We start from the raw sequence: 57,671 nt of genomic DNA on the forward strand, positions 1-57,671 counted from the left end.
GGGACTGGGAAAAAAGCCACTTCTTATAATAATTTTTAAATCTGATTAGTTAAAAACACCGTCATATCAAGGATTAATTTTCCAAGATATGACGGTGTTTTCTAATTTAGTTAGTTATTTCCCAGCCCCTCAAAAAAGCTTCATCTCTCCGAATAAAGTTTCAACAAAACACTTGACTGGAGGTAAGAAAGAGGCTGGGAGTTTCGTCCCAGCCTCTTCTTTATACAGTTGTTTCGAGAAGCATTCTACTTTTTCCAATGCGCTTCGATATAGGAATCTCTGCCTGAATGGGAGCGATAACCATGGTAATGCGCACTGCTTTTTTTGTAGAAATCCTGATGATATTCTTCTGCAGCATAGAACGGTTGCGCCGGCTCGATGGACGTCACAATCGGTTTCGTGAATTTCCCGCTGTTCTGCAGCGCTTGTTTTGACGCTTCTGCAATTTCTTTTTGTTCCGGTGTATGATAAAAAATGACCGGGCGGTAGGAAGTGCCGCGATCCACAAACTGGCCCATCGCATCAGTGGGATCGGTCTGCTGCCAATAGACCTCCACCAAATCTTTGTACGGGAAGATCGTCGGGTCAAAAGTGATCTGAACGGCTTCCGTATGCCCAGTTGTGCCGGAGCAGACTTCTTCGTAGGTAGGATTTTCTGTATGGCCACCCGTGTAGCCGGATATGACGGATTTGATGCCCGGAAGACTATCGAACGGCTTCACCATGCACCAGAAACAACCTCCGGCAAAGGTGGCTTTTTCCAATTTGGATTCTGTCACTGTCATCATTCCTTTCGTCTGCATTTTCGTCTGAAATGATTGTATCATACGCACAGATGCCTGCTCGCATATCTTGCTTGCGATCAGCGTTTGTTGCTTGCGTTTTCTTTGGTTATTTTTGTGATGCCGCCCATGTATGGCACAAGTGCATCCGGAATCGTAACGGAGCCATCTTCGTTTTGATAATTTTCCAGAATGGCAGTCACGGTGCGGCCGACAGCCAGACCCGAACCATTGAGCGTGTGCACGAAGTCAAGTTTCCCGGTTTCTTCATTGCGGTAACGGATTTTTGCGCGACGGGCCTGGAAGGCTTCCGTATTTGAACAAGAGCTGATTTCCCGGAAAGTATCCTGAGCGGGAATCCAGACTTCTATGTCGTACGTTTTGGCTGCAGAGAAGCCCATATCACCTGTACACAGTGTGATGGTGCGGTGCGGCAGGTTCAATCCCCGCAGTACGGCTTCCGCATCATCCGTCATTTTTTCCAACTCTTCATAGGAAGTTTCCGGCTTGCTGAATTTCACCATCTCCACTTTATGGAACTGGTGCATCCTGATCAAACCTCTCGTGTCGCGGCCTGCGCTTCCGGCTTCCGAACGGAAAGACGGGCTCATCGCCGTGAAGTAGACCGGCAGATCGGCTTCATTCATGATTTCGTCGCGGTAGTAGTTCGTCAAAGGAACTTCCGCTGTGGGGATCAGCGTGAAGTTGCGCTCATCCGTCAACTGGAAAACATCCTCCTTGAATTTAGGGAATTGCCCCGTACCGAACATGGAGGCTTCGTTCGCCATATAGGGAGGGATGACCTCGGTATAACCGTGCTCTTCGGTATGCAAGTCCAGCATATAGTTGTAGCAAGCGCGTTCCAGACGGGCTCCTAGGCCTTTGTAAAAGACAAAACGGCTGCCGGTCACTTTAGCGCCGCGTTCGAAGTCCAGGATATCCAGTGCTTCCGCAATATCGTAATGGGCTTTCGGTTCGAAATCGAAAGCGCGCGGTGTTCCCCATCTTCTTACTTCCACATTCTCCTCTTCATCGGCACCGATCGGAACGGAGGCATGCGGCAAATTAGGCAATCTTGTCGCGATAAACGTCGTCTTTTCCTCAATTTCATTCAGTTCTTCATCCAAGGCTTTGATTTTGTCGCCGACTTCCTTCATTTCAGCAATCTTGTCGTCCGCATTCTCTTTGTTGCGTTTCAATTGCGCAATTTCCTGCGAAACGCCGTTGCGGTATTGCTTCAGGTTTTCGGTCTCAACAATCTTCTCTCTTCTTTGGGCATCCAATTCCTTGAATGTCGCCAACTCTTCCGTCTTCACTCCACGCGCAGCCAACTTCTCCGCAGTGGCTTCGAATTCGTCCCTCAATAATTTTACATCCAACATGTGCTTTCCTCCTCAGTATCTGTACAAAAATAGCCACTCCATCCCTAGAACAATCTGGGACGAAATGGCTTTAACGTTCGCGGTACCACCCAACTTCAGCCAGCCTCGACCGGACTGACTGCGCTTCATTGCGTTAACGGACGGATCCGGAACAATTTAGTCAATTTCTTGTTTTCATTGTTCGCTTCATGTGGGGATTCGACAGGTGAAGGGTCAGTTTTCACCGAACCACTGACTCTCTGGGGCGCTTCACATTACCTACTGTTCACATGCATGGCTTTATCTATTCAATTGGCTTATGATCCGATAGCTTCATTTTACTGAAGAAAGCCCGCGCTGTCAATCAAACAAGCGGCTCCGCCATTTCGGATCAGTCGAAAAACCCTCCAACAAAATCGGACACGGCTTGCCAAGCTTTTCCGAACAAGTCTGCAACAACACGGCCGCCGCGGACAAAGATATTGGCCTTCTCAACGCTGCTGGCAACTGCGACTTTGGCGTCCTCGGAAGTCGTTCCGTCCAGGTACCCCAATTCGTCGCCTTCGACCGTCACTGCAACGGTTCCGACTTCTGTGCCTTTTTCGATCGGCGCTTCGATTTCGCCGTCTTCGTTCAGGCTCTCTTCAGCCGGCGTGAAAACAGTTGTGAGCGCCAACTCTTCTGCGCCTTTTTCAGTAACGGTCACAAGGTCCTCGCTGTAGACGAGCCCGACTTCCGTTTGTTTCCCTTTGGCTACAGCAATCGGTTCTTGCGTGGACACTGCATCGCCTTTCGCCGCCACCGTCGTCTTCTCGAAGGTGGAGAAGGCGTAGTCCATCAGACGTCCAGTCTCCTTAAAGCGCTTGGTGCTCTCATCCGCACCGATTACCACGGTGATGATCCGCATATCATCCTGGACTGCAGTCCCTGTGAAGGAAGCACCGGATTCAAGCGTTGTACCGGTCTTCAGGCCATCCACGCCTTCACGGTAATAGAACATGCCAGGCAACATCAAGTTATAGCTGTGCATCATGATTTCATCGGATGTCCCCGCTTGGAAAGTCATTTCCGGAACGGCAGTCGTTTCCAGAACTTCAGGGTAATCATCGATCAGATGATCCGCAACCATCGCTACCCCGCGCGCCGTCATTTTGTTGTATCCGTCGGCCGAAGCACCTGGATAAAGATGGTCTTCCGGCATATCGCTGTTCGACAAGCCGGTGGCGTTATAAAGTTCATAATTCTCTACGCCCCACTCATCAAGCTGGGCCTTCATCAGATCGACAAATTTTGCTTCCGATCCAGCCAAAGCTTCCGCCAAAGCAATCGTCGCGCCGTTTGCGGAATAAATCAATGCGGCTTGATACAATTCTTCGACGGAATACGTGATGTCCTGACGCAAAGGCACATTGGAAAAATTATAGTTCTGGCTGACTGCATAGACATAATCACTGACGGTGATTTGCTTGTCCCAAGTTAATTTTCCTTCCTCAATCGCTTCCAGAATCAAGTAGATGCTCAGCATCTTAGTCATTGAGGCGATGCCCAACGCTTCTTCCCCGTTTTGGTTCACAAGCACTTTATCTGTTTCGTCTTCGATCACGAATGCGGCTTTCGCATCGACAGAAGGTTGTTCGGCAGCCAAAGCAACCGGTGCGGCAAACAGGCTGTTCACCAATACCGCAGTCGCCGATAGTGTTCCCATAATCATTTTTCTGTTTTTTATCGTTATCATTGTTTGTAATTATCTCCAATCAGTCATTTCGTTCGGTTCATATACCCTTCTATGTTAGCGGAAATGCCCTAAAAAGACAACCAAAAAAAGGAGCGGGCACACGAAGCACACGCTCCTTATTCCTTCACATCCGGAGTCTGTTTCAAAGGGAGACGCAGGACGAATTTGGTTTCCGCCTCATCCGACTCCGCATAGATATACCCGCCATGAAGCGTGATGATGCTTTGGGCGATCGCCAAGCCCAGCCCGGTGCCGCCGGTTTCCTTCGAACGCGAATTTTCCACCCGATAAAAGCGTCCGAACAACTCCTGCAGCGCGTCTTCAGGGATGCGTTCGCCGTTGTTTTTCACGGCAACGATCACTTCCGAACCCACTTTTTCCGCCTCGATGCGCACCCAGGTGCCGCCATGCGCATACTTCAGGGCATTGGAGATCAGGTTGTTGAAGACACGGGCCATTTTGTCGACATCCATTTCGATCATCAGCGGCTCTGTCTTCATGATCACTTCAATCTCCATCCGGCGTTTGCGCGACTCCAATTCATAATCCGCGACGATCTGTTCCAGGAAGTTGCCGATGTTGATCATCTTCAGCAGGAGCGGGGTCGTCGGTTGCCGGACTTTGGTGTATTCGAAGAGGTCATCAACGAGCACCTTCATCTGCAGCGCTTTCGTATAGGCGATATGGATATACCGCAAGGCATCCTCTTCACTGGCGAATTGCTTATCTTCTATCAACCCCAGATAGCCGATGATGGAAGTCAAAGGCGTGCGGATATCATGACTGACATTCGTGATCAGTTCATCCTTTGACTGCTCGATTTTGCGTTCCTCTTCCATGGCTTGGACCGTGCTTTCCACCAGCGTATTGATGCTGTCGACAACATCGACATAGCTGCCGGCATTGTTCGCATCGATCCGGTGATCGAAATGGCCCGCTGCGATATAATGCAGCTCGTCCAGGATATGCGTCAGCTGCATCTGTTTGTATCTCCGGATCAGCCGCCAACCGGTGAAGATGGCCGCAAAAACTGCCGCTATCCATTGGAAAACATCGTCATAGATGGTCAGAAAGGCATCGACCACCATAACGAAGCGCCGCAAAGAAGGGATCTCCCTCAGAATCGACGGCGGCGCCGAAACCAGCCGGCTGAACATCAGCTCCATCCCAATGTAGAGCAGATAGACGATGGCCAGCGTCAAGGCTCCTTCAAAAACAAGTTCACTCAGTTCTTTTTTCTTCAATTTGTTGAACAATCAGGCACCTCCCGATTCAACTGATTTTATCAGGCTATCCGACATGCAGTACTGCCTACTCGCCGATTTTATAGCCCACACCCCAAACGGTCTGGATGACTTTCTCGCCGCCTGTAGCCTCTTCAATTTTATCGCGAAGATGGCTCACGTGGACCATCACGGTTTTGGCGGATACGATGCTCTCCTGTTGCCACACGCGCTCAAAGATCTCATCGGCACTGAAGACGCGGTTCGGATGGCTCGCCAACAAATGCAGGATGCCGAATTCCAGTGCAGTCAACTGGATGCTCTTTCCGTTCAGCGTCTTCACTTCATGGGAATCTTTTTTGATGATCAGCGGGCCGATTTCGATCGAATCCACTTCTGCGGCATCTGCCTGCATTGTGGTCCGGCGCAAAAGCGATTTGATGCGCGCCATCACTTCCAGCGGGTTGAACGGCTTGGAGACATAGTCGTCCGCGCCTGTCGTTAAACCTTGGATTTTGTCCATGTCCGTGGACTTTGCGCTCAGCATCAGGATCGGGATTGGATTATTCTGTTCCCGCAGCTCCTTCACGACCGATATCCCATCCTTCTTCGGCATCATCACATCCAGAATGATCAGTTGGATGTCCGGATTCTCTTCGAGCTTCCGGAAGGCATCGGTGCCGTCGTAGGCTTTTATCGGATCGTACCCTTCATTTTTGCAGTAGATGCTCAATAAATCAACGATTTCCCTGTCGTCATCGACGATCAATAGTTTGTTCATATCAGGACAGCCCTTTCCAATAAGATGCATATTTTTGTCTATCGTACCAAAATTTGTTAAATTTTTGCTTAAGGAAACCTAAAGAAATTCCGCTTTAATTATAGCAGAAAGCCCCACCAAACCGCGACCATAAGAAAAAAATGCCCGGGAACAAGGTCCCGGACATTTTGAGGCTGTGTTTATTGATGGATAGAGTAGTTTGGTGCTTCTTTTGTGATTTGGATGTCGTGCGGATGGGATTCGATCAATCCGGCACCGGACATCTTGATGAATTGTGCATTGTCGCGAAGTTCCTGCAGGTTGCCGGCACCGACATAGCCCATACCGGAACGGACGCCGCCCAGCAATTGGAAGATGATGTCGCTGACTGCACCTTTATAGGCCACACGCCCCTCGATCCCTTCCGGAACCATTTTCTTCGCTTCATTCACGCCGCCTTGGAAATAACGGTCGCTGGAGCCTTTTTCCATTGCGGCCAGACTGCCCATGCCACGGTAAGTTTTGAAACGGCGGCCTTGGAAGATTTCGAATTCGCCTGGAGATTCATCCGTACCGGCCAGCATGCTGCCCAGCATGACCGCATGTCCGCCGGCAGCCATCGCTTTGACGATGTCTCCCGAATACTTGATCCCGCCGTCCGCGATGATGGCTCTGCCGTATTCTCTCGCTACGCTTGCAGCATCATAGATGGCTGTGATTTGAGGGACACCGACACCGGCAACCACACGCGTCGTACAGATGGAGCCCGGTCCGATTCCGACTTTGACCACGTCGACCCCTACATCAAACAATGCGCGGGTTCCTTCAGCGGTTGCCACATTTCCGGCAATCAGGGTCGCATCCGGGAACTGGTCGCGGATTTCCTTGATTTTGCGGATAACGCCGGCGCTGTGGCCATGCGCTGTATCAATGACAATGGCATCCGCACCTGCATCCAACAACGCTTGCGCGCGCTCGAATGTATCACTTGTCACACCTACTGCAGCCGCAACGATCAAACGGCCGTGTGCATCTTTTGCGGAGTTGGGAAACTCGATTACTTTTTCGATGTCCTTGATTGTGATCAGGCCAGCCAGACGGCCGCTTTCATCCACCAAAGGCAGTTTTTCGATTTTGTATTTTTGCAGAATCGATTCAGCTTCCTTCAAAGAAGTCCCTACAGGGGCTGTCACCAAATGTTCTTTTGTCATGACATCGCCGATCGGCACTTGGTAATCTGCAATGAAGCGCAGATCACGGTTCGTCAAGATCCCAACCAGTTTGCGGTCTTCCATATCGTTGACGACAGGAACGCCGCTGATGCGGTATTTGCTCATCAGGTTCTCTGCTTCCGAAACCAAGTGATCAGGAGTGAGGAAAAACGGATCGATGATGACGCCGCTCTCGGAACGTTTTACTTTGTGCACTTCTTCAGCCTGCGCTTCGATGGACATGTTTTTGTGGATGACGCCCAATCCGCCTTGGCGGGCCATCGCGATTGCCATTGCCGCATCAGTTACAGTGTCCATACTTGCGCTTATGATAGGAATATTCAAGTGCAGATTCTTAGCTAAATCAATCGATAAATCCACATCGTTAGGTAATACATGGCTTTCGGCCGGGACCAATAATACATCATCAAAAGTAAAACCTTCTCTAGCGAATTTTGTTTCCCAATTTGACATTTTCGATGAACACTCCTTTTATTTGTGCTGATTTTTTATCATCTAAATTACCACCACGGACAACCTACGTCAAGCGCAAACGGCCCTTTATCATCCAATTCTCATATATCCCAAACTTTATCGAATGCTGCGCTTAAACCCGCAGTTAAACGTTCGGAAATTAAGCGTATTTCTTTTCGCTCCGCCTGTTTTGTCGGAATTTTCCACTTATATACGAAAATAGCCGAGATGCAATTTATCTGTTTGCTTCTCGGCTTTCCGCCTTCTACGGCCTAAAAAATGCCGCCCATGATATGATATTTTTTCTTCAGATAGATTTTCGCCGCAAAGGCTACAGCACCGATTGCAATGTAGGCAAATGCAGGCATCGCTACGTTGATACTTGCCGGAATGAACATCATCGATGCGGTCATGATCAGCATCCAGGACAGCATCGCGCCAGTCGTGGCGAGAATGTACTTGCCAAAACCTTTTTCCCCTTTTGGTGCATCCGGATTCGGTGTGTATTTGGAAATGACCAGCATCGTAATGCCGCCGACAAGGAAGTTCAGGATCAAGCTGATCAACCCCATGCCGATAACCCCTTCTTCGCTGTTCGTCAACAAAGACACGCCTGAAATCAGCGCAAAAATAGCCCCCAACAGCAATCCGCCGTCCATGGCAATCAGTAAGTCAGATGAGCGCACACTTACTTCGGCATCCGCCGGGTTGACAAGGATATTCGAAGCGCATTCCGAAACGGTTCCGTATAGTTGGCGGGCCGTCTTACCGGTTTTTTGGGCTTCCGCCAATTCCCTCATCATTTTGTTGTAAATTTCCTCTCTGCGCCCCTCTTCCAGGTTTGCAGCTCTCAAGGTTCTGTCCAGACCCAGCATGTATTGTTCATTTCTTTTTGTCAGACTCTGCCATAAGGCTTTGTTTTCGACCTTCAATTGTTCAACGCTCTTCGTTTCTTCCAATGGTAAATCCTCCCTCGATTACATGCGGCATCCTTGTCAAACGTGTTTTGAATCCTTATAGCTGAGTTCTGATTCGCAGATACCACTGCCGTTTCCCACCAAGCGTAGTGAACAAAAGAGGTTCACTTCGCTTGGTGCTCCAACGTCCGGGTATCTAAACGCGAATCATCACATCCTAAACGTGTTCTGAATCCTAGAGTTCTCCGCCTAACGCTGTTCAGGATTCATCACACTCTCTTAGTCGAACTCTGAATCCCAGAAATCTCCGCCTAAGTTGACAAACACACACGGACAAAAAACGTCCGCTTTGTGCTTGTCCCCTTAGTGCTCGATTTCTACCCGGGATTCATCGTATCCTAGACATTAAATCTGAATTCCATTACGTCGCCGTCTTGGACTACGTAGTCTTTTCCTTCGAGTCTGACTCTTCCGGCTTCTTTGGCTGCTTGCATGCTGCCGTAAGCTAATAGATCAGCAAAAGAAACAGTTTCGGCGCGGATGAAGCCGCGTTCAAAGTCGGAATGGATGATTCCGGCTGTTTGCGGAGCTTTCATGCCTAGTTTGAATGTCCAAGCGCGGACTTCTTTTTCCCCTGCTGTGAAGTATGTTCCCAGACCCAGCAGCGTGTAGGCTTTACGGATCAGTTGATCCAGTCCGGATTCTTTGATGCCCAGTTCGGCCAAGAATTCGGCTTTCTCTTCCTCTTCCAGTTCTGCGACCTCTTCCTCGATGCGGGCGCAGACAGTCACGACTTCCGCTCCTTCTGTTGCGGCAAAGGTGCGAAGTTTCTGTACCATTTCATTGTCCTCGCCGGAAATGACATCTTCTTCGGATACGTTCGCTACATAAAGCACAGGTTTCGTCGTCAACAGGAACAAGCTTTTCACAAGCGGTTCTTCTTCCGGCGTGAATTCGATCGTGCGGGCGGATTTGCCTTCTTCAAGTGTCGTCTTGATTTTCTCCAGGATCTCCAATTCGCGGACAGCGTCTTTATCTTTGGTGCGCGCGATTTTGCTGATGCGGCTGTAGCGCTTTTCGATCGATTCCAAATCGGCGAAGATCAATTCCAAATTGATCGTTTCGACATCATCCATCGGATCCACTTTGCCGCTGACGTGGGTAATGTTCTCATCCTCAAAACAACGCACAACATGACAGATGGCGTCCACTTGGCGGATGTTGGCCAAGAATTTGTTCCCCAGGCCTTCGCCTTTGCTGGCGCCTTTTACGATTCCGGCGATATCCGTGAATTCAAAAGTAGTCGGGACGGTTTTCTTCGGTTTCACCAATTCTGTCAGTTTGTTCAAACGTTCATCGGGAACTTCGACTACTCCCACGTTCGGATCGATTGTCGCGAATGGATAGTTGGCGGCTTCCACTCCTGCTTTCGTGATGGCGTTGAACAAGGTGGATTTTCCGACGTTCGGTAATCCTACGATTCCTGCTGTTAATGACATTTTTTCACACTCTTTCCAATTATATTGCTGTTATTTGTTCGTGCTGAGACTTATTCGACAGTTTCTTCTGCCTTCCTCAGTACTTTTTTCATCTTCTTCTCGAATTCACGGCGCGGCATCATGACCATCTGTCCGCATTTCAGGCATTTGATCCGGATGTCCATACCCATTCGGATGATTTCCCATGAGTTGTTTTTGCAAGGATGCGGTTTTTTCATTTCCACAACATCATGCAATCCATAATCTTGTTGTACCAAGGCTAGATGCACCTCTTTCTGATGTCTTCGTCTTTGCTTAATCGTCCAGGGAAATTTCCAGGATATCCAGAATCCGGGTCAGGTCGGCTGGAGAAAGGTATTCGATCTCGATTTTGCCTTTTTCGCCTTTGCTGGATATCTGTACGGAGGTCCCGAACTTGTCCATCAAGCGTTCCTCGCTCTCTTTGATGTACACCGGCTTCGTTTCTTTTTTCTTCTTGGTTGTCTTTTTGGCGACGTCTCCAGGATTGTTCAGTTGTTGGACGAGCAATTCCAGATGCCGGACTGTGATCCCTTCTTCGGCAGCGCGTTTCGCCAATTCGCTGATCAACGATTCATCGTTCAGGCCTAAAAGCGTGCGGGCTTGCCCCATGGAGATCACCCCTTCCTGCAGCATCACCTTGACGTCCTGCGGCAGATTCAACAGGCGCAGATGATTGGCGATGTACGGACGGCTCTTCCCTAATCTTTGGGCTACGTCCACTTGCGTAAGATTCAGCTTGTTCATCAAGGTTTGATAGCCTTCTGCCTCTTCCAGCGGAGTCAGGTCTTCCCGCTGCAGATTCTCCAGAATGGCGACTTCGATCATGGCCGTTTCGTCAAATTCCCGGACGATTGCCGGAATCGTTTTTTTGCCTGCCAAGCGGGACGCGCGGACGCGGCGTTCGCCTGCAATGATTTCATAGCCTTTCACACTGGATTGGCGTAGGATGACCGGTTGGATGACGCCGTTCAGTTTGATCGAGTCAGCCAATTCCCGCAAAGTTGAGTCATCGAAGGTTTTCCGCGGCTGATAAGGGTTGGGACGGATCTCATCCAATGGGATCTCCTGTACCGTTTCTGTTTTTTCATCGATCTTCTCGATATCCTCAAAGTTGCTGAAGAGCGCATCAATGCCGCGCCCTAACCCTTTGCTGTTTTTATTCGCCATCTGCTAACACTTCCTTTGCCAACTCAAGATACACTTCCGCTCCTTTTGAACGGATATCATAGTCAACGATCGATTGTCCGTAGCTTGGCGCTTCGGATAAACGGACATTCCGCGGAATGATGGTCTTGTACACTTTTTCTTTGAAATATTTTTTGACCTCATCAACGACCTCGAAACCGAGGTTCGTCCGGGCATCCAGCATCGTCAACAATACCCCTTCCAATTTCAGGTCCTTATTGAAATGCTTTTGGACCAAGCGGAAGGTATTCAACAGTTGGCTCAGCCCTTCCAAGGCGTAATACTCGCACTGGACCGGAATCAGCACCGAATCACTGGCAGTGAAAGCATTGATCGTCAAATGCCCCAAAGAAGGCGGGCAATCGATGAAGATGAAGTCGTATTCGTCGCGTACAGCTTGCACCGCCTCATGAAGACGCGCTTCGCGGTGGGGCTGATTCGTCAATTCGATTTCGGCTCCTGCCAGTTGGATCGTTGCCGGCACGACCCATAAATTTTCCCGCGAAGATTCTCTGATGACATTCGCGATGGGCTCCTGGTTCACTAATACATCGTATATATCTTTTTCAACATCTGCTTTTGAGATGCCGAGTCCGCTCGTGGCGTTTCCTTGGGCATCACTATCTATCAATAACACTTTTTTGCCTAAGTAGGCCAAAGAAGCTGCCAAATTGACGGTGGTCGTTGTTTTCCCGACGCCGCCTTTCTGATTTGCGACTGCAATAATCCGTGCCATCTATTCTCCTCCACTTTCTCTCGTTCATCCGAAGCTGGCGTACCGCGCATCTCTTTTTTTGCCTAAAAAAAAGAGAAAAAACCATAACTGCGCCTTTTCCCCTACGCATTTCTTCAAAATGAATCATCATTTATCGCTCAGTATGTCTATTTATAAAAAAGGCTATAACTTTACCAGACTATTGTAACAAAAAAATTTGGAAAAATATAGGATACGATGAAACCCGCACCAGAAATTCACCCCAAAGCTGCCGCCAAAGCGTAAAGCAGCCCGATCAGTTGGCGTTCAGCGGCTGATCGGGCTGCTTCCAGCCGGAATCTACAAAGGGTCCTTATTCGGCGTACCCGCTTTTCTCGGGTAGGTTTTCGGGGTTTCTTTCGTCTTCTTGATTTTTACGATATGGCGCTCGCCTGCACCGTTCGGCAATTCGAAAAAGATATCCTCTTCGAGCTTGCCGCCCAAGGTTGCGATGGCGCGCTCCGCATCATGCAGTTCCTCTTCCGTGCTGGCTGCTTTCATTGCGACGAAAGTGCCGCCTTTTTTGGCCAATGGCAGGCACAGCTCGCTCAGGACGCTCAGACGCGCGACTGCACGTGCCGTCACGACATCGAATCGGGCGCGGAATTGCTTGTTCTGTCCGAAAGTCTCCGCACGGTCATGGAAGCAGGAGACCCCTGTCAATCCCAGTTCGGCAACCAAGGTTTCCAGGAAGGTGATGCGTTTGTTCAACGAATCCACGATCGTCACCTGCAATTTCGGGAAAGCGATCTTGAGCGGGATGCTCGGGAAGCCAGCGCCGGCGCCGACATCGCAAAGGGAAACTTCCGCTTCGGTGAAGTCCATATGGAAGCCCAGTGAAATGGAGTCATAGAAGTGCTTCAGATAGACCTCGTCCGGCTCAGTGATGGCCGTCAGGTTGATTTTTTCGTTCCACTCGCGCAAGAGGCGCAAATAGGTCGCGTATTGCGCGAGTTGCGTTTCATTCAAAAGGATCCCTTTTTCAGCAAGGGCTTGGGCAAATTGTTCTGGATTCATGGTGTTTCCTTTCATTGTTGGCTTCATCTGTTTTTCTACTCCTTTACTTTATCCTGAAAGAGCGGTCTGTACAAGCGATTCTTGCTGTTTTTCGTGCTGAACCCGCTTTTGCAGCCTATTAGCCCAACTGACTTAAACACGAACATCGACCCGAATTAATCTTAAATGTTTTTCAGAATAACTCGAACATTGTCCAAAGTGGCCGAGAGACTCACGTTCCGCCGGGACAACCGGATAAAACACGAACTTTCAACATTAGTTTTTTCTAATTTGTTCGCGTTATACTTGAAATAAACCGAACATTTCTATATAATCGGCACTATATTATTTTTTGTTAGTGACTACTTTTTTCAGACCCTGCTTTTTATGTCCTCTAAACCCGGACAATACAGCAAGAGAATTCACTAATTAGAGGGAGGAATTATTGCATGTCATCAAAATCGATCCCGTACTTGCTTGCCGCACCGGGATTCATCCTGCTGATTGTCTTTCTCGTGCTGCCGTTGGTTTCCATTATCTGGCCTACTTTTTTTGATGGCAGCCTGACTTTCGCATCCTACATCACCTTTTTTCAGGACTCCTATAATGTGAGCATCTTCATGCGCACATTGCGGATTTCATTGGTGGTCACCTTCTTTTGCGCCCTGCTCGGCGTTCCTGTCGCCTACTACATTGCCCGGGCAGACAAAAAGTTCCGCAGCCTGATGATGGCGTTGGTACTGTTTCCGCTTTTGACCAATTCGGTTGTCCGCAGCTTTGCTTGGATCAATATCCTGGGCCAAAAAGGCGTCATCAATAACCTGTTGCTCAACACGGGCATCATCACTGCTCCAATTCCGCTGCTTTACAGCGAGTTTGCGATCACGATCGGATCGATCTACCTGTTCTTGCCGCTGATGGTGATCACCTTGGTGGGGATCATCGAAAACATCGATACCGAAATCATGGAAGCTGCAGAGACGCTTGGCGCCAATCGCTTGACCGCCTTCCTGAAGGTGATCCTGCCATTGAGTGTCCCGGGCATCATCGTAGGCAGTATCCTTGTTTTTACAGGCACCCTGACTGCCTATACGACACCGCAATTGTTGGGCGGAAACAAAAATATGATGCTGTCGACGTTCCTTTACCAAAACGCGATGACCTTGGGCAATTGGACGAATGCCAGCGTCATTGCGCTGATCATGATCGTGACGACCTTGATCGTCATGAAGATCTTCAACTTGATTGCAGCCATCATCGATAAGCGAGGTGAAGAGCAGCATGCGTAAAGAAAAGGGACTGACACTTTTTGTTTTGCTGGTTTATGCGTTTCTGTTCATCCCATTGTTCATCATTGTCGTCACTTCTTTCGGCGAGAATCCGACCATCCAATTCCCGATCGAAGGTTTTTCTTTCAAATGGTATGCAAATGTTTTTGAAAATGCCGCATTTGTGGACAGCTTCCTGTTGAGCCTGCAGATTGCCTTCTCTGCCACGATTCTGGCACTGCTGGTCGGAGTTCCCGCGTCTTACGCCTTATCGCGAAACAACTTCTTGGGCCGGGATTGGTTGAAAAATTTCTTCCTTTCACCGACCATCATACCGGGTGTTGTTGTGGGCTACTCCCTGTTCCAGTTCATTGTCATCACGCTGCAGTTGCCGGTCTTCCAAGGACTTTTGCTGGGCCACTTCCTGGTCAGCCTGCCTTATATCATCCGCGTCGTCGGAGGCAGTTTGGAACAGCTGGATTTTTCAATCGAAGAAGCCGCCTGGACATTAGGCAGTACCAAAGCGGGCGCCTTTTTCAAGGTGATTCTGCCGAACATCACATCAGGCATATTTGCCTCATTCATGTTGGCGTTCATCAATTCCTTCAATAATATTCCTGTTTCTCAGTTCTTGTCAGGTCCTGGGATTTCGACATTACCGACTGCATTGATGAGTTACGTTGAATACAACTATGATCCAACCGTTTCGGCGCTTTCCGTAATGTTGATGCTGGCAACCATCGTGTTGATGTATCTGATCGAAAAAACACTCGGATTGTCCTCGATCACCTGATTTTTTAACTCCAAGGAGGAACATGCATAAATGGCTTTTGTTGATTTAAATGATATCCGCGTCAGTTATGACGGGAAAAATGACATTCTCAAAGATTTGAACCTTGCGATGGAAAAAGGCGAATTGGTTTCCTTACTGGGCCCATCTGGCTGCGGTAAAACAACAACCTTGCGCGTCATTGCCGGACTGATTGAACCAAACGACGGCACCTTTACCGTCGATGGGACCGACTTGACGAAAGTCCCGGTCCATAAACGGAATTTCGGGATGGTATTCCAGTCCTATGCACTTTTCCCGCATTTGACCATCAGGGAAAATGTCGGCTTCGGTCTGAAACTCAGGAAAGAAAAGAAAGAACACATCGCTCAAAAAGTTTCGGAAATGCTGGCAGTCACAGGCTTGGCCGAATTGGCCGATCGCTATCCGAAGCAATTGTCCGGAGGGCAACGCCAACGTGTCGCACTGGCGCGCGCTTTGGTGATCGAACCCAAGTTGCTTTTGCTGGATGAACCGTTGAGCAACCTTGATGCAAAACTGCGCATCTCCATGCGCATAGAAATCAAGCGGATCCAACGCCAATTGGGGATCACCACCGTATTCGTCACGCACGACCAGGAGGAGTGCTTCTCCATTTCGGATAAGGTCGCGGTCATGAACAAAGGCGTAATCGAACAGTTCGCTTCTCCTGAAGAAATCTACAGCAATCCGAGCACGGAATTCGTTGCGCGTTTCATCGGATTCGAAAACTTCATCGCGCTTGCCGCAACAGGAACACAGACATTCACGGCAGCGGACGGCTCTTCTTTCAGCATAACCCGTTCGACCGACCGCAAAGAAGTCACCGGGACCATCCGTCCGGACGACATCATCCTTCAAAGCAGCGCGGAAGAATCCGGCAATACAATAGCAGGAACCGTTCTCGTCCGCACCTTCCTGGGCAAGAGCTACCAGTATGAAGTGGAAACACCGCTGGGAAAACTTTTGGTGAACGGCACCAATGAAGCGGCGCACCAAGCCGGCGACAAGGTACATTTGTTCCTGCCGCCATCAAAAATTGTGTTAGTGTAATCAAAAAATATACATAAAAGGGGTTTTATCAGATGAAGAATTGGAAATGGATCAGTTTATCTTTGGCAAGTACAGCGCTTTTGGCAGCCTGCGGAAATGGCGGCAGCACAGCGGACAGCTCGGCGGAAGCCAGCTCAGAAAAAAGCAGTGAATTGACAGTTTCGACTTTCGCAATCGGGGAAGATGTCATCCGTTCAGATGTCTTCGCACCGTTTGAGGAAGAAAACGGCATCACCATCATTGCTGAAGTCGGCAACAGCAGCGAGCGCTTTACAAAATTCCAGAACAACCCGAACAACACGATCGATGTGATCGAATTGTCCCAAGCCAATGCGGCATCCGGCGTATCTGAAGACCTTTTCGAGCCATTGGATGAGACAAAAGTGCCGAATATCGCCAACCTGATCGACAGCGCCAAAGAATTGACTGAAGACGGTTCAGGTCCGGCCTACACCGTCAACAGCATCGGCATCATCTACGATGAAGCGGCTGCCGGCATGACGATCGACGAATGGTCCGATCTTTGGGATCCAGCTTTGGCAGGGAAAATCTCCATCCCGGACATCACCACGACATTCGGTCCGGCCATGGTATACGTCGCGAGCGACTTCAAAGGAACGGATATCACAACCGACGACGGTGCAGCTGCATTCGAAGCGTTGACCGAGCTTAAGCCGAATATCGTCAAAACCTATACAAAATCTTCTGACTTGGCCAACATGTTCCAATCAGGCGAAATCGTCGCCGCAGTCGTGGGTGATTTCGCTTACCCGATCATTTCAGGTTCAAATCCTTCGGTTCAATATGTTGTTCCGGAATCCGGCACATACGCCAACTTCAATACCCTGAACGTCAACAAAAACTCCAAAAACAAAGAACTGGCTTATGCCTACATCAACTGGAAGTTGAGCAAAGAATTACAGGAAGTGACTGCCGTTTCCTTGAACGAAGCACCTACCAACAAAGAAGTGGTTTTGGATGAAGCAACAGCAGCGAACAAAACCTACGGTGCCGTTTCCGAGCGCGCCAAAGCGATCGACTTCACCTTCGTGAACGCAAACTACGAAGCTTGGATCGCAGAATGGAACAAAACGCTGAACCAATAAGCAAAGCCAAAAGCCACGGCACCGCCGTGGCTTTTCTTGTATCCCCCATTATACAATAGTGAAAAGACCATTTTAGGAGGCCCTTATGCAAATCGACCTAGTCATCGAAAACGCGTCAGTCTTCAACAGTTTCCTGAAGACTTTCGAACAGAAAAACGTCGCCATCGCGGCCGGCAAATTCTACTACATCAGCACCGAGGACCTGCAATCATTCCAACCGAAGGAAACCGTGGATGCATCCGGACAGTACCTCATCCCTGGATTGATCGACATCCACATGCACATCGAAAGTTCCATGATTCCCCCTTCTCTTTTCTCGGGGGCCGCTCTTTCCTATGGTGTCACCACCGTGGTCGCAGATGCCCACGAGATAACCAATGTTTTCGGTTTGGAAGGCATGGATGCTTTTCTGGCGGAAGAAACCGACCTGGATATTTTCTATGCGATCCCGTCATCGGTCCCGTCCACCACACCCGAACTCGAGACCACCGGGGGATTCATCGGAGTGGAAGAAGTGCGCAGCCTGCTGGATAATCCGCGCGTCATCGCCCTTGGGGAAGCCATGAATTTCAAAGGCATCACGAGCGAACCGGATTCCCTGATCCGCCAGATCCTCAGGGAAACGCAGCTCAAAAAGCCGTTCATGCCCTTGGAAGGACATGTGCCGCGCGTTTCCGGAGTCGACTTGGCAAAGTTCATGTACGCCGGCATCACAGCGGACCATACCCATCAAAGCCCCGAATCGATTCATGAGAAGATCAGCAACGGGATGTTCCTTGAATTCCAGAAAAAATCGATCACGCCGGAAAACATGGCTGTCCTGGAGGAATATAACTTCTACGAATATGCAGCGATTATCACTGATGATATCATGGCGGATGACCTGCTTGAAGGTCATCTGGATGCCAATGTCCGGGCCGCAATCGCAGCCGGCATGCCGATCGAAAAGGCCATCTACTGCACAACTTACACACCGGCAAGGCGGATGGGCTTCCAGGATCGCGGCGCGATCGTTGCCGGATTCAAAGCGGATTTCATTTTGCTGGACGATCCGGAGAAACTGGAGATAGCGGCAGTCTACAAAAACGGAAAATTGGTGCATACAAAAGGGGCTGCCATCTCCTACCCGAATGAAAAACCCGCCTTTCCTGCGCACTTCTATGACTCTGTCCATTGCCGGGCGCTGACTGCCAAAGATTTGCGCATCCCGGTGTCAACCAATGCCGCTTCGGTCTGCTGCAATGTCATCCAGATCCAGCAAATCGGCACCTTCACCGAACCGGTCCAGCGCGAACTCGCCGTGAAGGACGGCTATCTGGACTGGGAAGGCAGCGGCCTGGCGCTCCTTTTGGTAATGGAGCGCTACGGAAAAAACGGCAACATCGGCTTCGGGTTGGTTGAAAACGCGCTGACCGAAAAAGGCGCAATCGCAACGACCTGGGCACATGATCACCACAACTTGATGGTCCTGGGTACCGATGCTGAAGATATGCTTCTCGCCCAGCAAAAGCTGCTGTCCTTGCACGGCGGCTACATCGTCATCCATGACGGGGATATCCTCGGATCCTGTCCTCTGCCGATAGGCGGCATTTTGAGCGATGTTCCGGTTCAGACATTGGGCCGGCAGCTTCGTGATGTCCGTGCCGGAATGGTTGCTTTAGGCTATCGGAACAGCAACGAAATCATGAGCTTTTCGACTTTGTCCTTGCCGGTATCGCCGGCCATCAAAATAACGGATTACGGGATGATGGACGTGCATACCCATGCCGCCATCCCGTTGATTGCGAGGTAAAAATGAAAACACTGATAACGAATGCCACTGTTCTGACGATGAACCCGGAGTATGAGGTCTTTGAAAAAGGCTTCATCCTTTTCGAAAACGACCGCATCCTTGCGGTCGGCCCCACCGAAGAGCAGCCAAGTGCCGGTTATGACCATATGCTCGACGGAAAGAATGCTATCGCCATGCCCGGCATGGTGAACACCCACACCCACATCGGCATGATCCCTTTCCGTTCCCTCGGCGACGACACGCCGGACCGGCTGCGCCGCTTTCTCTTCCCTTTGGAGAAAGCTTGCATGACCAAAGACTTGGCTTACCATAGCGGGAAATATGCCATCGCCGAAATGCAATTGGCCGGTGTGACCACCTTCATGGACATGTATTATTTTGAAGACGAGTTGGCACAGGCAACGGATGAAATGAAGGCACGGGCCATCCTTGGGGAAACCGTCATCGATTTTGCAACCTGCGACACAACCGAAGCGCACGGCGGTTTGGCTTATGCAGAGATTTTCATCCCCAAATGGCTGGGCCACAATCTGATCACGCCTGCCATCGCGCCGCATGCCCCCAATACGAACAGCCCGCAAGCTTTACGTCGGGCAGCGGACATCGCGGAAAAATACGGCGTCCCGCTCACCTTGCATCTGAGTGAGATGGACTATGAAATCCGCCACTTTCAGGAAAAATACGGAAAAACACCGGTAGCCTTCCTGAATGACTTGAGCATCTTGAACAAACGGCTTATCGCCGCCCACTGCATCCATGTGACACCAGAGGATATCACGCTCCTGCAGCAAAATGAAGTCGCCGTCGCGCACTGCATCGGAGCGAACACGAAGTCCGCAAAAGGCGTAGCACCCGTAAAAGCCATGCTCGAGGCAGGCATCCGGGTCGGGCTCGGAACGGATGGACCAAGCAGCGGAAACACATTGGATCTGTTCACTCAAATGCGCATGTTCGCTAATTTCCATAAAACCCATCTGCAGGACCGCGGCGCTTTCCCGGCAAGGGAGATTGTCCGCCTCGCAACGATGGGGGGCGCAGAAGTGTTGGGGCTGGCCGACAAAATCGGCTCGCTGGAACCAGGCAAAAAAGCCGACATTGTGCTTGTCGAGACGGAATCCGCTAATATGTTCCCGATATTCGATCCTTATGCCGTACTCGTTTATTCCGCAAATGCCGGCAATGTATCCGAGGTCTTCATCAACGGGGCCCCGATCGTAAAAGATAAGCGGCTTGTCGCCCAAAACCTGAATGCATTGCGGACTGCTTTGGCGTCCGAAATGCAGGAGTTCACCAAGCAAGCGAAAGCAAACGAAAAGAAGCCGGTCCTCTGATTGCGAAAAAGCCGCCGTCCTGATAAAAAAGGACAGCGGCTTTGTTTCTGTATATTTACGCATCGAGCAGACTTGCGATGACGATTTCCAGTTCCACGAAGGAGTTGGCGATGCGGTCAGGATTTTCCGCGCGCAAAGTTTGGGCGGAACTGCCGCCCCAAGTGATACCGACGGTCTTTGTGCCGGCCATTTTGCCCATCTGCATATCATAGATGGTATCGCCGATCATGACAGTCTCTTCCTTCGCCATCGGGATTTTTTCCCAGGCTGTGAAGATGGCTTCAGGGTCCGGTTTGTGCTGGTTCATGTTATCCAAGCCGATGATCACTTCCATCAGATCCAGCAGATCGACTGCAGCCAGACTGCGCAGCAAAGCTTTGGTCGCTTTGTTGGAAATCACACCCAGCCGGTGTCCATTCCCTTTCAGTTCCAGCAGGGACTCCCGCGCCAGATCATAGGATTCCAACAGCATATTTTCATATTTTTCGTAGTTGTCCCAGAAGACCTCCATCAGCTTGTCCATTTCGGCTGAGGAGAGTTCCTGTTGCGCCAGATAGCCGGTAAACTTAACGACATGCGGTTTTCCTCTGTCCGCTCGAAGCTGTTCAGTGGTTGGAGCGGGATAGCCGAATTGTTCAAACGTATCCATTGTAGCCATTTCGCTGATTTTGCATGTTTCCGCCAAGGTCCCGTCAAAATCGAATAATAATAATCCCATCTTCCATCTTCCCTTCGATCGCAACTATGAACTGGATGCGGACAATAGAATAGAGGCATGCTCCATTTTTGACGCAAAGTCCAAAAATTCCGAATGTTCACTATAATCAAAATTATAGCAAACAAAAACGACAGAATAATGAGGTTTTATTTAGAATTTGGAAAGAATTCACTCGTTTTCACCACTATAATACCGCAATTACCGAACGTTAACCGACACACACTTACTGAATGTACTTGATTTTTCCGTTCGGTTCTTGTGCGTTGCGGTCTTGCCCTTTGGATAGGGGCAATTGACGGAATATCAAAATTTGCGTATGATTCTGAGTAAATCCAGAAAGAAAGTTGGAAACGAAATGGCAGAGAAAAAAGAGCTGCGGCGTCAATTCGAAGAGGTGCCTATCGAAGCCGGCATTTACGAAGTAGCGAACACGGAAAATCAAAAGATTTTTATCGGAAAAACACCGAACTTGAAGACTTTGAATGGCATGAAACACATTTTGAACATGGGTGCCAACAACAATAAAGAGCTCCAAGCCGATTGGAACCACTTCGGGCCGGACGCCTTCACTTTTACGGTTTTGGAAGTGCTGGAAAAGAGCGAAGACCCTTCCTTCAACGAAAAGAAGGCCTTGGAACAGCTGGAGGAAAAATGGTTGAGCGATAAGCAACCTTTCGGGGAGCGCGGCTACAACCGCCGGCCGAAAGCGTAAGGCTGGCGGGTACAAAATAAGAAGAAGGGAGGTCTCATCGTTACCTTGAGCCCGCCCTTCTTCTTTCATTAATTGATCCGATAAGCATGGTTGAGCGGGCCGCTGCCATTGCCCAGATCCAACCCGTCGCGGAGCGCGCCGGTGATGTAGCCTTTGGCACGGCTGATGCTCTCCTCCATCCCGTAGCCTAAAGCCAGATTCGCTGCGATCGCCGATGAGAGCGTACAGCCGGTGCCGTGCGTATTCGGATTTTCGATCCGTTCCGACTCGAACCAACTGGCTTTTCCGTTCACAAAGAGCAGATCGTCGGCACTGTCCTCGAGATGGCCGCCTTTCAGCAGCACACCGGTCCCAGCTGCCGAAGCGATGCGGTCCGCAGCAGCCAGCATATCCGCTTTCGTTTCGATCCTGACGCCGCTCAGCACCTCTCCTTCCGGCACATTCGGGGTGATCACATCCGCCAACGGCAAGAGCAGCGTCCGCAAAGCTTGGCTGGCATCATCCTGCATCAGGCTGCTGCCGCTGGTGGCCACCATGACCGGATCCACGACGATGTTCTCGGCTTCATATTCGACCAATTTCTCCGCGATGACTTTGATAATTGCGGCATTCGAGACCATGCCGATCTTCACCGCATCAGGGCGGATATCCGTGAAGACGCAATCCAGCTGCTGTGCCACAAACTCGGGCGTCGCCTCCATGATCCCGGCAACGCCGGTCGTGTTTTGGGCCGTCAGCGCCGTGATGACGCTCATCCCGTAGACTTTGTGCGCCATCATCGTCTTCAGGTCCGCTTGGATCCCCGCTCCGCCGCTGCTGTCCGAGCCGGCGATCGTCAATACTGTTTTCATCTTTTTGCTCATCCTTTCCAATCCGAAAATGAATAGATGTACTGCTCCGTCAGTGCTTCGATGCGCTCCCTGTCCTGCGCCGCCGTCTCGTCATGGACGCCGACTACGCGGAATCCGGCTGCCGTTGCCGTTTCGATGGCATGCAGGGCATCCTCAAAGACGATAGTTTTCGCGATAGGGGCTCCAAGCTGTTCGAGCGCCCGCTGGTAAATGCGCGGATCCTCTTTGCCTGCCCCTACTTCGCTGCTCGTCAGCACCGTGCTGAAATATTTCCGGATATCCAGGCGCTCCAAAGCACTCTCGGCCAAATTTCTTTCGGTCGCGGTGGCGATGCACATCTTTATTCCCCGTTCCTGCAGTGACTGCAGCTGTTCCGCTGCACCGGCTTTCAGCGGGATTTCATAGCGGTAAGAATCCGCAATCAACGTTTCGATCTCCGCAATAATCGTCTCTTCGGCTTCTTGCAAGCCATAAACTGTTTGAAAATGTTGCGCGGCTTGCTGCAGGCTCAGCGTCTTCAAGGTGTCCTGCAGCCCTGGAGCCGGCTGTACCTTTTTCTGAAGCAAGTAGTTTTCCCCCAGCCCCTGCCAGATCGGCATGGAGTCCAACAATGTCCCGTCCAGATCGAAGATGGCCGCTTCCAGCATCATGGCTGCACCAGCGCTTCCGCCAGCGGACGCAGTCTCTTCACTGCTGCTGTTATGTCCGGCTGCGCAAAGATGGCGGATACGACAGCGATCCCGTCGACGCCGCTTCCCTTCAGGTTGAGGATGTTCCCTTCAGAGATGCCGCCGATCCCCACAACGGGTATGCTGACCGCGCGGCAGATCTGCTGCACCGTTTCGATCGACAACGCATTCGCATCCGGTTTCGTTGCTGTTCCGTAGATGGCGCCGACTCCAAGGTAATCGGCTCCGTTCTGTTCCGCCGCCAGCGCCTCTTCGACGGAATGGGCGGAAACGCCCAGGATTTTCCCTTCGCCGATCCGGCTGCGGACGTCGCCCGCCTGCATATCGCTCTGCCCCACATGCACGCCGTCCGCATCCAGCGCCAAGGCCACCTCGACAGCATCATTGATGATAAGGGGAACACGATGGCGTTTGGCCACGGCCTGCACTTCCTTTCCGAGGGAGACGAAGGCATCAAAATCCAGTTCTTTTTCGCGCAATTGCACAACGGTGACGCCTGCTTGGATGGCTTCTTCAAGCTGTTCGGCCAAGGACGCTTCCCCCAGCCATTGGCGGTCGGTCACCGCATACAGCAGCAAATCGCTTTTATCTACTCTCAATTTTAGCGCCCCCTTCCAATCTTTCCGCTGACATCTTGCTGATTTCATCGATGATGTAACCACGGTAGGATGACGTCCCGGCCGCGTTCTGCAACATCCTTTCATAAGCCCATTCGCCACTGACGCCCATCAGGCAAACCGCCGCCGCGGCAGCCTCAAGCGTCTGTTCCGGGTTCGCTCCGCAATAGGCTGCGATCAATGCCGAAAGCATGCAGCCGGTGCCGGACACCTTCGCCATCTGCGGGTGCCCGTTGCGGATAACGAAGGCTCTGTCTCGGTCGGCAACGATATCGATTGCGCCGGTGATTGCGATGACGGCATCATTCCGGTCGGCCAAACGCTTGGCGAAAGCGACGGCTGCGTCGAGCGTCTCCTCCGTCACGGCATCGCTGACGTCGGCATCCACTCCTTTTGTCGTGCCGCTTCCGGCATCGATTGTCTTCATTTCCGAAATGTTGCCTTTGATGACGGTGAAAGCCACTTGCTCCAGCAATTTGAATGTCGTTTCCGTCCTGAAAGGGGAGGCCCCGGCGCCGACCGGGTCCAAAACAACGGGATGGGCAAGGGCATTGGCTTGACGCCCGGCCAGCAGCATGGATTCCACGGCCCGGCTGTTCAGCGTGCCGATGTTCAGGTTCAGCGCAGTGCAGATAGCAGTGATATCCGCAACTTCCTCGGGGGCATCCGCCATGATCGGCGATCCTCCGGCAGCCAGCAGGACGTTGGCGACATCATTGACGGTGACATAATTGGTGATGCAGTGGACCAGCGGCGTCTGCTGCTGGACGTTTTCGAATAGCGTTTTGAACATGGGATACCTCCAGATAGTTTGTGCAATGCGACAAAAAAAGCGGGAAATGTCCGAAATAGGCATTTCCCGCTGAATAGAATCATTCAATGTTATTTCCCTACGTTGGCATTATCCAAATCAGGTAATAGGTCGAAGTTGATGACTTCCTCTCAGCCTGCTGACACAAGCTCCCTTTTTTCGTATGCAGTTATGTGCTCATCTTAGCATATGCACCAGCGTTACTCAAGCACGATTTTTGCTGATTTTTTATTTGGATTGTGCATTCAGCCACTCGAAAATGTTCGCGTAGGTGGTTGCGCCGACCGTCGCTGCAGCTGTTCCGCCGCCAGCAGCGTTATTCGGTTCGGTGCCGAAAGTTTCGGCATCGGTTGCGGCCGCGATCGCTGCCTTATCCTGGACGCCGGTCACTTGGTTGTTGAACAAGTAGATCCAGGAGAAGTGGCCCAAGTAAGTTGTGCCCGGGCTGTCCGTCCCTTCAACCGTTTCGTAGTAGGAGAGCCAAGCATTTTCCGCGCCGGCCTGAACGAGCGCCTGGTAGGTAGGCAGCACAAAATTGGCAGGGACGACAACCGGATCATCCGCTGATTGGACAAACCAGATCGGCAGATATTTGAGCGCCTGGATTTTTTCTTCCGTGAACCACGGCTGCTCCGTCTTCACGAAAGCGGAAGTCCCGGTAGCTTCATCATTCGTCTTCACATACGTGCCGTCGCTGTTGCGTTCGTATTCGTAATAGGCGTAGGCCTCGCAGACCGGATAAGCCGCCGCGAAATATTCAGGGTATTGGATGACCATGTTCATCGTCATGTAGCCGCCGTTCGAACAGCCGCCCAGATAGATGCGGTCGGTGTCGACGTCCGGATGCGCGGCGACGTAGTCCTCGATGGTAGCCATCAGGATTTCCGTGTATCTGGAAATTCCGCTGCCGTTGCCGTTGGTGCCGTCGCCTTCATCCATCCAATAGGTAGGCGTTTGGACAGCCAGCACGTAAGCGCCGGTCACATCATCCGTTTTGAAATTGGATTGGATCTCCTCTTTTGCCAAAGCCGATACTTCATTGCCGAGGATGGCAATGTCCGGATCCGTTCCGCCTTCCCCTTGGCCGTGCAGCCAGATGACCAATGGATTCGCCTCCCCTCTGGAAAGGTCCTCCGGTTCATAAGCGGCTGTCGACAACGTCAATTCCTCTTCCAGATCCGTCAGCGGATTCACATAAGTGCCGGTGAAGGAGCCCCTGAAGTTAAAAAGATCGGTATCCGGCGAGATGCGGTTATTGACGGCATCCTCAGTGATGCTCAAGGAGTAGGTTTCGTCCTCGATCGTGACGGAAGGGGCAGCGATTGCGACCTCATAAGCTGGGGACCATTCATTCATCGATGTCGTCGTATTGTAGGTGAACGGGGATCCGACCACACTGAAAGTCGCATCGTTGAAGCCTGTCTCCATATCGATCGCGATGAAGTTCGAATTCTCCTGCGGATCGCCGTTCTCATCTGAAGTATAGACGTCCGTCACCGTGCGTTCCGCGCCGGCCGTCACGACCTGCCAGCCGCTCGGATCGACGCTGTCGACTTCATCCTCCAGTTCAATGATGAGTTTCGGTACGCCCGGTCCGCCTTCATAGCCTTTCACATAGATGCTGGTCTTCACGACGCCAGCGTATGCATCGGCCTGCTGCACACTTTCCTGTTTTGCCGAATCCTCTTGATCCGCCGATTCATTGGCGCCGCAGCTGGCCAGCAAGCCCGCCGATAGCCCCAGTGTAAAAATAGTGCTGATTGCCTTACGTTTCATCATCCAATCCCTCCATGTCCCTTTTATCGCTCCGGTCAGCCGGCAGCCCGGCTTCCCTAAAACGGTTTCATTCTTTCGGAAATCAATCATAGCTGAAACAGGTAGCGCTTTCCCTATTTGCTATTTTAGGTGATTAGCCGAAAAAAAAGGGGCGATTTGTGCCTTGATTATGGGCGGATTATGCCCTGTTTTCGTCCCGGTAACGTTTCGGCGTCATCCCGTATTTGTTTTTGAAGGCTGCCGAAAAGGATTTTTGGTTGGGAAATCCGCAGGCATCCACGATATAACGGATGTTTTTTTCCGTGAACATCAGCAGCTTCACGGCTTTGTTGAGCCGCTGTTCGACAATGTGGCTATGGATGGTGTTGCCGGTTTCCTTTTTGAACAATCTGCACAGATGCGTATAGGAGAGATGGAAAGCCGCGGCCAGCTTGTCGAGCGCGAGATCCTTTTCCAGATTGTCGTCGATGTATTCGGTTATGGCGGCAATCAGCGGCAACGAATCATTTCCGCTGTTCCGCTCTGTTTTCGGGACGGAAAAATGCGCATCCAGAAGATGGAGGATCTGATAGAGGAGTCCTTTCAGCAAGAGCCTCCCCTTATCCGCGCCGTCGCTTTCCATCACAAAAAAGTACCGGTCCAGCAAGCCGCGCAGTTCGGCCAACTTCTCTTTTTGCAGGTCCGTGAAGGCGAAACGGTTCGTCAAACGGAAGCTTTTGTTGTCGTAGTCGGATATCTCGGCTTTGATGAAGGCATAAGGGAAAATGAGCGACAAGGCTTTCGTTTTATTGTGCTCGTCCCAGATGGAATGGACCGCATTCGAATTGATGACGAGGATGTCACCGGCATTCGTTTCGTGTTCGGTGCCGTCGATCGTGAACTTACTGATCTTTCCGGTCATCGTGTAGCTGATCTCCAACGATTTGTGCCAATGGGCCAGGACGCCGGAATCCTCCCTTTCGTTGTGGAAAATATAGAAAACCGGGAGTTCCGGATCCGGTTCGATGATTTCATGACGGTAGCGCAACTGCCGCACCTCCTGTTCTTTCTTGTTGCATTTACGTTCCATTATACTATAGTTCGTTCTTCAAGAACGACGAATGTATGCGCAGCTCCGGTGAAGGATCCACTCACAGGAGAACAGCCCCCGAAATCAGACTTAACCCCGATGAACCCGTGCTCATCGGGGTTTACAGGTGAACATGCGGGCCGAACTCCGGCGAAGCCTCCGCTGGCCGGAGGAGAAAAAGGATAACGACAAAAACAGGACTGCCTCGAAGGAGACAGCCCCGGATTTCTATTCTTATCTACCGCGAATCATCACGCTCTATCAAACGCGTTCTGAATCCCAGAAATCTGTGCCTAAGCTGATTACCACACGCGGACAAAAAGCGTCCGCTTTGTGGTAGTCCTCTTAGTGCTCGCTTTCTGCCCGGGATCCATCACGCTCTATTTTATTCCGAGATTTTTGCGATTTTCCCTTGGGTCACATAGACCATCAGGACGGAAATGTCGGCTGGGTTGACGCCGCTGATACGGCTCGCTTGGGCGATCGTTTCCGGTTGGATCTTCTTCAGGTTCTGCTTGGCTTCGTTCGCGATTCCGTTGATGGCATCGTAATCGATGTTCGCAGGGATGCGTTTTTCTTCCATCTTCTTCAATTTGTCCACTTTTTCGACGGCTTTCTTGATGTAGCCGGCGTATTTGATCTGCACTTCCACTTGCTTGATGACCTCTTTCGGCAAGGCTGCTTCAAGTGGCGCAAAAGCGATCAGACCTTCATACTTCAATTCCGGACGCTTCAGCAGATCGGCGAACAGAATGCCGTCCTTCAGCGGAGCAGAATTTTGTTCCGCAAGGAAAGCCTGCAGTTCTTCGGTCGGTTTCAGGCGGGTGTTTTCGAGGCGCACGATTTCGTTTTCGACGGCCTGTTTTTTCTCCAGGAATGAGGCATAGCGTTCTTCCGTCACCAAACCGATTTCGCGGCTCATTTCGGTCAAGCGGAAGTCGGCATTGTCGTGTCGAAGCAACAGACGGTACTCGGCGCGGGAAGTCAGCAAGCGGTAAGGCTCCATCGTTCCTTTGGTGACCAGATCGTCGATCATGACGCCGATATAGCCGTCGCTGCGTTTCAGGATGAAAGGTTCTTTGCCTTGCACCGCCAACGCCGCATTGATGCCGGCGATGATGCCTTGTCCGGCGGCTTCTTCATAACCGGATGTGCCGTTCGTCTGGCCGGCAGTGAACAGATTCTTCACCAATTTCGTCTCCAAGGAAAGGCGCAGCTGGTGCGGTTTCACGACATCGTATTCGATGGCATAGCCTGTCCGCATCATTTGGGCATTTTCCATCCCCGGTACGGAACGGATCAGATCAAGCTGAACATCCTCCGGCAACGAGGTGGACAAGCCCTGCACATAGACTTCTTCGTTTTCTCGGCCTTCAGGCTCAAGGAAAAGCTGATGGCGCGGCTTGTCGCTGAAACGGACGATTTTGTCTTCGATCGATGGGCAATAGCGCGCCCCTACGCCTTCCACGATGCCCGTGAACATCGGCGCACGGTGGAGATTGTCGCGGATTATCTCATGGCTTTCCGGACTCGTATAGGTCAGCCAGCAGGACAGTTGCTCTTTCAGATAGTCCTCATCTTTGGAAAGGAAGCTGAAATGGTTCGGCTCGACGTCACCGGGCTGTTCTTCGGTTTTTGAATAATCGATGGTCGAAGCCATCACCCGCGGCGGCGTGCCGGTCTTGAAGCGCGCCAATTCAAACCCGAGATCAAGCAGATTTTCGGATAATTTGATGGACGGCTGCGAGTTGTTCGGGCCGGAGGAATAGACCAGATCCCCGATGATGATTTTCCCTCGCGAAGAGGTTCCGGCTGTGATGACGACGGCTCCTGCGCGGTAAACGGCGCCTGTGTGCGTCACGACGCCCTTGACTTCGCCGTCTTCGACGATTAGTTCCTCGACGATGGCTTGCTTCAGCAAGAGGTTCTCCTGTTTTTCGATGGTGTGCTTCATATGATGGGCATAGTCATCCTTATCCGCTTGCGCGCGCAATGCTTGGACGGCAGGGCCTTTCCCTGTGTTCAGCATGCGCATTTGGATATACGTTTTGTCGATGTTGCGTCCCATTTCACCGCCCAATGCATCGATTTCCCTTACGACGACGCCTTTTGCGGGTCCGCCGATCGACGGGTTGCAGGGCATGAAGGCGACCATGTTCAAATCGATCGTGACCAGCATCGTGCTGCATCCCATCCGTGCAGCGGCAAGCGCCGCTTCGGACCCGGCATGTCCGGCCCCCACAACAATCACATCAAAACTTCCAGCTTCAAATCTGTTCATCTTTCCATTCCTTTCAGTGTGCTATCTTTTTGTGTTAATCATTTTAGTTGAACTCTGAATTGCAGAGGGTTCCGCCTAAGTTGACAACCACACACGGACAAAAAACGTCCGCTTTGTGTTTGTCCCCTTAGTGCTCACCCTCTACCCGCAATTCATCGTATCCTGTTATTTTCCTAGGCAGAATTGTGTAAATAGTTGGGTCAGGAGTTCGTCCTGGACGCTGTCGCCGGTGATTTCTCCGAGGAGGTCCCAGCAGCGGGTGAAGTCGATCTGGACAAGGTCGATCGGCATTCCGGATTCGATCCCGTTCAGCACTTCATCCAGCGAATCCATCGCGTCGTTCAGGAGCGCGATGTGGCGGACATTGGATACATAGGTTGCATCCTTCTCGCCGGTTTCCCCGGAGAAGAACATCTTCGTGATCTGTTTCTCCAGTTGATCCAAACCGCTTTCGCTCAGCATCGATGTTTCGATGATTCTTTCCGAATCGCTCCAAGGTTCCAGATCGGCTGCCGTCATGTTCGCATCCAAATCCATTTTGTTCATCAGGATGATGCGGTTCATGTCCTTCGTGTCCTCCAGCAGCTGCTTGTCCTCTTCCGTCAGGCCTTCGTTCTGGTTGATCAACAGCAGGATCAGATCGGCTTCAGCCAAAGCTTTTCGGCTGCGTTCAACCCCGATCTTTTCGACGACGTCATCGGTTTCGCGGATGCCGGCAGTGTCGATCAGCTTCAAGGGAACGCCTCTGACGTTCACGTATTCCTCGATCGTATCACGGGTCGTGCCGGCGATGTCCGTCACGATGGCTTTCTCTTCACGCAGCAGACGGTTGAGCAGACTCGATTTCCCGACGTTCGGACGGCCGATAATGGCTGTCTGAAGCCCTTCGCGCAGGATCTTGCCTTGCTTGGCGGTGTCCAGCAGATGCTGGATGTGGCCGCGCACTTCAATCGTGCGGTCCTTCAGCAGCTGCGTCGTCACTTCCTCGACGTCATCGTACTCCGGGTAGTCGATGTTCACTTCCACCTCCGCCAACGTGTTCAGGATGATCTGGCGGATATCGCGGATCATGCCGGACAATTTGCCGTCCAGCTGATGCAGCGCCACATTCATCGCCCAGTCGGTTTTGGCGCGGATCAAGTCCATGACCGCTTCGGCCTGCGACAGATCGATCCGGCCGTTCAAGAAGGCGCGCTTCGTGAATTCCCCGGGCTCGGCCATGCGGGCGCCGTTCTGGAGGATCGTCTGCAGAATCCGGTTGACGCTCACGACACCGCCGTGGCAGTTGATCTCCACGACATCTTCGCGGGTGAACGTCTTCGGTCCGTGCATGACGGAGACCATGACTTCGTCGATCATGTCGCCTGTGCGCGGATCATAGAGGTGCCCATAATTGATGGTATGGGTGGCGACATCAGCCAGATGCTTCGTCCCGGCCCGGTATAATCTGTCGGCTATCTGGATGGCCTGATCCCCGCTCAAACGCACAATCCCGATGGCCCCTTCTCCCGGCGGCGTCGAAATGGCGGCAATGGTGTCAAATTCATTTGTAATCATTCTTTGTCGTCCTTTCCTGGTTGTTTCAGCGTACAAAAAAAGTGCCCACTCCTCCCCTTTTTCAAGCAGGAGGAAAAGCACTTTGACTGCATTTCACTTTGGATATTCTTTTCAGCTTACTATAAATAGATTTCTAGCCGATTATACAAGCAATACGGGCGCAATGCAAGCCTTTGGCGGACGTTTTTTATTTCGTCATCAGATAGGCCGCACGCAACAACCCACCGGCCACCAACAGGATGATGACATTGCAGATCAGCCGAGCTGCAGGGCGATTTTACCTGTCTGTTCGGCGTTCTCCAGCCGCAGGAAGGCTTCCTTGAAATCTTCGGCGGGATAAACGGCATCCACCACCGGATGGAGACCCTGTTCCTCGACAAACCGAAGCATGGCTTCGTATTCTGCGAAGCTGCCCATCGTCGAGCCCTTCAGCGTATACTGGCCATAGAAAAATCTGCGCAAGTCAAAGGTGACCAGATCGCCGGTCGAGGAGCCGAACGTGACGATCGTTCCGCCTCTGCGGACCGCATCCAGCGATTTGTCGAAAGTGGCCGCACCGACCGACTCGATCACCACATCGACTTTACCGCCGATGCCTTCCGGCCAATCCTCATCGTGCAGCAAGCCCTGATCGGCTCCGTGCTGCAGCGCCTTATCCAATTTGGCCTGCGAGCGGGAAGATACGTACACCGTCGCTCCGGCGGCTTTGGCGAATTGCAGCAGATAGGTGGCCACTCCACCGCCGATGCCGGGTATCAGCACTTTCATGCCTGCCGACACGCCGCCTTTGGTGAACAAAGCCCGGTAAGCGGTCAAAGCGGATAAGGACAGCACGCCAGCCTCTTCCCAGGACAAGTGGGTCGGTTTAGGGACGGCATTCTCTTCAGAAACGACGATTTCCTCCGCCATAGCGCCCCGATCCGAACTCCCGAGGATCGTGAAGGTCTCCGGAGCCGTGTCGCTGTTTTCGCGCCAGCCGCTTCCGGGATAAATCATCACCTCATCGCCGATCCGGAAACGCGTCACTTCTGATCCGACAGCCGTCACGATGCCGGCAGCATCCGAGCCGATGACCACCGGATGCTTCTCATGCGCCTGGCTCAAGGCAAAAAGATCGCGATGGTTCAGCCCGGCCGCTTTGACTTTGATTTTTATTTCGGAAGGACCTGTCGGCTGCTCCGCACGGTCTTCCCATTTCAAACCTTCCAACCCGACTTTTCCGCTGTGAATCAATGTTTTCACCATATCGCTCACTCCTCAAATGGAATCAATCTGTTGTATCCAGTATAACTTTTCCCGGCAGAAATACAAAGAGGGAGACCGCAGCCTCCCCCAACTTGCTATTTTTCTGTGAAACGGATCGCTTTCGCTCCGATATCGGAACGGTAGAATGTATGTGCGATCGGATTTGCATTCAGGTAACGGTAAGCTTTGTCCTGCGCGGCCTGCAGCGTTTCGTCCTGGGCAGCAATCAGCAGGATGCGTCCGCCGTTGGACAACAAGCCTTGTTCGCCGGACTTCACGCCTGCAGCATAAACGATGCATTCGGCATTGTCGGTATCCAGATCAGGCAGCGGGATGTCTTTCAGCGGTGCTTCCGGATAACCTTCAGCGGCAACGACAACCCCCAAGGTGTAACGATCGGTATACATTTCGATGACCGGATCTTTTCCGTTCAGGATGTCATCGATGACTTGCGCCAAGTCGGAAGCCATCTGGTTCATGATGACCTGTGTTTCCGGATCGCCGAAACGGGCATTGAATTCAATGACGCGCAACCCTTTGGCGGTGATCATCAAGCCGGCATAGACAACTCCCTTGAACGGGACGCCTTCAGCGACCATCGCTTCCACAGTCGGTTTAATGACTGTATCCAGCGTTTCTTGGATCAAAGCCTGGGAAACTTGCGGTACAGGCGAATAAGCGCCCATGCCGCCCGTATTCGGGCCTTTATCGCCATCATAGGCGCGTTTGTGGTCTTGCGCGACGCCTGAATAGTAGTACTTCGCACCGTTCGCCAGCGCGAACAACGAGAATTCTTCCCCTTCAAGGTACTCTTCGATGACGACTTTTGGCTTGCCTGCTGCATATTTCCCTTGCAGCAGCATATCGTTCAGCGCATCCAGAGCCTCAGTCATCGTCATCGCAACAACGACGCCTTTGCCGGCTGCCAGGCCGTCCGCCTTAATGACGATCGGAACACCATTGGCTTCCACATAAGCAACAGCTGCCTCATAGTCTTCGAAAGTCTCATAGGCTGCAGTCGGGATGCCGTATTTTTTCATCAAGTCTTTTGCGAATTGTTTGGAGCATTCCAGGTCGGCCGCTTTTTTGCTAGGTCCGAAGATTTTCAGGCCAGCCGCTTCAAATGCATCCGTTACCCCTTCAAACAAGGGGATTTCCGGTCCGACGAAGGTCCAGGCGATGCCGTTGTCTTTGACGAATTGGATCAAACCTTGGTGGTCATTTTCCGCGATGTCGACCAGCGTGATGCCGTCCTGGGCCATCCCTGGGTTGCCTTTGGCGCAGTAGACAGTCTCCACCAACGGGCTTTGCGTTAATTTTTTAGCGATGGCATGCTCGCGTCCGCCACTGCCGATTACTAGAAGTTTCATCTGTTAGATCCTCCAACCTTTTATATGAAGCTTGATAATGGTGAACTGGTGCTGTTTAAATCGAGCTCTGAATCCCAGAAATCTCCGCCTAAGCTGTCAACCGCACGCGGACAAAAAGCGTCCGCTTTGCGTTTGACTTCTTAGTGCTCGATTTCTACCGTGGGATTCATCGCATCTTAATGTCTGAAGTGTCTTACGCTTGTTTTCAGCATGGTGATGCCGTATTTGTTTGCCATTTCGATCGAATCTTGATCCTTGATGCTGCCGCCTGGCTGAACGATGGCTTTGATGCCGTGTTTGGCTGCGTATTCGACGCTGTCGTTCATCGGGAAGAAAGCGTCACTCGCCAATACAGCGCCTTCGATGGCATTGGCTGCTTCTGCTTGCTCGATGGCGATTTTGACGGATCCGACGCGGTTCATTTGGCCTGCGCCGATGCCGACTGTTTGTTTGCTGTTCGCCAATACGATGGCATTGCTCTTCACGTGTTTGACGACTTTCCAGGCGAAATCCATTGCTTTCATTTCGTCTTCTGTCGGTTGGCGTTCGGTCATGACTTCCCAGTTGGCCGGTACGTCATCGGTGTTGATGTCTTGTGTCTGTTCCAGCATGCCGCCCAATACGGAAACAAACTCTTTTCCGCCGGCTTTTGCTGCAGCGAAGTCCAGGGTCATGATGCGGATGTTCTTTTTCTTGGTCAGGATCGCCAAAGCCTCTTCCGTATAGCTTGGCGCCAACACGATTTCAAGGAACATGCTGTTCAGTTTTTCGGCAGTCGCCACATCCAAAGGACGGTTTGCAACTACGATGCCGCCGAAGATGGAGACAGGGTCAGCCGCATAGCAACGATCGAAGGCTGCATCGATATCCTCTGCGATACCCACGCCGCACGGATTCATGTGCTTGACGGCAACCACAGCGGGCTCGTCGAATTCGCGGGCGATGCGGATGGCTGCATCAGCATCCTTGATGTTGTTGTAGGACAATTCCTTTCCGTGCAATTGGACCGCGCTTGCGATCGAGAACGGCACTGCCAACGGTTCTTGGTAGAAAGTCGCCGTTTGGTGGCCGTTTTCTCCGTAGCGCAGGCTTTGTTTCAGATCATAGGTCAATGTCAATTTTTCAGGTTCAGTTTCGCCGACCACATTGGTCAAATATTGCGCGATCAAAGCATCATAGCTGGCTGTATGGCGGAACACTTTGGCAGCCAAGGCTTGGCGCGTTTCGAAAGTCGTTTCGCCGGCTGCTTCCAATTCGGCAAGGACTTTTGCGTAGTCGATCGGGTCGGTCAGGACCGTCACGCTTGCATAGTTCTTGGCAGCGCTGCGGAGCATGCTCGGTCCGCCGATGTCGATGTTTTCGATGGCATCAGCCAAAGTCACATCGTTTTTGCTGATCGTTTCTTTGAATGGGTACAGGTTGACGACAACGAAATCGATCGGTGCGATATTGTGCTCTTTCATGGCTTGCATATGGTCCGCAAGATCGCGTCTGCCCAAAAGTCCGCCGTGGATCAGTGGGTGCAAGGTTTTCACGCGGCCGTCCATCATTTCCGGAAAGCCGGTTACATCCTCAACGGAAATAGTCGGTACGCCTGCATCTTCCAAAGCCTTCTTCGTTCCGCCAGTGGAGATGATTTCGATTCCTTTTGCTGCTAATGCCTGCGCAAATGCTACAACGCCTGTTTTATCTGAAACACTGATCAATGCTCTTGTCACTGTGTGTCACTCCTTAAATTTATGATGGATTTTGCTCTGTCGCTTCTGTATACCGTATACTGCGGTTTTAACAAAAGGAAGGACTTCCGCAAATGCGGAGTCCTCATCCATTTTGTTAACATATAGGAATTTATAAAGTTTTTTAACACAAAAGCGCATCACCGTAGGTGTTCCACACATTTGCAAAATGTTTCATGCACCTAATAATGATGGCTAGCTTCACGGGTTAGCCCTTCGGAAATTAGATAAATCGTACCTATTGCGCTCTACGATGCTCAGTCGGCACGATTTCCTAAATTTCTTTCAGGGCTGAACGAACCCGTTCAGCTTTTCTTAGCCTTTATTCTTTTGAGCCAATTGCTGGATCACCTGCGGGAAAATCCGGTGCTCCACTTGATGGATACGGGTTTCCAAAGTCTCCAGTGTATCTTCCGGAAGGATGGCCACTTTTTCCTGAGCGATGATCGGGCCGGTATCCACGCCTTCATCAACGAAATGGACCGTGACGCCGGTTTCCGGAACGCCTGCTTCGAAGGCGTCCTGGATGCCGTGGCGTCCCGGGAAAGCCGGCAACAGGGATGGATGGATGTTGACGATGCGGTCGGCATAGGCCGTCAGCAAGGTCGGTCCGACGATCCGCATATAGCCTGCCAAGACGACCAGGTCGACCTTTTCCTCGGCCAGATGCTTCAGGATTTCATTTTCATAGGCGATCCGATTCTCGAAGCCTTTCGGCGTGAAGCTGATCACCGGAATGTCGAATTGCTTGGCGCGCTCGATTGCATAGGCTTTCGGCTTGTCGCAGAACAGGAAAGCGATCGTCGCATCCACTTTGCCTGCTGCGACGGCCTCGGCGATGGCTTGAAAATTCGAGCCGTTTCCGGAAGCAAAGACAGCTATCCTCATGCTTGAGCCTCTTTCAGGATGACCTCTTTTTCCGATGTTTTGGCAGCCACGGATCCGATCACATAGCCTTTTTCGCCGTTCTCGGTCAAAACACCCAAGGCTTCCGTCAAGTTTTCGGGAGCTACAGCCAACACCATGCCGATGCCCATGTTGAAGATTTCGTACATTTCAAGAGCCGGAATGTTGCCGATTTTTTCCATCACTTGGAAGATCGGCAGGACAGGCCAGCTGCCCAAATTGATTTCCGCCTGGACGTTATCGGGAAGCATGCGCGGCACGTTTTCGACGAAGCCGCCGCCGGTGATGTGGGCAACGCCGTGCAGCAGTTGTTTTTTGACCAACGGCAAGAGGGCATTCACGTAGATTTTTGTAGGCGTCAACAGCACATCGCCCAATTCCTGGTCTTCGATGCCTTCTACTTTGTCGGTCAATTTGTAGTCATTATCTTTGAAGAAGATTTTGCGCACCAAGGAGTAGCCGTTCGAATGGATACCGGTCGAAGGCAAGCCCACCAACACGTCGCCTTCTTTGATCAAAGCAGGCGACAACAAAGCATCCTTCTCTGCGATTCCTACCGTAAAGCCGGCCAAATCGAAGTCTTCCGGGTCATACATATCCGGCATCTCGGCTGTTTCTCCGCCGATCAGGGCAGCACCGGCCTGGACGCAGCCTTCAGCTACGCCGGCAACGATCTGCTCCAATTTTTCCGGACGGTTTTTTCCGACAGCTACGTAATCAAGGAAGTAAAGCGGCTCTGCGCCTTGTGCAACGACATCGTTGACGCACATCGCAACGCAATCGATTCCGATCGTATCGAATTTTTCGGCTTCGATGGCCAGCATCAGCTTCGTGCCGACACCGTCCGTACCCGATACAAGCACAGGTTTTTTATAGTTCAATTCAGAAAGGTCAAAGTTTCCGCCGAATCCGCCGACTTCGCCAAAAACGCCTGGACGTTTCGTGCGGTCGATATGTTTCTTGATGCGGCTTACTGTTTCATAGCCGGCTGTGACATCCACACCCGCTTTAGCATATGCGTTTTCCATCAAACTTGTCCTCCCTTGAGATTCTCTTTTTGGATAGCTGTCATATTGTTCACATAATCCGCTTCATAGTCATACAGCCCAGTCGGGTAGTCCCCGTTGAAGCTGTCCATGCACAAGCCGGAATACGGCATATCGAATTTCAAGCCGATCGAATCGATCAAGCCTTCTTGGCTCAGGAAAGCCAAGCTGTCGGCGCCGATATAGGCGCAGATTTCGTCGACGGTCATTTTGGCGGCGATCAGTTCAGCCGACTTGCTGATGTCGATGCCGTAGAAACTCGGGTAAATCAAAGGCGGGGAAGAGATGCGGACATGCACTTCTTTCGCTCCCGCTTCTTTCAATAAAGTCACGATGCGCTTGCTGGTCGTCCCGCGCACGATGGAATCATCCACCATGACGACGCTCTTGCCTTGGACAACCCCTTTTACGGCCGACAGCTTCATTTTGACGCCCAATTCGCGCAGTTCCTGCGTCGGTTGGATGAATGTGCGTCCGACGTATTGGTTCTTGATCAGACCCATTTCGTAAGGGGTTCCGCTCTCTTCCGCGAAGCCGCTCGCTGCGGACAGGGAAGAATTGGGGACGCCGATGACGATGTCGGCTGTCACTGCCGGTGCCTCGATGGCCAGACGCGCACCCATCCGTTTGCGCGCTGTATGCACATTCACACCGGCGATATTGGAATCCGGACGCGCGAAGTAGATGTATTCCATCGCAGCGATGGAGATGGTTGTATCATCCGTATATTTTTCGATCGTCAAGCCGTTGTCGTCGATGATCGCCAGTTCGCCGGCGTTGACATTGCGGACAAAATCAGCCCCGATCGTGTCGATGGCGCAGGTTTCGCTGGCCATCACATAGGCGCCATTCGGCAATTGGCCGATGACAAGCGGACGGAATGAATTCGGATCGACGGCACCGAACATTTTCTCTTCGGTCAAAAGGATGTAAGTGAAGCCGCCTTTCACCTGATTCAAACCCTCTTTGATCTTCTCGATCAAGCTGTCTTTCTGGCTGCGTCTGATCAAGTGCATCAGCACTTCCGTATCCGAAGTCGAGTGGAAAATGGCTCCATCTTCCTCAAGGTTGCGGCGCAACGTTTTGGCATTCACCAGGTTGCCGTTGTGGCAGATGGCGATGTCCATATCATAAAAATGGTACAGGAAAGGCTGCACATTTTCGATGCTGTTCTGTCCGGACGTGGAATAACGCACATGTCCGATGGCACGGTTACCGGTCAATCTTTTCAGATCAGCGCTGTCCTTGAAGACTTCGCTGATCAATCCCAGATTGCGGTGAACCAATAGTTTTCCTTCATCACATGAAACTATCCCTGCACCTTCTTGTCCGCGGTGCTGCAAGCTGTGCAAACCGAAGTACGTCAACTGGCTGGCATTGTCGTCTCCCCAAATGCCGAATACGCCACATTCTTCGTTTAAGCTTTTTGTTTCAGCAAGCATGGAATAGCCTCCTCCCATTTCGTTTGTACTGCTTTGACATCCAAAGTGATGGTTTCATTCTCGGCAGCGATTTTTGCGACAGCGTCAGCAGTCACCGTTCCGATTTGCGTTGCGCTTGAACCGAAGATTGCTTCCACAGCGGCAACATTTTCAGGTTTCACAGTCAGGATGAAGCGTGATTGCGTTTCGCTGAACAGCAAGGTTTTGTCCATGTCAACCGCCACGTCGAAGCCCAAGCCTGTGTCAAAGACGCTCTCCATCAAGCCGACAGCCAAGCCGCCTTCCGAAAGGTCATGCGCGCTTGCGATCAGGCCGGCTTTGATTGCTTTCAGGACGTTTTCTTGGTTGGCTTTTTCGACAGCCAAGTCAAAGTCCATCAGTTTGCCTTCGATTTTGCCCAATTCCATTTTTTGCAGTTCGGAACCATTGAAGTCCGCTTTGGTTTCGCCGATCAGGAAGATGCGGTCGCCTGCAGCTTTGAAAGCTTGCGTTGTGATGTGCGCAATGTCTTCGATCAGACCGACCATACCGATCATCGGAGTCGGATAAACCGCTTCGCCGTCGGTTTCGTTGTACAGGGACACGTTCCCTGAGATGACAGGCGTATCCAATTGGCGGCAAGCTTCAGAGATGCCGTCCGCGGAAGTGCTCAATTCCCAGAAAATTTCCGGTTTGTCAGGATTTCCGTAGTTCAGGCAGTCTGTGATCGCCAATGGTTTGCCGCCGCTGGCCACGATGTTGCGGGCAGCTTCAGAAACAGCGATCTGTCCGCCGATTTCCGGATTCAGGTACAGGTAACGGCCGTTGCAGTCCGTCGTCATCGCGATCGCTTTTTTGGTGCCGCGGACGCGCACGACTGCGGCATCGCTGCCCGGTCCTACGACCGTGCTGGTGCGGACCATGGAATCGTATGTGTCATAGACGCTCTTCTTCGAAGCCAATGTCGGTTGTTGCAGTAAAGCCACCAATGTGTCCTGCGCCGATGTGAAGACCGGTTTGTAGTCTTCCATGGCTGCGAAGGCAGCGATGCGGGCAGGTTCTGCAGTCGGTTTGTAGTAGACCGGTGCATCTTCAGCCAAAGCATCAACCGGCAATTCAGCCACGACTTTGCCGTGGTGGGACAGACGGTACATGCCGTCATCAGTAACTTCGCCGATCACGACTGCATCCAATTCATATTTTTTGAACAGGTCGATGATGCGTTGCTCTTCGCCTTTCTTGATGCACAACAGCATGCGCTCTTGTGATTCGGAAAGCATCATTTCGTAAGGTGTCATTTCGGTTTCGCGCTGCGGAACATCATCCAGGTTCAACAGCAAGCCGCTGCCTGCTTTTGAAGCCATTTCCGAGCTGGAGGAAACCAATCCGGCAGCACCCATATCCTGGATACCGATCAAAGCGTCGGAATAGTCATAAATGCATTCCAAACAAGCTTCCATCAATAGTTTCTCCATGAACGGATCGCCTACTTGAACTGCTGAACGTTGGGATTCTTCTTCTTCCTTGAATTCCTCGGAAGCGAAAGTCGCGCCATGGATACCATCGCGGCCTGTTTTTGCACCCACGTACATGATCGAGTTGCCGACTCCGGCAGCTTGACCTTTTTGCATATCTTTTTGATCGATCAAACCGACGCACATTGCGTTGACCAACGGATTGCCTCGGTAGCAAGGATCAAAGACCGTTTCGCCGCCGACAGTCGGGATGCCGATACAGTTGCCGTAACCGCTGATGCCGGCAACGACTTCTTCAAAAATGTATTTCGTGCGCTCATTGTCCAATTCGCCGAAACGCAAAGAGTCCAGGATCGCGATCGGACGTGCGCCCATGCTGAAGATGTCGCGGATGATCCCGCCGACACCAGTAGCCGCGCCTTCATAAGGCTCGACAGCGGATGGGTGGTTATGGCTTTCCGCTTTGAAAACGACAGCCTGGCCGTCGCCGATGTCCACGATACCGGCGCCTTCACCAGGTCCCTGCAACACTTGCGGGCCGGTGGTAGGGAATTTTCTCAGGACCGGTTTTGAGTTTTTATAAGAACAGTGTTCGCTCCACATAACGGCAAACAGGCCAGCTTCAGTATAATTCGGCAAACGATGCAAAATTTTATCGCAGATTGTGCCATACTCTTCGTCTGTCAGACCCCATTCACGATAAATTTTGGACTCTTTTACTTGTTCTGGCGTTGGTTCTAAAAATGCCATTATTTGTTCAGCTCCTTCTTATAATTTTCAACCATGGATTGGAACAGGCGCAGGCCGTCAGCCGACCCCAACAAAGCTTCGACCGCACGCTCCGGGTGAGGCATCATGCCAAGGACATTGCCTTTTTTGTTGATGATGCCGGCGATGTCTTCGATACTGCCGTTCGGATTGCCGTTGGCATAAGTGAATACGATTTGATTGTTGGCTTTCAGATCCGCCAAAGTTTCTGCGTCGCAGAAATAGTTGCCTTCGCCATGCGCGATCGGAATGCTGATGATTTCGCCTTCCTCATAAAGGGAAGTGAATTGCGTATCGGCATTCACAACTTTCAGATCCTGCGGTTTGCAGATGAATTTCAAGGAATCGTTGCGGCGCAAAGCACCCGGCAACAAGCCGGCTTCAGCCAAAATCTGGAATCCGTTGCAAGTGCCGAAGACAGGCTTGCCTTCTTCAGCGAAACGGACCACTTCACTCATGATGTTCGCAAAGCGGGCAATCGCACCGGTACGCAAGTAATCCCCGTAAGTGAATCCGCCGGGCAACAGGACAGCATCGAAACCTTCAAGGCTTGTTTCATAATGTTGCACATACTCTGCATCTTCTCCAAGAATATCTTTGATGGCTGCATACATATCTAAATCACAGTTAGATCCAGGAAAAACGATGACAGCGAATTTCATTAAGCTTCAACCTCCTGGATTTCGTAACGGTAAGTTTCCATGACCACGTTCGCCAACAACTTGTCGCAGACTTCTTCGATGACTTGTTCAACATTCTCTTCATCTTTGGAGACTTGGATCTCGAAATATTTTCCGATGCGGATATCTTCGATCGTTGTGTAGCCCATACGGTGGACAGCGCCCTTCACGGCTTCCCCTTGCGGATCCAATACTGAGTCTTTATACGTTACATATACGGTTACTTTATACATCTGAAAATTCCTCGCTTCTGTTTTTTTATTTTTTATACTTTCATTGATTGCATTCCGGATGGCTTACATTTTGTTCAGACGGTCCAATACTTCCACGTAAACCGGGATCAGATCGCCCAAGTCGCGGCGGTAGATGTCTTTGTCCAAGTGTTCATTCGTTTCGATGTCCCAGAGACGGCACGTATCCGGCGAAATCTCATCAGCAAGGATGATTTCCCCTTCGGCGGTCTTGCCGAATTCGATCTTGAAGTCGATCAGACGGATGCCGATGGACTTGAACAGCTCCACCAAGGCTGCGTTGATTTCCAGCGCGTGTTTTTTGATTTCGGCGACTTCCGCTTCGGTTGCCGCTCCCAGCACCTGCACATGGGCATCGTTGATGAAAGGATCGTTGAGCGCATCGTCTTTATAGTAGAACTCCAAAACAGGGAACGGCAAGTCGATGCCTTCCTCCATGCCGAAACGTTTCGCGAAGCTTCCTGCGGATACATTGCGGACAACCACTTCCAAAGGGAACATATTGACTCTTTTCACTAATTGTTCGGTTTCTGATAATTCTTGGATATAATGGCTGGCGATTCCCTTTTCAGCCAGATACTCGAAGATGCGGCCGGTGATCTGGTTATTGAGTCTGCCTTTGCCCTCAATCGTATCCTTCTTGACGCCGTTCAATGCGGTAGCTTGATTTAGGTATTCTGCCCAAAGGACATTCTCCTGATCTGTGGCATACATCTTTTTAGCTTTCCCGGTATAAAGCAATTCTTTTCTTTCCATCGTTCCCGTCCCTTTCTAAATCCGAACATTAATTTATATAAACGCCTAATTCATTCGTTTATATTGTATCATCTGCCACCCGCTTGTCAATGGAATTTTCATGAAAATTGAAATAAATTCCGCTTTTTTCTTCAATGGTTTCAGGGTATCCACGCTACGCAAAAAGGCCGGAACCGTAGTCCCAGCCTTTCCATTATTCGCCTAACCCAAGTCTTTCGAATACTTCGTCGACGTGGCTCAAGTGATAGTTATAGTTGAAGGCATCATCGATGTCTTCTTTCGTTAATTTTGCCATGATGGCTTCGTCCGCTTCCACCAATGGACGGAAATCAGTCTGGTTGTCCCACGAAAGGGCAGTCTTCGGCTGTACCAAGTCATAAGCTTCTTCACGGCTCATGCCTTTGTCGATCAGTTTAAGAAGAACGCGTTGGCTGTAGATCAAGCCGAATGTCGCATTCATGTTGCGCAGCATATTCTCAGGGAACACAGTCAAGTTCTTGATGATGTTCGCAAAACGGTTCAATTGGTAGTTCAACAGAGTCGTTGCGTCCGGAAGGATGATCCGTTCCGCTGAAGAGTGGGAAATGTCGCGTTCATGCCACAAGCCCACATTTTCGTAAGCGGTGACCATGTAGCCGCGGATGACGCGCGCAAGGCCGACCATATTTTCGGAACCGATCGGATTGCGTTTGTGCGGCATAGCGGAAGAGCCTTTTTGGCCTTTCGCGAAGAATTCTTCCACTTCGCGGGTTTCCGATTTCTGCAGTCCGCGGATTTCGGTAGCGAAGCGTTCGATGCTTGTCGCAATCAGGGCGATTGTTGCCATGTATTCGGCATGCAGATCGCGCGGCAGCACTTGCGTCGAGATTTCTTGCGGTCTTGTGCCCAATTTTCCGCAGACATACTCCTCCACGAATGGCGGGATGTTTGCGAAAGTCCCTACCGCCCCGCTGATTTTTCCGGCTTCAACGCCTTTTGCGGCATGCTCAAAACGTTCGATGTTGCGTTTCATTTCCGAATACATCGTAGCCAGCTTCAAGCCGAATGTAGTGGGTTCCGCATGAACACCATGTGTGCGGCCCATGCAGACAGTCTTTTTGTGTTCTTTGGCTTTGTTGCCGATGATTTCCAGCATGTTCTGCAAGTCTTTACGCAGGATGTCATTGGCTTGTTTCAGTTGGTAACCGTAGGCCGTATCGACCACATCGGTACTCGTAAGGCCATAGTGGACCCATTTTCTTTCTTCTCCCAAAGATTCGGAAACGGCGCGTGTGAACGCCACTACGTCATGTCTCGTCTCTTTTTCGATTTCCAGGATGCGGTCGATGTCGAATGTTGCATTCGCGCGGATTTTAGCCACGTCTTCTGCAGGGATTTCGCCTAAGGCAGCCCAAGCTTCATCGGCCAGGATTTCGACCTCCAGCCAGCATTTGTAACGATTGTATTCGGACCAAACTTCAGCCATCTCAGGGCGTGTATAACGTGTAATCATTTTAAATTGTTCCTCCGTTCCAGATTCGGGTGTTGTCTATTTCTTTTAAGGTTGCTTCTTGATCATCCGTCAAAATGGTGATGTGTCCCATTTTTCTGTCTGTGCGCGATTCCGCTTTGCCGTAGTAGTGGAAAGACCAATCGGCCTTTTCTTCCCGCAGCGCGATGGTGCCGTCCATATGCTGGCCGAGGATGTTGACCATAATGGCAGGCGACAATTGCCGCGCTGTCGGCATCGGCAAGCCGGCGACCGCTTGGATATGGGCATCGAATTGGGAAACGTTCATTGCTTCGATCGTGTAATGGCCCGAATTGTGCGGGCGCGGCGCCAACTCGTTGATGAAGATCGTGTCATCCGCAGCCAGGAACATTTCGATGCCCAGCGTGCCCACCAACTGCAGCGCATCGGCGATCTGATGGGCCGCTCTGTTTGCTTTTTCGGCTACCGCAGGCGTGACGCGGGCCGGCACGATCGACTCATGCAGAATGTTATTGACATGGATATTCTCGGAGACCGGAAAAACCGTCGCTTCGCCTCTTTGGTTGCGCACGATCATGACCGAGAGCTCTTTCGTGAATGGAACCCAAGCTTCCAGAACGCAGATGCTGTCGGCAGCCAGTTTCATGGCTTCTTCCTTGTCCGCTTCCGATTTCAGGACAGCTTGTCCCTTACCATCATACCCGAAACGGGTCGTTTTTAAAACACTCGGATAGCCGATTTTACTGAGGGCTGCGTCCAATCGTTCCGCATTTTCGACGACCGCGAATTGCGCGATCGGTACCCCGGCGGACTGCAGGAATTCTTTCTCTTTGATGCGGTCCTGGGTGATCGTCAAAATCTCGCTGCCTTGCGGAATGCTCGACAGTGTTTCCACTTCCTGCAAGGCTGCCGCATCGATGTTCTCAAATTCGAAAGTCACGACATCGGATTTTTCCGCCAGTTCACGCAATGCCACAGCATCAGCGTAAGCTGCCTGGATGTGCCAATCCGCTACCTGTGCAGCCGGGCAGTTTTCGCCCGGATCCAAAATTCCGACGGTGAATCCCATCCGCTTGGCGGACTGCGCCATCATGCGCCCGAGTTGCCCCCCGCCGATGATGCCGATGACGTCATTTGGTTTCAGTATTTTATACAAGGTCTTCACTGCTTTCCAATACTTTTTGTTTTAAATCTTCCCGTCTCTCTTCCAATCGATTGGCCAAATCCTTGTCTTCGATCGAAAGGATCTGCACTGCCAGCAAGCCGGCATTGATGGCCCCAGCTTTGCCGATGGCTACAGTCGCGACCGGGACTCCACCGGGCATCTGGACGATGGACAGCAAAGAATCCATCCCGTTTAATGCGCGCGATTGCACCGGGACTCCGATGACCGGAAGCGTCGTTTTGGCGGCGATCATGCCGGGAAGATGCGCTGCCCCGCCTGCGCCGGCAATGATGACTTTCGTGCCCGCTGCCCGCGCCTGTTCCGCAAAAGCGAACATCAGATCCGGTGTCCGATGAGCCGATACGACCTTCTTTTCATAAGCTATGCCGAATTCATCCAGTATCAAGCAAGCTTCTTTCATAGTTTCCCAATCAGAAGTACTACCCATGACGACAGAAACAACCGTATTCATCCATATTTCCCCCATTATCAATTTTTCATTTTTAATATAGCACATCACCCCAGAATATTCCAAACATTTTTAGTTCTTTCACTTCCTTTCGTTCGGAAATACTCAATTTTACCTTTAAATAGAAAGGCAAACGCCCGAATTTCTGCCTAAAAAAATCGCACTTTTTTTATTCAAAAATCAACTGTTTTTCACCGTAAATGACAATAATATGATAAAATAACGGTATGTAAACCCTGCCAAAATCAAAAACAACTGATTCTCTTTGTATTTCCGGCTTTATCCTATAGAATAGACTGGAATAATATTATTAAATATGCTTTTTTCAACTTATTTATTTTATTTCCAACAACCCCATCCATCCACAGGAGGAACGATGATCATGAATAAATTCTTTGATATCTACATGGATTTGAGAAAAAAAATTGAACATGCAGAATTCGAGGCCGGATCTCTGTTGCCTAGCGAAAAGAACCTTTCGGACCACTATAAGGTTTCTCGGGAAACCATCAGGAAGGCTTTGGCTCTGTTGCTCGAGGGTGGCTATATCCAGAAGAAACAAGGCAAAGGTTCGATCGTGTTGGACATCAGAAAGTTCAATTTTCCTGTTTCCGGGCTGACCAGCTTCAAAGAGCTTCAGGATTCCCAACAGATCCCAAATGAAACGATTGTCATCAAGAACAAGCTCGAACCCATTCCCGATTTCCTTGCCGAAGCGCTGAAAGTGGATCCCGGCCGTGAAGTGATTTCCCTGATCCGTTTGCGGAAGATCGCCGGGGAAGTCGTCATCATGGACAAGGACTACCTCTTCCATGACATCATCGAACAAATCCCTTCCGAAGCTGCCGAAAGTTCCATCTATGCGTATCTGGAAAATGATTTGGGCCTGAATATCGCTTATGCCAAAAAGGAATTCGTCGTGGAGCCGGCTACGCGGGAAGACCATAAGCTGATGAATCTGAAGAACGATACCCACGTGGTTGTCGTCAAGAGCGAAGTCTACCTGGAGGATACGCGGCTGTTCCAGTACACCGAGTCACGCCATCGTTTGGACCGCTTCCGCTTCGTCGAATTTGCCCGCCGAAAACATAGTTTGTAAGGAAAAAAGATGAAGCCAAGCCGGCTTCATCTTTTTTTGCTTGCGTAAGGATCGGTCATTCATTGACGTTCGTATAGTCTACGGTGAAATAAGCACCCTCGGCCATCAGAATATGTCCCGATTCGTATGGTTTGCCGGCTACGGTCAGGTAGACTTCCTGGACACCGTAATATTGCCCGATCGTATTGACGACCCCCTGCAGAATCAGCGATTCCGCCGATGTGCCGGCATTCATCTCGGAAATGAATTCCTGCGAGAAATCGACGTAGACGCGCCCGTCCTCACTCAAGGACAGACTGTTGATGCTGACATTCGGCCCGATCACTCTGCCTCCCGGCGCATCAGCAACATTCTTCAGCGCTTCGGCCAGAATATTGCGGGTGATGTCATTGGTCGCATAGGAAAGGTCCACACTGGTTGTGTCCAGCCCCATCAGCTCGCTGTCCGGGTAAAAGACGCGCAACTGTTGCGTCTCCGGAACATTCTCGTTGCGGGCTTCAAGGCTGGAAGAAACAGTCATCCCGTCCCCAAGATCCGTCACCCGCTTCACCAAGCCCATGCCCTTGACGTAGTAGTCCTTGGTTGTGGAAGTTTCATAGGTTGTCGTCACCTCAAGCGCTTCGAACGTCCCCATCGGCGTTTCGATCGTAGCCGTCAGATTGGTGATTTCGGAAGGGATCCCATTCGGATTCACCCAGCTGTTGCCGACTTCCAAAGGCTCCTTCAGGAGAATATCCAGCTGGTTTGCCGCATCACCGCTGGCTGTTTTTTCCAGCATGTTTTCCCGGAAATAGGTTTCCGGACGCGAGAACACTTCCTTCAATTCGCCGTCAGCCAGTTCCAACACCGTCACGATCTGTGTGCCTCCATTATTGGAAGTGATCTGCATCCGGTTGCCTTCGATGTATTGCGGATAGACGGTGAAGGAAGCGTATTCATTCCCTTTGCCCAGATATTTTGTGAATACGGATGTACTGAACGGATAATAAGCCTCGATCGCAGCTGCGTATGCAGGCTCCGACGAGGATGAGGAAGCTGAGCCGTTGTCTGTCGAACTGGATACGGAAGAGGACACACTGCTGACAGCTGAAGAATCAGCCGATGAATCGGTGTCCGATCCTCCGAAGAGGCTGCAAGAAGCTAATAAGGGCACCAACACCGCTACCATCAGGTTCGAAACTTTCTTTCTCATATTTTTTCCCACCTTCTGCCTTAGTTGCCTTCATTATATCACAGTCGCTTTCTAAGGCATTGCCCTAACTATCGCCGCGAGGCACGAATGCTGTGGCGCTATGGCGTTCCTTTCGAGTATAATGAAGCCAGCACAACAATCAAAAGAAACATTTCACAAATGTTCAAATAGAGGTGGAAAATTTATGAAAGAAATCAGTTTGAACGATACCGTCTACAATCTGGTGAAGCAGTACCCTGAAATCAGAGAAGTCATCATCAGTCTGGGCTTTGAACCTTTGCGCAGCGACAAAATGCTCAACACCGCCGGCCGGATCATGACCATCGGAAAAGCGCTCAAACGCAACGATGTGCCGGAAGCGACCTTCGCCGAAACGCTGGCAAAGAACGGATTCAGCGTCAAAGAACTGCCAGCATCCCCTGCTGTTCCGGCCGAAACAGAAGCAGCGGCGCCAGCCGTTGGCGGAAGTGCCCGTATGGGTTCAAAGGAATTCCAGGAGCGCCAGGACATCCTGCAGAGCCTCATCCTGCGTCTGCATGACGGGGAGGATTGGGATAAAGTGCAGGCCGACTTCAAGAAACATTTCACCGGCGTCAGCGCCTATGAGATTTCCGTCATGGAGCAAGGCTTGATGGGGAAAGGGATCGAGGCGGAGGATATCCAGCGCCTCTGCAACGTGCATGCCTCGCTCTTCGGCGGATCCATCGAAGCGGTCTACACCACTTCAGCAGAACAGCAGCATGCCGGGCATCCGATCCAGGTTTTGAAACTCGAGAATCTGGCCATCGAAAATACGCTGGAAAAAGTCAGCAAGTTGTTGGATGTCTATCTCGAGACAAAAGAGCCCGAACTCAAAAAAGGCATCCAGAACCAATTGGCGCTGCTCGGGGAATTCGACAAGCATTATGCCCGCAAAGAATACGCCATCTTCCCGATCATGGAGAGCAAAGGCATCACGGCCCCGCCGGAAGTCATGTGGGGCGTCGATGACGAAATCCGCAGCATGTTCAAGGCCTTCAAAGCCCTGCTGCAAAACGAAGAGTTTGAAACAATCCCGAAAGCCTTCTCTGACCTGAAATACGAAATGAAAGAAATGATCACGAAGGAAGAGGACATCCTCCTGCCGATGATCACCGATATCTTCAACGAGGACCATTGGCTCCAGATCGCCAAGGAGTCCGAAGAAATCGGCTATTGCATCGTCAAACCGGAAGCGAAATGGGTGCCGGAACGTTCCCTCCCAGAAAATGTTTCACGTGAAACAAAGGAATTCGAAAACGACTCTTACATCAATTTCCAAACCGGACACCTGACGCCGCACCAACTGGAGAAGATGCTGAACAACATCCCCTTGGAATTGACTTTCGTCGATGCCGACAACATCGTGCGCTACTACAACGACAACGGCGAAGAAAAATTCTTCAAGCGCACCAGCAGTGCGATCGGCCGTGACGTGCTGAACTGCCATCCGCCGAAAAGCCTTCCGATCGTCACCAAGCTGCTGGCGGACCTGAAATCGGGCGCGAAGGAGAGCGAATCGATGTGGTTCCGCGCCATGGGCAAATTCATCCTGGTCACCTACCGCGCCGTCAGGGACGACGACGGCAGCTATATGGGAACCTTGGAATATGTGCAGGACATCCAACCATTCATCGATCTCGATGGCGAAAAGCGCACCCTGTCCTAAAAGACTTTCCCGGAAATGGTTTCCGATTTCAAGCACAAAGAAGAACAAAAGCTGCCTCTTCGTCTGGAGGCAGCTTTTTTCGTCCTCAGGCAGCTTTCGGTATCTCCCTCCTCCGGCGAGCGCAGGCCCCGCCGGAGTTCAGCCACCGGCTTGCTTGCCAACTCCGATGAGTGCCGCTTCGTCGGAGTTCACGCCGACAGTTACCGTTGTACTCCGGTGAGCGTGCACTTCACCGGGACTGAGAGAAGGTTCAGCCGCTAGCCGCCTCACCGGCATAAGGCACAAAGAAGGGGCAGCTCATTTTATTTTGAGCTGCCCCTTCTTAGCGTTTATTTGCTCAGCCTGAAAGCGATGGTTTCGTACGGCTTCAGCGTGAAGGACGGCGCAAGCGGCCTTTCGCCGTAATTTCCGACGAGGACACGGGCATCCCCGGTTACAAATTCTTCCGGTATGTCGATCGTATAATCACCGGCATAGAAATGGTTCAGGACCAGCACCTTTTCCTCCTCGTTCTCGCGGATGTAGGCGAAGACTTCGGGATCGTCCAAAAGGATGCCCGTGTAGGAACCATCCGCAATGACCGGATGCTCCTTGCGGATGCGGATCAGTTCCTGGTAATAACGGAAAATTCTGCCTTCAGCGAGCTCCTTTTCGACGTTCACTTGCGGATAGTTGGCTGCCACCTGCAGCCAAGGCTCGCCGGTCGTGAAGCCGGCGTGCTTGCTGCCGTCCCACTGCATCGGCGTCCGGCTGTTATCGCGGGATTTCTGCTTGATGATGCGCATGGCTTCCGGATGCGTCAATCCGGCTAGCTTCAGATTCCGGTAGGCATTGTGCGATTCGATATCCCGGTAGATGCTGATGTCGTCATAATTCGGATTCGTCATGCCGATTTCCTCGCCCTGATAGATATAAGGAGTTCCCCGCAGCAGATGGACCGTCTGTGCCAGCATGGAGGCTGTTTCGAAAGGATAGCGTTCCGGATCGCCGAAGCGGCTGTTGGCCCGCGGCTGGTCATGGTTGTTCCAGAACAACGCATTCCAGCCGTTGCCATCCGACATCCCCGCCTGCCATTCGTTCAGGATCCGTTTCAGTTCGAGGAAATCGAACGGATGATCCGTCCATTTTTCCCCATCTTTGTAATCGACCTTGAGGTGATGGAAATTGAAGACCATCGATAATTCGTTCCGATCCGGGTTCGAATAAAGGATCCCATTTTCCAGCGTCATCGAAGACATTTCGCCGACCGTCACGATATCCTCCAATGTGCCGAACGTTGCTTGATTCATTTCCCGGATGTACTCATGGACGATCGGGCGGTCGGTGTAAAGGCTCTTTTCGTTGTCCCCTTCACTGTCGACCAACGCGACGTCCTTGCCGATAAGATTGAACACATCGAAACGGAAGCCTTTGATGCCCTTTCCCAACCAGAAGTTGACGACTTTCTGCAGTTCCTGGCGTACTTTCGGATTGCGCCAATTGAGATCGGCCTGCGTGATGTCGAACAGATGCAGGTAGTACTTGCCGGTGTCCCCGAACGGCGCCCAGGCCTCTCCGCCGAATTTCGATTGCCAATTGGTCGGCAGGCTGCCGTCCGCTTTCGGATCGCGGATAATGTAATAATTCTGGTATTCTCTATCCCCGGCCAAGGCTTTCCGGAACCACTCATGCGTAGTCGACGTATGGTTGAACACCATGTCGAACATAATTTCGATGCCATGCTGCTTCAGCTTCCCGATCAGTTCCTCCAGATCCGCCATCGTGCCGAAAACCGGATCGATGGCGTAATAATCCGTGATGTCATAGCCGTTGTCCATCTGCGGGGATACGAAAACCGGATTCATCCAGATCATATCGATGCCCAGTTCCGCCAAATAAGGCACTTTGCTGATGATCCCTTGGATATCGCCGATGCCGTCGCCGTCGGAATCCTTGAATGATTTTGGATACAGCTGATAGATCACTTTTTTTTGAAATTGCTTCATTGTAAGGCCTCCTGTACTATGACTGAAGGCAAAAAGCCTGATGAACAGCTTTTTGCCTCCAGCAATTCACTTTTTATTTTTGCGTTTGGATGACCGGCGCCTCCGCGACATCCTCTTTGGGAACGAAAAGTTGTTTTTTCTCGAACAAAACCGTCAGCAGGATCGGCACAACGATCGCAATCGCCATGCAGACGAAGAACATCGCCATCGAATCGGTCTGGATGCTCAGGAAACCCGGGATTCCGCCGACCCCGATGCTGTTCGCCATGACGTTGAAAGTCGTCGCCACCAGCCCGGCGATTCCCGATCCGATCATTGCGGCAACGAAAGGATAGATGTATTTGATGTTGATCCCGAACATGGCCGGCTCGGTTACGCCCAAGAAGCAGGAAATCGCTGCCGGGATGGAAACCTGTTCCTCTTTCTCATTGCCTCTGTGCAGGAAGATGATCGCCAATACAGCCGACCCCTGGGCAATATTCGAAAGTGCGATCATCGGCCACAGGTTCGTGCCGCCGAAATCGGCGATCAGCTGCAGGTCGATGGCATTGGACATATGGTGCAGCCCCGTGATGACGAGCGGCGAATAGAGTGTACCGAAGAACAGACCGAACAGCCATCTGAAGTTGCCTGTCAACCCGGCATAGACGACTTCGGAAACCCATTGCCCGATCGTCCAGCCGATGGGGCCGAGCACCGTATGCGCGATGATGACGGTGGGAACCAAAGCCAACAACGGAACAAAAATCATCGAAATGTACTGCGGAATCCATTTACGCAGCCAGATTTCCAGGTAGGCCAACACGAAGCCCGCCAACATGGCAGGGATGACTTGCGCTTGATAACCGATCTTGTTGATCGTGAAGGCACCGAAATCCCAGAATGGAATCTCTTCTGCACCCGCGACAGCATAGGCATTCAATAATTGCGGAGAAACCAATGTGATCCCTAAAACGATACCCAGTATTTGCGTAGTGCCCATCTTCTTCGTGATGCTCCAAGTGATGCCTACCGGCAGGAAGTGGAAAATCGCTTCGCCGATCAGCCAAAGGAAATCATTGACGCCTGTCCAGAACTGCGAGTTGGAAACGATCGTGCCGTTGGCGAAATTGATCCCTTCAAGCACATTGCGGAAGCCGAGGATCAGACCCCCGACCACGATGGCGGGAATCAGCGGCGTAAAGATTTCCGCCAGCACAGCCATGGCACGCTGCACCACATTCTGGTTCTGCTTGGCTGCCGCTTTTGCCTCGTCTTTCGAGACGCCTTCTTTGCCGGATACCTTTGCGAACTCGTTGTAGAACTGCGGCACCTCATTGCCGATGATGACCTGGAATTGCCCGGCCTGCGTGAACGTGCCTTTTACTGCGGGTATGTCTTCGATCTTTTTGACGTTGGCGGCAGCGGGGTCATTCAGGACGAAACGCATCCGCGTGGCACAGTGGCTGACTGCCGAAATATTATCGGGACCTCCGATATGTTCCAGCAGATCTTTTGCATCTTTGTTGAAATCTACCATCTTTTTCTCCTCCTTGAACTTGTATATACATGTTAGTCACATCTATATTCTACCGCTCACAAATAAATATTGCAAACGTTTTCCGACCGCGATTCGTAAACTTGTATAGACAAGTTACCCGATTCCTTTGTTTTATGAAGTGTTGCCACGCTGGACAACGCAATCAAAAAAACGACGGGACTGGGAAAAAAGCCACTTCTTATAATAATTGTTAAATCTGATTAGTTAAAAACACCGTCATATCAAGGATTAATTTTCCAAGATATGACGGTGTTTTCTAATTTAGTTAGTTATTTCCCAGCCCCGTCGTTTTTTGATCCGGATAATCCGATCAGACCCCTTATTTCAGTTTCACTAAAGTCCGCCCATGCATTTTCCCGTTCATGATTTTCTCGAAAGCCACAGGCAGGTCCTCCAGCGTGATCTCCTGTTCGACCAACAGCTCCAGCTTTTCCGGCTTCAGATCGTTGGCGATGCGCTCCCATAGCTTGACGCGTTCCGCGTAAGGATGGTTCACTGAATCGATCCCGACAAGTTTGATGCCCCGCAGGATGAAGGGCAGCACGGTCGCTTCAAAAGAGATTCCGCCGGCATTTCCGCTCAAGGCCAGACTTCCGCCGTAATGCAGCTGCGCCAGCAAATCCGGCAGCATCGGACCGCCGACCGGATCAACGCTTGCCGACCAACGTTGCTGCGCCAATGGCCGTGTCTTCTCCAGCGACGCTTCAGCCGGATGCAGAACCGCTGAAGCACCGAGTTGCTTCAGGTAATCCGTGCAGTCCGCTTTTTTCCGTGACATAGCTTCGATGGTATATCCGCGACGCTTCAGCATAGTGACGGCCATCCCGCCGACGCCGCCGGAGGCCCCCGTCACCAAAACAGCGCCCGTTTGCGGCTGGACGCCCTGTTTTTCCAAAGCATCAACCGATTCCGCCGCTGTGAATCCGGCCGTTCCGATGATCATCGCTTCCCTCAGGCTCAACCCTTCAGGCAGCGGAACGACCCAAGCGGCAGGGACTCGGGCAAATTGGCTGAAACCACCGAAATGAGTCACCCCTAAACCATAGCCTGTCACGATCACCTTATCGCCTGCCCGGAAAGCCGGATCAAGCGATTCAACTACGACACCGCTCAGATCGATCCCCAGAATCAATGGATAATTGCGGATGACCCCGCTTTTCGGATTGGTTCCGGCCAGCCCGTCCTTGTAGTTGACGCTCGAATAGTGGACCTCGATCAGCACTTCCCCATCCGGCAGGTCCGCCTTTTTGAAGGTTCTGACCGTTGTCTTCACTTCCGCACCTGCGTTTTCCGCCCATAAAGCCTTGAATTCCTCCATAATATCCCTCGTTTCCGCTCGTATTACCTTCAGTTTAGTCCATCTTCGCGGAATTTGCGACCCCTACTCCCTACAACAAAAAAAATCATCACCGGGAATAAAGCCTATCCCAGGTGACGATTTTTGGATGTACGATCACTCCGCTATCTCAACGACCAGATAGCGATGCGGCTCTTTGCCTTCGGAGTGTGTTTTGATGCGTTTGTTTTGGCTCAGACGAGCGTGGATCAGTTTTCTTTCAAAAGCAGGCAGCGGCTCAAGAAATACCGGTTGTTTCGTTTTGATGACGCGTTCCGCAGTCCGGTCGGCGATGCTTTCCAGCACGGCAGCCCGGCGCTCGCGGTAGTCACCGACATTCACGATTACGGACAAACGACGGCGCACGTAGCGCTGCACCAATGCTTGCGCCAATATCTGCAGAGCATTGACGATTTTCCCGTATTTGCCGATCAGCAACCCGGCTTTTTCGCTTTCCATTTGGAAAATCAGCATATTGTTCTTTTCTTCGACCGTAACGACTGCTGGAGCACCGTATGCCTCTGCCACTGAGGCAAGATATGCGCTCACCGCGGCGATTGCTTCCGCTCTGCCGGCTTCTTCATCATAATCTTCCGGGAAATGCCCTGCTTCAGCATCTTCCTCCTCATCGGAAGAAATGATTCGATCGACTTCAGGCTGATCAGCCAATATCTTTTCCGCAGCTTCCGGATAATCCTCTTCAAGATCTTCTACGATATCTTCGACTGTCTCATCGATTTCAGCTAATTGGATATCGCCTGGTTCATCAAAGTCCATGATTTCTTTGCGCGTGATTTCCACGACCGCCTCTTTTTGGCCGAATCCAAAAATCCCTTTTTTACCTTCAGAGATTACGACGATATCGGCTTCATGGCTATCGACACCCAACAAATCCAGACCTTTGCGAATCGCTTTATCAACGGTCGTATCTTTCGCAACTACTTTATCCATAATAGAATGTCATCCTTTCCTACTTCAAAGTCTAACTAGTTTTTCTTTTTCTTTTTAGGATTTTGGGCTTTCTTCAATGCTTTTTCGCGCGCCTTTGCCTGAGCTTCGGCTTCTTCGCGCTCGCGGATGGCCTTGAATGGGTTGTTCAACAGCATCGTCTGGCCGACCGAGAAAGCATTGCTGGCTACCCAGTACAACGACAGCGCGCTCGGAAAGTTGATCCCCATCATCAGGATCATGATCGGCATCGTGTACGTCATCGATTTTGTCGCGGAGTTCGCTTCCGTCTGCGACATCATCGTCAGCTTGCTTGTGGCGTACGTCAGGATAGCGGCGACGATCGGCAAAATGAAGAATGGATCGCGTTCTCCCAGGTTCATCCAAAGGAAACTGCCGCTCTTCAGAATCTCAGTCCGGCTGATCGCTTGATATAAAGCCATCAGGACAGGCATCTGAACCAAGACAGGCAGACAGCCCATGTAAGGATTCACATCGTTATCCGCATACAATTTGGAAACTTCTTTCTGCAGTCTTTCCTGCGTTTCCCGATCTTTGGAGGCATATTTTTCCTGCAGCGCTTTGATCTGCGGTTGAACAGCCGCCATTTTTTTCGTGCTCTTCGTTTGGAAATGGTTGAGCGGCAACAGGATCACCCGGATGATGATCGTAAAGGCAATGATCCCCAGACCGTAATTGCCGAAAAACAGCTCGGACAACCACACGATCATGTTGGAGAAATTAAAAACAATGTAACGGTCCCAAAAACCGGTGCTTTCTGAGGTGATCGGCTCCGTTCCACATGCTGACAGAACCATCATAACAGCAAATAAGCTGAGTGTAAAAAGTAATCGCTTACGCTTTGACAAGAGGACTCCTCCTTAATAGGAATATTATAGTTTACTTATTGTTCAAAAGATTGGAAAGCTTCAGGACATGGACCAGACTTTTTTTGACCTCCGCAGCCGACATTTCGGCAACCGGTTTGCGCGCGATCACGATGAAGTCGACATCCTGGGCCAAATCCGCCTTCAACTCTGTGAGCGCCTGTCGGATTTTCCTTTTGACGGCATTCCGCACCACGGCATTGCCGATTTTTTTTCCGACGGACAAGCCGACCCGGAAATGCGGTTGCTCCTGCTTATGGATCACATAGATTACGAACTGGCGGTTCGCCTTGGACACCCCGCTGTGAAATACTTTCTGAAATTCTTTTTCCTTTTTGACACGAAAAGATTTTCTCATGCTCTTCCCTCAAATCTGCAATCATAACATACAAAAAAATCTCTCCCAAATGGAGAAAAACAGAAAAATTCCTCTCTCCGTTATCATCACAAATATGGACCCGTACACCAAGGCATTGCTGCTTCCGGTTCATTTGGGCACATCTTGTCATACTCTCCATTTAAGAAAGACATTTTTGCATTTTTTGAAATCCTTAAAAAAAAAGACCACTGAAACGGTCAGTGATCTATGCAGATAAAACTTTTCTGCCTTTACGGCGTCTGCTTGCTAATACTCTACGGCCGTTTTTTGTGCTCATACGTTTACGGAAACCGTGAACGGATTGACGGTGACGTTTTTTTGGTTGGTATGTTCTTTTCATTGATCGTTACACCTCCTGATAAACTATCTTTCAAATAGGTTCTATTTCACTGTTAGACAGTCCAATACATTATAAAGAGACAGAATGCGACCTGTCAAGTAAAATTGGTTCATTTTTATTGAACTCACTGAGATATAATAGCACAAAACCTCGAAAGTTAAA

Annotated in this window: 51 protein-coding genes, 1 riboswitch and 1 other annotated feature; of the genes, 9 read left to right on the forward strand and 42 right to left on the reverse strand. The window is 51.1% G+C overall.

All coding sequences use genetic code 11. The annotated features are described in order from the left end of the window. Positions 1-245: 245 nt before the first annotated feature. The 12 genes from msrA to rsmG form a co-directional block, all read right to left on the reverse strand. Entirely contained in the window at positions 246-785 is a 540-nt protein-coding gene (gene msrA, locus BMX58_RS09205; protein WP_239420509.1) for a peptide-methionine (S)-S-oxide reductase MsrA, read from the reverse strand. A 77-nt stretch (positions 786-862) separates the two neighbouring features. Then, positions 863-2,164 (reverse strand): serine--tRNA ligase, encoded by a 1,302-nt coding sequence (gene serS, locus BMX58_RS09210; protein WP_068621152.1) that lies wholly within the window; start codon positions 2,162-2,164, stop codon positions 863-865. 52 nt (positions 2,165-2,216) lie between these two features. Continuing rightward, positions 2,217-2,447, reverse strand: a binding site (T-box leader). Positions 2,448-2,534: 87 nt separating this feature from the next. After that, positions 2,535-3,878, reverse strand: a complete 1,344-nt coding sequence (locus tag BMX58_RS09215) for a serine hydrolase (protein WP_084253752.1) — start codon at positions 3,876-3,878, stop codon at positions 2,535-2,537. Positions 3,879-3,994: 116 nt separating this feature from the next. Beyond that, positions 3,995-5,134, reverse strand: coding sequence for a sensor histidine kinase (locus BMX58_RS09220; protein WP_068621150.1), 1,140 nt, complete (start codon positions 5,132-5,134; stop codon positions 3,995-3,997). Between the two features lie 55 nt (positions 5,135-5,189). Continuing rightward, the gene (locus BMX58_RS09225) at positions 5,190-5,882 is read right to left on the reverse strand and encodes a response regulator transcription factor (protein WP_068621148.1); all 693 of its coding nucleotides are present in this window, start codon (positions 5,880-5,882) and stop codon (positions 5,190-5,192) included. Positions 5,883-6,061: 179 nt separating this feature from the next. Continuing rightward, positions 6,062-7,546 (reverse strand): IMP dehydrogenase, encoded by a 1,485-nt coding sequence (gene guaB, locus BMX58_RS09230; RefSeq protein ID WP_068621146.1) that lies wholly within the window; start codon positions 7,544-7,546, stop codon positions 6,062-6,064. 272 nt (positions 7,547-7,818) lie between these two features. Beyond that, positions 7,819-8,505 carry a DUF1129 domain-containing protein gene (locus tag BMX58_RS09235; protein WP_068621144.1) on the reverse strand — a complete coding sequence of 229 codons (687 nt, stop codon included), beginning with the start codon at positions 8,503-8,505 and terminating at the stop codon, positions 7,819-7,821. A gap of 356 nt (positions 8,506-8,861) precedes the next feature. Continuing rightward, positions 8,862-9,962, reverse strand: a complete 1,101-nt coding sequence (gene ychF / locus BMX58_RS09240) for a redox-regulated ATPase YchF (RefSeq protein ID WP_068621143.1) — start codon at positions 9,960-9,962, stop codon at positions 8,862-8,864. A 50-nt stretch (positions 9,963-10,012) separates the two neighbouring features. Further along, entirely contained in the window at positions 10,013-10,219 is a 207-nt protein-coding gene (locus BMX58_RS09245) for a DUF951 domain-containing protein (RefSeq protein WP_084253751.1), read from the reverse strand. A 37-nt stretch (positions 10,220-10,256) separates the two neighbouring features. Beyond that, positions 10,257-11,150 carry a ParB/RepB/Spo0J family partition protein gene (locus BMX58_RS09250; protein WP_068621141.1) on the reverse strand — a complete coding sequence of 298 codons (894 nt, stop codon included), beginning with the start codon at positions 11,148-11,150 and terminating at the stop codon, positions 10,257-10,259. Next, positions 11,140-11,904: a ParA family protein gene (locus tag BMX58_RS09255; protein WP_068621139.1), complete on the reverse strand. Its 765-nt coding sequence runs from the start codon at positions 11,902-11,904 to the stop codon at positions 11,140-11,142. The genes BMX58_RS09250 and BMX58_RS09255 overlap by 11 nt, the downstream gene beginning before the upstream one ends. Before the next feature lie 318 nt (positions 11,905-12,222). Next, positions 12,223-12,939, reverse strand: coding sequence for a 16S rRNA (guanine(527)-N(7))-methyltransferase RsmG (rsmG, locus tag BMX58_RS09260; protein ID WP_068621284.1), 717 nt, complete (start codon positions 12,937-12,939; stop codon positions 12,223-12,225). 428 nt (positions 12,940-13,367) lie between these two features. Here rsmG and BMX58_RS09265 point away from each other — a divergent pair, with 428 nt between their 5' ends. The 6 genes from BMX58_RS09265 to BMX58_RS09290 all read left to right on the forward strand — a co-directional run bounded on the left by BMX58_RS09265 (position 13,368) and on the right by BMX58_RS09290 (position 20,276). After that, positions 13,368-14,207, forward strand: a complete 840-nt coding sequence (locus BMX58_RS09265) for an ABC transporter permease (protein WP_068621137.1) — start codon at positions 13,368-13,370, stop codon at positions 14,205-14,207. Next, the gene (locus BMX58_RS09270; protein ID WP_068621135.1) at positions 14,200-14,979 is read left to right on the forward strand and encodes an ABC transporter permease; all 780 of its coding nucleotides are present in this window, start codon (positions 14,200-14,202) and stop codon (positions 14,977-14,979) included. Before BMX58_RS09265 ends, BMX58_RS09270 begins: the two co-directional genes overlap by 8 nt. A 30-nt stretch (positions 14,980-15,009) precedes the next feature. Further along, positions 15,010-16,047: an ABC transporter ATP-binding protein gene (locus BMX58_RS09275; protein WP_068621133.1), complete on the forward strand. Its 1,038-nt coding sequence runs from the start codon at positions 15,010-15,012 to the stop codon at positions 16,045-16,047. Positions 16,048-16,079: 32 nt separating this feature from the next. Beyond that, positions 16,080-17,153, forward strand: coding sequence for an ABC transporter substrate-binding protein (locus BMX58_RS09280; protein WP_068621131.1), 1,074 nt, complete (start codon positions 16,080-16,082; stop codon positions 17,151-17,153). Positions 17,154-17,238: 85 nt separating this feature from the next. Then, positions 17,239-18,945: an adenine deaminase C-terminal domain-containing protein gene (locus tag BMX58_RS09285; protein WP_068621129.1), complete on the forward strand. Its 1,707-nt coding sequence runs from the start codon at positions 17,239-17,241 to the stop codon at positions 18,943-18,945. 2 nt (positions 18,946-18,947) lie between these two features. Further along, positions 18,948-20,276 (forward strand): amidohydrolase, encoded by a 1,329-nt coding sequence (locus BMX58_RS09290; RefSeq protein WP_068621127.1) that lies wholly within the window; start codon positions 18,948-18,950, stop codon positions 20,274-20,276. Between the two features lie 55 nt (positions 20,277-20,331). On the opposite strand, the gene BMX58_RS09295 is transcribed toward BMX58_RS09290, so the two are convergent. Then, complete coding sequence (locus tag BMX58_RS09295; protein WP_068621125.1) at positions 20,332-20,994, reverse strand: HAD family hydrolase; 663 nt, start codon at positions 20,992-20,994, stop codon at positions 20,332-20,334. A gap of 355 nt (positions 20,995-21,349) precedes the next feature. On the opposite strand from BMX58_RS09295, the gene BMX58_RS09300 reads away from it, so the two are divergent. Continuing rightward, positions 21,350-21,706: a GIY-YIG nuclease family protein gene (locus BMX58_RS09300; RefSeq protein WP_068621123.1), complete on the forward strand. Its 357-nt coding sequence runs from the start codon at positions 21,350-21,352 to the stop codon at positions 21,704-21,706. Positions 21,707-21,774: 68 nt separating this feature from the next. Here the strand turns inward: BMX58_RS09300 and thiD are convergent, their stop codons facing one another. From thiD to purE, 21 genes are all read right to left on the reverse strand, one after another. Beyond that, on the reverse strand, positions 21,775-22,557 hold the full coding sequence (thiD, locus tag BMX58_RS09305; protein ID WP_068621121.1) for a bifunctional hydroxymethylpyrimidine kinase/phosphomethylpyrimidine kinase: 783 nt from the start codon (positions 22,555-22,557) through the stop codon (positions 21,775-21,777). 8 nt (positions 22,558-22,565) lie between these two features. Continuing rightward, entirely contained in the window at positions 22,566-23,207 is a 642-nt protein-coding gene (locus BMX58_RS09310; RefSeq protein WP_068621119.1) for an HAD family hydrolase, read from the reverse strand. Then, positions 23,204-23,845 carry a thiamine phosphate synthase gene (gene thiE / locus BMX58_RS09315; RefSeq protein WP_068621117.1) on the reverse strand — a complete coding sequence of 214 codons (642 nt, stop codon included), beginning with the start codon at positions 23,843-23,845 and terminating at the stop codon, positions 23,204-23,206. Before thiE ends, BMX58_RS09310 begins: the two co-directional genes overlap by 4 nt. Beyond that, the gene (gene thiM / locus BMX58_RS09320) at positions 23,832-24,656 is read right to left on the reverse strand and encodes a hydroxyethylthiazole kinase (RefSeq protein ID WP_068621115.1); all 825 of its coding nucleotides are present in this window, start codon (positions 24,654-24,656) and stop codon (positions 23,832-23,834) included. The genes thiE and thiM overlap by 14 nt, the downstream gene beginning before the upstream one ends. A 77-nt stretch (positions 24,657-24,733) precedes the next feature. Then, positions 24,734-24,840, reverse strand: a riboswitch (TPP riboswitch). A 62-nt stretch (positions 24,841-24,902) separates the two neighbouring features. After that, on the reverse strand, positions 24,903-26,453 hold the full coding sequence (locus BMX58_RS09325; protein WP_239420504.1) for a prolyl oligopeptidase family serine peptidase: 1,551 nt from the start codon (positions 26,451-26,453) through the stop codon (positions 24,903-24,905). A gap of 175 nt (positions 26,454-26,628) precedes the next feature. Next, positions 26,629-27,477, reverse strand: a complete 849-nt coding sequence (locus BMX58_RS09330) for an AraC family transcriptional regulator (protein WP_068621113.1) — start codon at positions 27,475-27,477, stop codon at positions 26,629-26,631. A 427-nt stretch (positions 27,478-27,904) separates the two neighbouring features. Then, positions 27,905-29,800, reverse strand: coding sequence for a tRNA uridine-5-carboxymethylaminomethyl(34) synthesis enzyme MnmG (gene mnmG, locus BMX58_RS09335; RefSeq protein ID WP_068621111.1), 1,896 nt, complete (start codon positions 29,798-29,800; stop codon positions 27,905-27,907). A gap of 165 nt (positions 29,801-29,965) precedes the next feature. Beyond that, complete coding sequence (mnmE, locus tag BMX58_RS09340) at positions 29,966-31,357, reverse strand: tRNA uridine-5-carboxymethylaminomethyl(34) synthesis GTPase MnmE (protein WP_068621109.1); 1,392 nt, start codon at positions 31,355-31,357, stop codon at positions 29,966-29,968. A gap of 255 nt (positions 31,358-31,612) precedes the next feature. Next, positions 31,613-32,602 carry a zinc-binding dehydrogenase gene (locus tag BMX58_RS09345; RefSeq protein ID WP_093088832.1) on the reverse strand — a complete coding sequence of 330 codons (990 nt, stop codon included), beginning with the start codon at positions 32,600-32,602 and terminating at the stop codon, positions 31,613-31,615. Positions 32,603-32,697: 95 nt separating this feature from the next. Then, positions 32,698-33,972 (reverse strand): phosphoribosylamine--glycine ligase, encoded by a 1,275-nt coding sequence (gene purD / locus BMX58_RS09350; RefSeq protein ID WP_068621107.1) that lies wholly within the window; start codon positions 33,970-33,972, stop codon positions 32,698-32,700. A gap of 176 nt (positions 33,973-34,148) precedes the next feature. After that, on the reverse strand, positions 34,149-35,690 hold the full coding sequence (gene purH, locus BMX58_RS09355; RefSeq protein ID WP_068621105.1) for a bifunctional phosphoribosylaminoimidazolecarboxamide formyltransferase/IMP cyclohydrolase: 1,542 nt from the start codon (positions 35,688-35,690) through the stop codon (positions 34,149-34,151). Between the two features lie 333 nt (positions 35,691-36,023). Next, complete coding sequence (gene purN / locus BMX58_RS09360) at positions 36,024-36,596, reverse strand: phosphoribosylglycinamide formyltransferase (protein WP_068621103.1); 573 nt, start codon at positions 36,594-36,596, stop codon at positions 36,024-36,026. Beyond that, complete coding sequence (purM, locus tag BMX58_RS09365) at positions 36,593-37,642, reverse strand: phosphoribosylformylglycinamidine cyclo-ligase (protein ID WP_068621102.1); 1,050 nt, start codon at positions 37,640-37,642, stop codon at positions 36,593-36,595. Before purM ends, purN begins: the two co-directional genes overlap by 4 nt. Then, positions 37,642-39,102 carry an amidophosphoribosyltransferase gene (gene purF / locus BMX58_RS09370; protein ID WP_068621099.1) on the reverse strand — a complete coding sequence of 487 codons (1,461 nt, stop codon included), beginning with the start codon at positions 39,100-39,102 and terminating at the stop codon, positions 37,642-37,644. Before purF ends, purM begins: the two co-directional genes overlap by 1 nt. Further along, on the reverse strand, positions 39,078-41,306 hold the full coding sequence (purL, locus tag BMX58_RS09375) for a phosphoribosylformylglycinamidine synthase subunit PurL (RefSeq protein ID WP_068621097.1): 2,229 nt from the start codon (positions 41,304-41,306) through the stop codon (positions 39,078-39,080). Before purL ends, purF begins: the two co-directional genes overlap by 25 nt. After that, a complete protein-coding gene (gene purQ, locus BMX58_RS09380) occupies positions 41,306-41,986 on the reverse strand; it encodes a phosphoribosylformylglycinamidine synthase subunit PurQ (protein WP_068621095.1) in 681 nt (226 codons plus the stop codon). Before purQ ends, purL begins: the two co-directional genes overlap by 1 nt. Next, on the reverse strand, positions 41,986-42,237 hold the full coding sequence (gene purS / locus BMX58_RS09385; RefSeq protein ID WP_068621093.1) for a phosphoribosylformylglycinamidine synthase subunit PurS: 252 nt from the start codon (positions 42,235-42,237) through the stop codon (positions 41,986-41,988). Before purS ends, purQ begins: the two co-directional genes overlap by 1 nt. Before the next feature lie 63 nt (positions 42,238-42,300). Then, positions 42,301-43,011 carry a phosphoribosylaminoimidazolesuccinocarboxamide synthase gene (purC, locus tag BMX58_RS09390; RefSeq protein WP_068621090.1) on the reverse strand — a complete coding sequence of 237 codons (711 nt, stop codon included), beginning with the start codon at positions 43,009-43,011 and terminating at the stop codon, positions 42,301-42,303. Positions 43,012-43,204: 193 nt separating this feature from the next. Beyond that, positions 43,205-44,503 (reverse strand): adenylosuccinate lyase, encoded by a 1,299-nt coding sequence (gene purB / locus BMX58_RS09395; RefSeq protein ID WP_068621088.1) that lies wholly within the window; start codon positions 44,501-44,503, stop codon positions 43,205-43,207. Position 44,504: 1 nt separating this feature from the next. Next, positions 44,505-45,647: a 5-(carboxyamino)imidazole ribonucleotide synthase gene (gene purK / locus BMX58_RS09400; RefSeq protein WP_093088835.1), complete on the reverse strand. Its 1,143-nt coding sequence runs from the start codon at positions 45,645-45,647 to the stop codon at positions 44,505-44,507. Further along, on the reverse strand, positions 45,631-46,119 hold the full coding sequence (purE, locus tag BMX58_RS09405; RefSeq protein WP_068621082.1) for a 5-(carboxyamino)imidazole ribonucleotide mutase: 489 nt from the start codon (positions 46,117-46,119) through the stop codon (positions 45,631-45,633). Before purE ends, purK begins: the two co-directional genes overlap by 17 nt. Positions 46,120-46,498: 379 nt before the next feature. On the opposite strand from purE, the gene treR reads away from it, so the two are divergent. Beyond that, complete coding sequence (treR, locus tag BMX58_RS09410) at positions 46,499-47,215, forward strand: trehalose operon repressor (protein ID WP_068621279.1); 717 nt, start codon at positions 46,499-46,501, stop codon at positions 47,213-47,215. A gap of 55 nt (positions 47,216-47,270) precedes the next feature. On the opposite strand, the gene BMX58_RS09415 is transcribed toward treR, so the two are convergent. Then, the gene (locus BMX58_RS09415; protein ID WP_068621080.1) at positions 47,271-48,407 is read right to left on the reverse strand and encodes a GerMN domain-containing protein; all 1,137 of its coding nucleotides are present in this window, start codon (positions 48,405-48,407) and stop codon (positions 47,271-47,273) included. 184 nt (positions 48,408-48,591) lie between these two features. Here BMX58_RS09415 and BMX58_RS09420 point away from each other — a divergent pair, with 184 nt between their 5' ends. Then, positions 48,592-50,094 carry a DUF438 domain-containing protein gene (locus BMX58_RS09420; protein ID WP_162268596.1) on the forward strand — a complete coding sequence of 501 codons (1,503 nt, stop codon included), beginning with the start codon at positions 48,592-48,594 and terminating at the stop codon, positions 50,092-50,094. A 329-nt stretch (positions 50,095-50,423) separates the two neighbouring features. Here the strand turns inward: BMX58_RS09420 and treC are convergent, their stop codons facing one another. From treC to rpmH, 7 genes are all read right to left on the reverse strand, one after another. After that, complete coding sequence (gene treC, locus BMX58_RS09425; RefSeq protein WP_068621078.1) at positions 50,424-52,079, reverse strand: alpha,alpha-phosphotrehalase; 1,656 nt, start codon at positions 52,077-52,079, stop codon at positions 50,424-50,426. A gap of 73 nt (positions 52,080-52,152) precedes the next feature. Continuing rightward, complete coding sequence (gene treP / locus BMX58_RS09430; RefSeq protein ID WP_068621076.1) at positions 52,153-53,598, reverse strand: PTS system trehalose-specific EIIBC component; 1,446 nt, start codon at positions 53,596-53,598, stop codon at positions 52,153-52,155. 340 nt (positions 53,599-53,938) lie between these two features. After that, entirely contained in the window at positions 53,939-54,937 is a 999-nt protein-coding gene (locus BMX58_RS09435) for an oxidoreductase (RefSeq protein WP_068621070.1), read from the reverse strand. Positions 54,938-55,072: 135 nt separating this feature from the next. Continuing rightward, positions 55,073-55,906, reverse strand: coding sequence for an RNA-binding cell elongation regulator Jag/EloR (gene jag / locus BMX58_RS09440; RefSeq protein WP_068621068.1), 834 nt, complete (start codon positions 55,904-55,906; stop codon positions 55,073-55,075). Positions 55,907-55,941: 35 nt separating this feature from the next. Further along, positions 55,942-56,772 carry a membrane protein insertase YidC gene (yidC, locus tag BMX58_RS09445; protein ID WP_068621066.1) on the reverse strand — a complete coding sequence of 277 codons (831 nt, stop codon included), beginning with the start codon at positions 56,770-56,772 and terminating at the stop codon, positions 55,942-55,944. A gap of 31 nt (positions 56,773-56,803) precedes the next feature. After that, positions 56,804-57,148 carry a ribonuclease P protein component gene (gene rnpA, locus BMX58_RS09450; protein ID WP_068621064.1) on the reverse strand — a complete coding sequence of 115 codons (345 nt, stop codon included), beginning with the start codon at positions 57,146-57,148 and terminating at the stop codon, positions 56,804-56,806. 226 nt (positions 57,149-57,374) lie between these two features. Further along, a complete protein-coding gene (gene rpmH, locus BMX58_RS09455) occupies positions 57,375-57,509 on the reverse strand; it encodes a 50S ribosomal protein L34 (protein ID WP_084253748.1) in 135 nt (44 codons plus the stop codon). Between the last annotated feature and the right edge of the window lie 162 nt (positions 57,510-57,671).

The organism is Trichococcus ilyis (assembly GCF_900109135.1).
GTDB classification, from domain to species: domain Bacteria; phylum Bacillota; class Bacilli; order Lactobacillales; family Aerococcaceae; genus Trichococcus; species Trichococcus ilyis.

Coding starts and splice junctions, on each gene's coding strand:
- treP (WP_068621076.1), bottom strand. CDS start 53,598: ATGGTAGATTTCAACAAAGATGCAAAAGATCTGCTGGAACATATCGGA.
- purC (WP_068621090.1), bottom strand. CDS start 43,011: ATGGAAAGAAAAGAATTGCTTTATACCGGGAAAGCTAAAAAGATGTAT.
- BMX58_RS09270 (WP_068621135.1), top strand. CDS start 14,200: ATGCGTAAAGAAAAGGGACTGACACTTTTTGTTTTGCTGGTTTATGCG.
- rnpA (WP_068621064.1), bottom strand. CDS start 57,148: ATGAGAAAATCTTTTCGTGTCAAAAAGGAAAAAGAATTTCAGAAAGTA.
- BMX58_RS09265 (WP_068621137.1), top strand. CDS start 13,368: ATGTCATCAAAATCGATCCCGTACTTGCTTGCCGCACCGGGATTCATC.
- jag (WP_068621068.1), bottom strand. CDS start 55,906: ATGGATAAAGTAGTTGCGAAAGATACGACCGTTGATAAAGCGATTCGC.
- purF (WP_068621099.1), bottom strand. CDS start 39,102: ATGCTTGCTGAAACAAAAAGCTTAAACGAAGAATGTGGCGTATTCGGC.
- BMX58_RS09300 (WP_068621123.1), top strand. CDS start 21,350: ATGGCAGAGAAAAAAGAGCTGCGGCGTCAATTCGAAGAGGTGCCTATC.
- BMX58_RS09420 (WP_162268596.1), top strand. CDS start 48,592: ATGAAAGAAATCAGTTTGAACGATACCGTCTACAATCTGGTGAAGCAG.
- ychF (WP_068621143.1), bottom strand. CDS start 9,962: ATGTCATTAACAGCAGGAATCGTAGGATTACCGAACGTCGGAAAATCC.
- BMX58_RS09435 (WP_068621070.1), bottom strand. CDS start 54,937: ATGGAGGAATTCAAGGCTTTATGGGCGGAAAACGCAGGTGCGGAAGTG.
- mnmE (WP_068621109.1), bottom strand. CDS start 31,357: ATGATTACAAATGAATTTGACACCATTGCCGCCATTTCGACGCCGCCG.
- purD (WP_068621107.1), bottom strand. CDS start 33,972: ATGAAACTTCTAGTAATCGGCAGTGGCGGACGCGAGCATGCCATCGCT.
- treC (WP_068621078.1), bottom strand. CDS start 52,079: ATGAAGCAATTTCAAAAAAAAGTGATCTATCAGCTGTATCCAAAATCA.
- BMX58_RS09295 (WP_068621125.1), bottom strand. CDS start 20,994: ATGGGATTATTATTATTCGATTTTGACGGGACCTTGGCGGAAACATGC.
- BMX58_RS09415 (WP_068621080.1), bottom strand. CDS start 48,407: ATGAGAAAGAAAGTTTCGAACCTGATGGTAGCGGTGTTGGTGCCCTTA.
- purM (WP_068621102.1), bottom strand. CDS start 37,642: ATGGAAAACGCATATGCTAAAGCGGGTGTGGATGTCACAGCCGGCTAT.
- treR (WP_068621279.1), top strand. CDS start 46,499: ATGAATAAATTCTTTGATATCTACATGGATTTGAGAAAAAAAATTGAA.
- BMX58_RS09310 (WP_068621119.1), bottom strand. CDS start 23,207: ATGATGCTGGAAGCGGCCATCTTCGATCTGGACGGGACATTGTTGGAC.
- purB (WP_068621088.1), bottom strand. CDS start 44,503: ATGATTACACGTTATACACGCCCTGAGATGGCTGAAGTTTGGTCCGAA.
- guaB (WP_068621146.1), bottom strand. CDS start 7,546: ATGTCAAATTGGGAAACAAAATTCGCTAGAGAAGGTTTTACTTTTGAT.
- BMX58_RS09215 (WP_084253752.1), bottom strand. CDS start 3,878: ATGATAACGATAAAAAACAGAAAAATGATTATGGGAACACTATCGGCG.
- rsmG (WP_068621284.1), bottom strand. CDS start 12,939: ATGAATCCAGAACAATTTGCCCAAGCCCTTGCTGAAAAAGGGATCCTT.
- serS (WP_068621152.1), bottom strand. CDS start 2,164: ATGTTGGATGTAAAATTATTGAGGGACGAATTCGAAGCCACTGCGGAG.
- BMX58_RS09255 (WP_068621139.1), bottom strand. CDS start 11,904: ATGGCACGGATTATTGCAGTCGCAAATCAGAAAGGCGGCGTCGGGAAA.
- BMX58_RS09225 (WP_068621148.1), bottom strand. CDS start 5,882: ATGAACAAACTATTGATCGTCGATGACGACAGGGAAATCGTTGATTTA.
- thiM (WP_068621115.1), bottom strand. CDS start 24,656: ATGTTCAAAACGCTATTCGAAAACGTCCAGCAGCAGACGCCGCTGGTC.
- BMX58_RS09250 (WP_068621141.1), bottom strand. CDS start 11,150: ATGGCGAATAAAAACAGCAAAGGGTTAGGGCGCGGCATTGATGCGCTC.
- BMX58_RS09345 (WP_093088832.1), bottom strand. CDS start 32,602: ATGGTGAAAACATTGATTCACAGCGGAAAAGTCGGGTTGGAAGGTTTG.
- BMX58_RS09285 (WP_068621129.1), top strand. CDS start 17,239: ATGCAAATCGACCTAGTCATCGAAAACGCGTCAGTCTTCAACAGTTTC.
- purQ (WP_068621095.1), bottom strand. CDS start 41,986: ATGAAATTCGCTGTCATCGTTTTTCCTGGATCTAACTGTGATTTAGAT.
- purS (WP_068621093.1), bottom strand. CDS start 42,237: ATGTATAAAGTAACCGTATATGTAACGTATAAAGACTCAGTATTGGAT.
- purE (WP_068621082.1), bottom strand. CDS start 46,119: ATGAATACGGTTGTTTCTGTCGTCATGGGTAGTACTTCTGATTGGGAA.
- BMX58_RS09280 (WP_068621131.1), top strand. CDS start 16,080: ATGAAGAATTGGAAATGGATCAGTTTATCTTTGGCAAGTACAGCGCTT.
- BMX58_RS09275 (WP_068621133.1), top strand. CDS start 15,010: ATGGCTTTTGTTGATTTAAATGATATCCGCGTCAGTTATGACGGGAAA.
- purL (WP_068621097.1), bottom strand. CDS start 41,306: ATGGCATTTTTAGAACCAACGCCAGAACAAGTAAAAGAGTCCAAAATT.
- rpmH (WP_084253748.1), bottom strand. CDS start 57,509: ATGAAAAGAACATACCAACCAAAAAAACGTCACCGTCAATCCGTTCAC.
- BMX58_RS09325 (WP_239420504.1), bottom strand. CDS start 26,453: ATGATGAAACGTAAGGCAATCAGCACTATTTTTACACTGGGGCTATCG.
- BMX58_RS09290 (WP_068621127.1), top strand. CDS start 18,948: ATGAAAACACTGATAACGAATGCCACTGTTCTGACGATGAACCCGGAG.
- msrA (WP_239420509.1), bottom strand. CDS start 785: ATGACAGTGACAGAATCCAAATTGGAAAAAGCCACCTTTGCCGGAGGT.
- purN (WP_068621103.1), bottom strand. CDS start 36,596: ATGAGGATAGCTGTCTTTGCTTCCGGAAACGGCTCGAATTTTCAAGCC.
- mnmG (WP_068621111.1), bottom strand. CDS start 29,800: ATGAACAGATTTGAAGCTGGAAGTTTTGATGTGATTGTTGTGGGGGCC.
- thiD (WP_068621121.1), bottom strand. CDS start 22,557: ATGAAAACAGTATTGACGATCGCCGGCTCGGACAGCAGCGGCGGAGCG.